Below are 54,967 nucleotides of genomic sequence, written 5' to 3' on the forward strand. Positions count from 1 at the left end.
ACGGACGTCTCCCGCGCAACATTTTACCGACGACCTGTCGGAAAGCGTCGGAATGTACGGCCCCGGCATCCCGGGCACCCTCAGCGTGCCGCCAGCTCCTCGCGCAGTCCCGCCCAGCGGGCCCCGATGCCCACCAGCGTCACCGTGCGCCGCTCGTCGTCGGTGTCCCCGACCGCGCGGTCGATCACCACCTGGAGCCGGTCGTCGGACAGCTCCTCGACCTTGCCGTCGCCCCACTCGACGACGATCACGGACTCCGGCAGCGAGACGTCGAGGTCCAGGTCCTCCATCTCGTCGAGGCCGCCGCCCAGGCGGTACGCGTCGACGTGGACCAGGGCGGGCCCCTCGCCCAGCGGCGGGTGGACCCGGGCGATCACGAAGGTGGGCGAGGTGACGGCGCCGCGTACGCCGAGGCCCTCACCGAGGCCGCGGGTCAGGGTGGTCTTGCCCGCGCCGAGCTCGCCGGTGAGCATCACCAGGTCGCCGGGGGCGAGCACACCGGAGATACGGCGCCCGAGTTCCTTCATCTCTTCGGGGGACTCGACGGCGACGTCCACGGTGACGGTGCCCGGTGCGGCTGTGCCGGTCACCGGGCCGTTGTGCGCTGCTTCCATGCCGACCAACGTTAGAGGATCAGCGTGCCTCGGCCGGAACGGCTCCGATCCGCACCAGGAGGTCCGCGAGCCGGTCCGTGACCGTCTCCGGGTGCTCCAGCATCACCAGGTGCCCGGCGTCCGGCACGATGACCAGCTCGGCGTCCGGGAGCTCGTCCGCGATGGCCTCGCTGTGCGAGCTGGGCGTCACGAGGTCCTTGTCGCCGGCCAGGATCAGCACCGGGATGTCGCGGAAGGCGGGCAGCGCCCCGCTCTTGTCGTGCTCGGTGAACGCCGGGTAGAACTCGGCGACCACATCGATCGGGGTCGACTCGATGAGCCGCTCGGCGAACCGCGCGACCGCCGGGTCCACATCGCGCGAGCCGAACGAGTACCGCTTGATCAGCCCCGCGAACAGGTCGGCCGTCGCCCGCCGGCCGCGCTCCACCAGCTCCGTCTGCGAGCCGAGCGCCCTGAGCACCCCGGGCAGCACCCGGCGCACCGCGTTCACCCCGGCCACCGGCAGCCCGAAGTTCACCTCGCCGAGCTTGCCGCTCGACGTCCCGACGAACGCCACTGCGGCCACCCGGTCGCGGATCAGCTCCGGGTACTGGTCGGCGAGCGCCATCATCGTCATGCCGCCCATCGAGTGCCCGACGAGCACCAGCGGACCCTTGGGTGCCGCCGCGTCGATGACCGCCTTCAGATCCCGGCCGAGCTGGTCGATGCCGACCGGCACGCCCTGGGCCTGCGCCCGTCCGCGCTCCGAGCGGCCGTGGCTGCGCTGGTCCCAGTGGACCGTGCGCACCAGGCCGCGCAGTGCGGCCCGCTGGAAGTGCCAGGAGTCCTGACCCAGGCAGTAGCCGTGGCTGAAGACGACGGTGAGGGGCGCGGGGTCCTTGCGGCCGAAGAGCCTGCGCCGGCGCGAGCCCGAGCCCGCGGCGGCGCCCGCCCCCGGGCCCTGGCCCGCGGGGCCCGTCCCGCCGTCCGGCTCGATCTCGTCGACCTCGTAGTACAGCTCGGTGCCGTCGTCCGCGACCGCCCGGCCCGGCTGCCCGCGCAGGGAGCCGTACGGTCCGGAGGCGTCCAGGGCGAGACGGGCCTTCTTCCGCATGCCCCGGCCGACCGTGAGCCGCTCCACGGCGACTCCGGCGGCTGCGCCCGCGGCGATGACGCCTATCGCCGCCCCGGCCACGCCCGCCCGGCGCCAGCCCGCCGCCGCGACGGCCGCCGTCGCCACCACGTCCTCCGCGCTGGTCTCGCTCACCGTGCCGTGCTCCTTCGTCGTGGTTGTCGTCGTCGGACCATGATCCCGGCCGGACGGGCTCAGTCCCGGCCGGAGTCCTCGTGGAGATGGACGCGGGGGACGCGGGTGCCGATGCGCGTGACGATCTCGTACGCGATCGTGTCCGCCGCCACCGCCCAGTCCTCCGCGCTCGGCTCGCCCCGGTCGCCCGGCCCGAACAGCACCGCCTCCGCGCCCGCCGCGAGGGTGGCTCCCCCGAGGTCGACCACGAACTGGTCCATCGCGACGCGCCCCGCGATCCTGCGGACGGCGCCGCCGACGAGCACCGGGCCCCGGCCCGAGGCGTGGCGCGGGACGCCGTCGGCGTAGCCGAGCGGGATCAGGGCGAGCGTGGTCTCGGCGGTCGTCGTGTAGTGGTGCCCGTAGCTGATGCCGTGCCCCGGGGGCACCCGCTTGACCAGCGCGACGGAGGCCGCGAGCGTCATGACGGGGCGCAGCCCGAAGTCGGCGGGGGTGCCCAGCTCGGGGCTGGGCGAGATGCCGTACATCGCGATCCCGGTGCGCACGAGATCGAAGTGGGACTCGGGCAGCGTGAGCGTCGCCGGGGAGTTGGCGATGTGCCGCACCTCGGGCGTGACGCCCTCCTTCTCGGCGTACGCCACCATGTCGCGGAACACGTGGAGCTGGGCCGCGATCGACGGGTGGCCCGGCTCGTCGGCGCAGGCGAAGTGCGACCAGAGGCCGGTGATCCGCAGGACGCCCGCGGCCTCGGCGGCGCGGGCCGCGGAGACGAGTTCCGGCCAGTCGGCGGGCTGGCAGCCGCTGCGGCCGAGGCCCGTGTCGGCCTTGAGCTGGATTCTGGCGGGGACACCGGCGGCCGTGGCCGCGGCGACGACCTCGTCCAGCGCCCACATCCCGCTCACCGAGACATCGATGTCGGCCTCGACGGCCTCGCGCCAGGGGCCGCCGGGCGTCCACAGCCAGCACATGACCCGGCCGCCGATCCCGGCCGCGCGCAGCGCGAGCGCCTCCTGCGGGGTGGCGGTTCCCAGCCAGGTCGCCCCGGCCTCCAGTGCGGCCCTGGCGCAGGGCACCGCCCCGTGTCCGTAGGCGTCGGACTTCACCACGGCCATGAGCTGTGCCCCGGACGCCCGCGCGCGCAGCGTGCGCACGTTCGCGCGCAGTGCGGCCAGGTCGATCTCGGCGCGGGCTCTCAGGGTCGCTGTCTCGTTCATCGCGCCCAGTCTCTCAGAGGCGTACGCCTGTGCCCTCGACCTCCTGTGCCCGGTGAGGCGGTCACCGGTGGTCGAGGGCGTGCTCCAGGTGTTCGACGAGGACCGGGACATGGCTGGCCGGGACGTCCTTCACGGCGGTGACGAGCGTGACGGGGCCGCCCCCGCGGACCAGGGCGAGCAGCGCCTGGACGGCCTCGGTGTGGGCGGGGTCGCCGAGCTCGGTGCGGTAGCGGTCCACGAAGTCGTCGTACCGCTCGGCGGTCCGGTCCTCGTGGTACCAGGTGCGGAGCTCCTTCGAGGGCGTCACGTCCTTGGCCCACACATCGATCGCCGCGTGTTCCTTGGAGAGCCCGCGCGGCCAGAGCCGGTCGACGAGCACCCGGGTGCCGTCGTCGTCCTCCGGCGGGTCGTACACCCTGCGTACGCGAATGCCGCTGCCACTGGCCACGAGCGATCACCTTCCGTTCCCGTGCTTCCAGCCTGGATCAGGCCCGCACGTCCCGCCAGGCCGCCGGGATGGCGTCGGCGACGTCCTGCGCGGCGACCGGCGCCCCGTCGGAGGCCCGGCGCGCCGCGAGCCCGTGCAGATGGGCGCCGACCGACGCGGCGTCGCGCGGCGCGAGGCCCGCCGCCAGCAGCGATCCGGTCAGCCCGGACAGCACGTCGCCGCTGCCCGCCGTGGCCAGCCAGGACGTGCCGGTCGGGTTGACCCGTACGGGCGCGTCCCCGGCCTCCGCGACCAGGGTCGTCGAGCCCTTGAGCAGCACCGTCGCGCGGTAGCGCGCGGCCAGTTCCCGTACGGCGGCGAGCCGCCCCGCCTCGACTTCCTCACGCGCCACCCCCAGCAGCGCCGCGGCCTCACCGGCGTGCGGGGTCAGGACGGTGGCGGCGGTCCTGGCGCGCACGGCCCCGGCGTCCATCAGCCGCAGCCCGTCCGCGTCGACCAGCACCGGCACGTCGGCGGCCAGCACATCGGCCACCGCCGACGCCGACGCCGAGGAGTCGCCGAGCCCGGGTCCGACCACCCAGGCCTGCACCCGCCCGGCATCGGACGGCGGTCCCGGATGCACCAGGGTCTCCGGGTAGCGGGCGATCACCGCCTCAGCGCCCGGCCCCGCGTACCGCACGGCTCCCGCGCCGCCCCGCAGCGCCCCCGCGACGGCCAGTACGGCCGCGCCCGGATAACGCTCCGAGCCGGCCGCCACCCCGACGACCCCGCGCCGGTACTTGTCGCTCTCGGCGCCGGGCACGGGCAGGAGGGCGGCGACGTCGGCGTACTGGAGCGCCTCCAGGTCGGGCCGGGCCGGAAGTTCCTCCGCCAGGCCGATGTCGATGAGCCGCAGGGCCCCCGCGTGTCCGGCGGCCGGGTCGACGAGCAGCGCCGGCTTGTACGCGCCGAAGGTGACCGTCGCGTCCGCCCGCACGGCCTCGCCGAGCACCTGCCCGGTGTCCGCCTCGACCCCGCTGGGCAGGTCCACGGCGAGCACGGGCGCGTGACCCGCGGTGACGGCGCGCACCAGCTGTGCCGCCCGGGGGCGCAGCCCGCCCCGGCCCCCGATGCCGGTGATGCCGTCCACGACGAGGTCGACGGGGCCGAACGCCCCGAGGTCCGGGCCGTCCAGGACCTGACCGCCCGCCGCCAGCAGGGCGGCCAGTCCCGCCCGGTGCACCGTGTCCGGCGAGGTCAGCAGGGCCCGCACCCCGGCGCCGCGCCGGGCGAGTCTGGCGCCCGCGTACAGCGCGTCGCCGCCGTTGTCCCCGCTGCCGGCCAGGAGGAGCACCCGGGCCCCGTACACCCGCCCGTTGCGCCGGAGCAGATCTCCGCAGGCCACGGCGAGCCCGGCGGCGGCCCGGCGCATCAGCTCGCCCTCCGGCAGCCGTGCCATCAGCGCCTGTTCGGCGGCCCGTACGGTCTGGACGCTGTACGCATGTCGCATGGGCTCAACCCTCCGCGATCACCACGGCCGACGCCACCCCCGCGTCGTGGCTCAGCGAGACGTGCCAGCTGCGTACGCCGAGCTCGGCCGCCCGTGCCGCGACGGTGCCGCGGACCTCCAGACGGGGCTGCCCGCTGTCCTCGACGCACACCTCGGCGTCCGTCCAGAGCAGCCCGCCCGGCGCCCCGAGCGCCTTGGCCAGGGCCTCCTTCGCTGCGAACCGGGCCGCCAGTGAGGCGATCCCCCTCCGCTCCCCGCCGGGGAGCAGCAACTCCCGCTCCAGGAAGAGCCGCTCGGCGAGCTGGGGTGTCCGCCCCAGCGCCGCGCCGAAGCGTTCGATCTCGGCCACATCGATCCCGACCCCAATGATCACGCGTCCCACTCACTCATTCGACTGTCACGGACTTCGCCAGATTGCGCGGCTGGTCCACCTCGTTGCCCCGGGCGGTCGCCAGCTCGCAGGCGAAGACCTGCAACGGCACCGTGGCGACCAGTGGCTGAAGCAGCGTAGGCGTGGCCGGGATCCGGATGAGGTGGTCGGCGTACGGTACGACCTCCTCGTCGCCCTCCTCCGCGATGACGACGGTACGGGCTCCGCGGGCCCTGATCTCCTGGATGTTGGACACGATCTTGTCGTGCAGCACCGAACGGCCGCGCGGGGACGGCACGATGACGACGACCGGCAGCCCTTCCTCGATGAGCGCGATCGGCCCGTGCTTGAGCTCCCCGGCGGCGAAGCCCTCGGCGTGCATGTAGGCGAGCTCCTTGAGCTTCAACGCGCCTTCCAGGGCCACCGGGTAGCCCACGTGCCGGCCGACGAAGAGCACGGTGTCGTGGGAGGACAGCGAGCGGGCCAGTGCGCGTACGGGCTCCATCGTCCCCAGCACCCGGTCGACGGCGCCGGACATCTCGGAGAGCTGGCGCACCACGGTGCGGATCTCGTCGCCCCACTTGGTGCCGCGCACCTGGCCGAGGTACAGCGCCACGAGGTAGCAGGCGACCAGCTGCGTCAGGAACGCCTTGGTGGAGGCGACGGCGACCTCGGGTCCGGCGTGCGTGTAGAGCACGGCGTCCGACTCCCTGGGGATGGTCGAGCCGTTCGTGTTGCAGATGGCGAGGACCTTGGCGCCCTGCTCGCGGGCGTGCCGGACGGCCATGAGGGTGTCCATGGTCTCGCCCGACTGCGAGATGGCGACGACGAGGGTGCGCTGGTCCAGGATCGGGTCGCGGTAGCGGAACTCGCTGGCCAGCTCCGTCTCGCAGGGGAGCCTGGTCCAGTGCTCGATGGCGTACTTGGCGATCATCCCGGCGTGGAAGGCGGTCCCGCAGGCGATGACGACGACCTTGTCGACCTCCCGCAGCACGCTCGGCGCGATGCGCACCTCGTCGAGGTGGAGCTCCCCGGAGACGTCGACCCGGCCGATCAGTGTGTCGGCGACGGCCTTGGGCTGGTCGGCGATCTCCTTGAGCATGAAGGAGGCGTAACCGCCTTTCTCGGCGGCCGACGCGTCCCAGTCCACGTGGTACTCGCGCACCTCGGCGGGGAAGCCGTCGAAGCCGGTGACCGTGACGCCGTCCCTGCGCAGCTCGACCACCTGGTCCTGGCCCAGCTCGATCGCGGACCGGGTGTGCGCGATGAAGGCGGCGACGTCGGAGGCGAGGAACACCTCGCCCTCGCCGACGCCCACCACGAGCGGCGAGTTCCGCCGGGCGCCGACCACCGCGTCGGGCTCGTCGGCGTGGACGGCGACCAGCGTGAACGCGCCTTCCAGCCGCCGGCAGACCTGCCGCATGGCCTCGGCCAGGTCGCCGCCCGACGAGTAGGCCTCGGCCAGCAGATGGGCGACCACCTCGGTGTCGGTCTCGGACGCCAGGTCGTGGCCCCGCCCCGCCAGTTCCTCGCGCAGGGCGGCGAAGTTCTCGATGATCCCGTTGTGCACGACGGCGACCCGGCCCGCGTTGTCGAGGTGCGGGTGGGCGTTGGCGTCGGTGGGCCCGCCGTGCGTGGCCCAACGGGTGTGCCCGATCCCGGTGTTCCCGGCCGGCAGCGGCCGGTCCTTGAGCTCCTTCTCCAGGTTGAGGAGCTTCCCGGCCTTCTTCGCGGCGGCCATGCCTCCGTCCGCGAGGATGGCGACCCCCGCGGAGTCGTACCCCCGGTACTCCAGCCGCTTCAGCCCCGCGACAACGACATCCTGCGCCGACTGCGTCCCGACGTAACCCACGATTCCGCACATAACGCCACCATAAGGCTGGTCTCCCCGGCGGGGGCCGAGCGGAAGTGCCTGCCGCTGCGCCAAAAGTGTCTGTCACCCTGTCGGTCGGGGCCGTGAACCTTTCCGGCCGCTGCGGGCAACAGCGGGTACCGACTCACCGACCGGACCGCTGGAGGCGCCGTGCCTGGACTACGACCACCACCGGCCGTGCCGGACGACTCCGAGGTGATCGCCCGGTCGGTCGAGGAACCGGAGCTCTTCGCCCGGCTGTACGACCGGCACGCGGCGGACATCCACCGGTACACCGCCCGCCGCCTCGGGGAGGGCGCGGCGGACGACATCACCGCCGAGACGTTCCTCGTGGCGTTCCGCACGCGTGGCCGCTACGACACCTCCCACCGGCTCGCCCGGCCCTGGCTGTACGGCATCGCCGCCAACCTCATCGGCAGGCACCGGCGTGCCGAGGTGCGCGCCCTCAAGGCCCTGGCGCGGACCGGTGAGGATCCTGTCGCGGCGTCCTGGAGCGAGCGCTCGGACGACCGGATCGCCGTCCAGGCGCCGTTGGCCGGGGCGCTCGCCACGCTCTCCTCCGGGGACCGGCACGTGCTGCTGCTGGTCGCCTGGGCAGATCTGGGCTACCAGGAGGTGGCCGACGCGCTCGGCATACCGCTCGGCACCGTCCGCTCCCGGCTCAACCGCGCCCGCCGCAAGGTCCGCGAGGCGCTGAGCACCGACCCCACGTTCACCCCGGACCGGCAGGAGCTGAACCCGTCATGGACGAAATGACCCGGCTGCGCGAGTTCCGCGCGGACGCCCCGGCGCCGGACCGCGCCGCGCTCGCTCCCGGCAGGCAGCGCCTGACCGACGCCGTCGCCGGCGGGCGGCGCGGACTCCGGCGGCGCCCCGACTGGCGGCTCGCCTCGCTCGGCGCGGCCGTGGCGGTCACGGTTGCAGCGCTGCTCGGCACCCAGCTGCTCGCCACCCCGGGCCCGCGCCCCGCCGGGCCCGCCGCGACGGCGGGCTCCCTCGACCTGTCGGGCCCGGCCGCGACACTGGGCCAGGCCGCCCGCTACCTGGAGGGCCTGACGCCTCCGCCTGAACCGCGCGACGACCAGTGGATCTACACGAGAAACGTCATGGGGGAACCGGTGCTGAAGGCCGGCAACGGCAACCAGGCGGGATTCCGGTACGACCCCGACTCCTGGACTCCGTACGCTGACGTCACCACGGAGAAGGACCGTTCGGACGACGACCGCTCGGCCCGGGAGATCTACCGGGCCGCCGCCGCCCTGCCCGAGGACCCCGAGGCCCTGCTGGCCGAGGTCCGCGAGCTCTACCCGGCCGACAACAGCGAGGACGAGGAGCAGCAGGAGTTCCGCGGACTGGGCGTGCTGATCGGGTCCTACCCGGTCCCGCCGGCCGCGCTCGCCCGCATCTACCGGGCGATGGCCACGATCCCGGGCGTCGAGATCACACGCCACCTCGTCGAGGACGCGGCGGGACGCGAGGCCATCGCGGTCACCCGGGACGAGAAGGGCACCCACCAGCGCCGGGAGATCCTGCTCTCCCCGTCCGACTACGGCTTCGCGGGCCTGCGCTTCCGGGTCACGGAGGACTACGAGATGGAGATGCCCAAGGGCATGCGGGGCCCCGGCCAGAAGTACACCGCCGGTGACATCACCGTCGACCAGGCCCGCACCGAGGCGGCCGTCGTCGACGCCAACGGCGCCAAGCCCTGAGCCACGCCTCCCCTGACTCCCGCCCGGGGCCCGGTGTCCGCCGCAGGGGGGCGGACACCGGGCCCCGGGCGGGGTGCGGTGCACGGCCCGCGAGGAGGCGGGCACGGGACGGCGCGGGTTCCCGGCACGAGGCCGTACGACGCGCGTCGGAGCCTCGCGCCGACCGCGTGCGGGCCGCCGGCCGCTCCCCCACGTGACCGACCCCACCCCCCACTCCGTTAAAACTCCCGCAACAATGAGTACGTGATCACTTCGCCCGCACGGAGCTCCCGCCGCACCGAGCACGCGCCGACGCCCTACGTCGACCTGACCCGGGCGGAGTGGAGCGCACTGCGTGACAAGACCCCGCTGCCGCTGAGCGCCGAGGAGGTCGAGCGGCTCAGAGGGCTCGGTGACGTCATCGACCTCGACGAGGTGCGGGACGTCTATCTCCCGCTCTCCCGGCTGCTCAACCTCTACGTCCAGTCCACCTCGGTGCTGCGCGGCTCCCTGAACACCTTCCTGGGGGACGCGGGCAACGGGCACGGGGAGCAGCGCGGCACCCCGTTCGTCATAGGGGTCGCCGGAAGTGTGGCCGTCGGCAAGTCCACCACCGCCCGTATCCTCCAGGCGCTGCTGGCGCGCTGGCCGGAGCACCCCCGGGTGGAGCTGGTGACGACCGACGGCTTCCTGCTGCCGATGAAGGAGCTCGAAGCGCGCGGCCTGATGTCGCGCAAGGGCTTCCCGGAGTCGTACGACCGGCGGGCGCTGACCCGGTTCGTGGCCGACATCAAGGCCGGCAAGGACGAGGTGACGGCCCCCGTCTACTCGCACCTGATCTACGACATCGTGCCGGGCGAGCGGCTCACCGTACGCCGCCCGGACATCCTGATCGTCGAGGGGCTGAACGTGCTGCAGCCCGCGCTGCCCGGCAAGGACGGCCGGACGAGGGTCGGGCTTGCGGACTACTTCGACTTCAGCGTGTACGTCGACGCGCGCGCCGAGGACATCGAGACCTGGTACCTCAACCGCTTCCGCCGGCTGCGCGAGACGGCGTTCCAGAACCCGTTCTCGTACTTCCGCAAGTACACCCAGGTCTCCGAGGAGGAGGCGCTGGACTACGCGCGCACGATGTGGCGGACCATCAACAAGCCCAATCTGCTGGAGAACGTGGCGCCGACGCGCGGACGTGCCACCCTGGTGCTGCGCAAGGGGCCGGACCACAAGGTCCAGCGCCTCTCGTTGCGCAAGCTCTGATCCCGGAAAGGGTGCGTCGTGCTGCATCTGCGCCTCATCGTGCCGTCCGACCGCACCGATGAGGTGCTCGCGCTGATCGAGGGGACGGTGGGGACGGCCCATCTCGCGGTGCTCGCGGGTGCCGCCCGGAGCCCGGCCGGCGATGTCGTCCTGTGCGACGTGGCACGGGAGGCGGGCGACGAACTCATCGGCGGTCTGCGGAAGCTGGGGATCGACGACTGCGGCTCGATCACCGTCGAGAACATGGATCTCACCCTGTCCCGGCACGCCGACGACGCCGAGCGGGCGGCGCCGGGCGAGGGGGCGGACGCGGTGCTCTGGGAGGAGCTGACCGAGGTCACCCACGAGGAGTCGACCTTCAACATCACCTATGTGTCCTTCCTCGCCATCGCGACGATGCTCGCCGCGTGCGGGGTGATGCTGGACAACGCGGTCCTGATCGTGGGCGCGATGGCGGTGGGCCCGGAGTTCGGCCCGCTGGCCGGGATCTCGACGGCGCTGGTGCAGCGGGCGCCGAAGCTGGTGGCGCGGTCGCTGTGGGCGCTGATCGGCGGCTTCGTGGTGGCGATGGCCCTCACGGCGGGCTTCGCCTGGCTGATGGACGTGCTCGGGCTCTTCACCGAGGACATGGTCACGGCGGAACGGCCCAACACCGGCTTCATCTGGCACCCGGACTGGATGTCCTTCGTGGTGGCGGTGCTGGCGGGCATCGCGGGGACCCTCTCGCTGACGTCGGCGAAATCCGGGGCCCTGATCGGTGTCGCCATCTCGGTGACCACGGTGCCGGCCGCCGCCAACGCGGCGGTCGCCTTCAGCTACCAGGACCTCCAGCAGACGTGGGGGTCGGCGGGCCAGCTGCTGGCCAACCTGGGCGGCATCGTCCTCGCCGGGACGGTGACGCTGCTGGCGCAGAGGGCACTGTGGGCCTGGCAGCGACAGAGGGGTTCGGCGGGCCGACGGGTGCCGAACGGTACCAACTGACCCTGCGCTCGGGACGGATGACGGTCGGCGAGGTGAAGGACCCGGCAACGGTGCGGCACCTGACGCTGCCGCACCCCGGACAGGCGAACGCGGCCCGGCCGGTGGCACCATCCCGGGTATGACCGATGCCCGGGAAGTGAGCTTCCACCCCCTCCGGCGGCGCGCCCTGTGGTGGTCCGCCGCGCTCGGAGCGGCCGGGGCGGGCCTGGCCGCGGTGCGCGCGGTGTACGGGAGCGGGCTCCTGGACGTGTGGCTGGGCGTGGGCCTGCTGTTCGCGCTGCTGGGCCTCGTCTGTCTGTACGCGGCCACCACCAGGGTGAGCGCGGACGCCGACGGCCTGCGCACCCGTACCCTGCTCCGCCGCCGGGACATGCCGTGGTCCGGCATCGCGGATCTCCGTACGTACATCCAGTACGGGCGGAACCAGGAGATCCATCGCGTCAGCGTGCTGCTGCGCGACGGGCGTACGCGACGGCTGCCGCTCCCGCTGAGCGCGTCCGCGGGCGACCGCCCGGAGTTCGAGGAGCGGCTGGACGCGCTCCGCGCCCTGCACCGCCGTCACGGCGATCCGGTCTCCCGCCACGTCCCCGTCATCTCGTACCGGGCCGCCGGGCGCGGCACGGCCGTGCAGGCCGTCCTGTGCCTGCTGCTGCTCGCGGGCGCGGGCCTGGCCGTGTGGTTCGTGCCGGTGGCCGGGGAGGAGAAGGAGGCGTGGGCGTCGGCCGTCCCGTGCGCCGCCGGGACGCCTGCGGCGGAGCGTGAGGAGTGCCTGAGCACCCTGCACGCGGTCATCGCACGGGTGGAGATCACCAAGGGGAACGAGAGCGACTGGCTGTACTTCGCCGACGGCAGGCCGCTGGAACGGCTGGGGGTCTCGCGGGAGGGGGCCCGGGGGTTCCACACCGGTGACGAGGTCGAACTGACCGTCTGGCGGCACCAGGTGAGGGAGGTCACCGGGGAACACCACGTGTGGCGCGAGCACTTCACCGGCGCCGGGGAGGTGGCCGTGATCGCCGCCGTCTGCGCGCTCGGCGCGGGCTACCCCGGCGCCCGGGTGCTCCTGCACCGGCGCGGGCGCCGGCTGCCGGACGACGAGGTCCTGCCCTCCGCCCTGCCGTTCGCCGCCGCGCTCGCCGGTACGGCGGTGTGGCTGCTGCCGCTCTGCTACCTCCACCCCCTGGGCCCGGCCGGCTCTCCGGTGGCCCTCGTGTGGGCGGGGTCGGGCGCCGTGGCCACCCTCGCGATGTCCGTCTGGGCCTGGCGCGCCACCCGCATCCGTACGCCCGGCGACGGCGCGGGTGTTCCCTCCCCCGAGCGGTGGGAGAAGGGGAACCGGTTCCTCGCCGCCCGGTTCCTGGAGGACACCGACTACAACCCGAACCGCTTCGGCACCCACATCGTCCTGGGGGACGGGCCGCTCGCGGTGACGCCCCACTCCGGCCCGGGCAGGTTCGCGGCGAGGCGGATTCCGGTGGAGCGCCTGACCGTGACGGGTGTGCGGCGCGTCCGGGGCAGTGACGGCGACACCGTCGGCAGGGGCTGGCACATCGCCGAGCTCGACGACGCGGGCGAGCCCGTCCGGCTCGCGGCGGCCCCCGCCGACCTGACCCGCATCCTCCAGGAGCTGGAGGCAGGACGCAGGACGGCCCCGGCCGTGGGGCCGGGGCCGTCCGTCTGACCGGCCGTGTCCGGCCGACCGGTGGTGCGTCAGCCGAGCGCGGACTTCACCACGTCGGCCAGCTGTCCGGCCACCGCGCGCGCCTGCTCGATGTCGGCGGCCTCGACCATGACCCGTACGAGCGGCTCGGTGCCCGACTTGCGCAGGAGCACCCGTCCGGTGGCGCCCAGCTCGCGCTCCGCCTCGGCCACCGCGGCGGCCAGCTCGGGCGAGGTGTCCACGCGGGACTTGTCGACGTCCGGGACGTTGACCAGGACCTGCGGGAGGCGCTGCATCACGCCCGCCAGGTCGGCGAGCGTACGGCCGGTCGCCGCGACCCTGGCCGCGAGCATCAGACCGGTCAGCGTGCCGTCACCGGTGGTGGCGTGGTCCAGGACGATGACGTGGCCGGACTGCTCGCCGCCCAGCGCGAAGCCCTCGGCCTTCATCGACTCCAGGACGTAGCGGTCGCCGACGGCGGTCTGGACGAGCTGGATGCCCTCCCGCTCCATCGCCGTCTTGAAGCCGAGGTTGGACATGACGGTGCCGACGACGGTGTCCTTGCGCAGCTGGCCCGCCTCGCGCATGGCGAGGGCGAGCACGGCCAGGATCTGGTCGCCGTCGACCTCGGCGCCGGTGGCGTCCACGGCCAGGCAGCGGTCCGCGTCACCGTCGTGCGCGACGCCGAGATCGGCGCCGTGCTCGACGACGGCGGCCCGCAGCAGCTCCAGGTGGGTGGAGCCGCAGCCGTCGTTGATGTTCAGGCCGTCCGGCTCGGCGCCGATGGTGATCACCTCGGCGCCGGCACGGGCGAACGCCTCGGGCGAGACGCGGGCGGCGGCGCCGTGCGCCTCGTCGAGGACGACCTTCAGCCCGTCGAGCCGGTTCGGCAGGACGCCGATGAGGTGGGCGACGTAGCGGTCGAAGCCCTCGGCGTAGTCGGTGACCCGGCCCACGCCCGCGCCGGTCGGGCGGGCCCAGGGCTCGCCCGTGCGGTGCTGCTCGTAGACCGTCTCGATGCGGTCCTCCAGCTCGTCGGCGAGCTTGTGACCGCCGCGGGCGAAGAACTTGATGCCGTTGTCCGGCATGGCGTTGTGGCTGGCCGAGAGCATGACACCGATGTCCGCGCCGAGCGCGCCGGTGAGATACGCCACGGCGGGGGTCGGCAGCACGCCGACCCGCAGGACGTCCACTCCGGCACTGGCCAGGCCGGCCACGACGGCGGCCTCCAGGAACTCTCCGGACGCGCGGGGGTCGCGGCCCACCACGGCGGTCGGCCGGTGCCCCTCGAAGGTGCCCGCCTCGGCCAGTACGTGCGCCGCCGCGACCGAGAGACCGAGCGCGAGCTCGGCTGTCAGGTCCGCGTTGGCGACACCGCGCACGCCGTCCGTGCCGAAGAGTCGTCCCACTGGTGTCCTCCGAAGGTGCTCCGAAACCGCAAAACCAAAGTACTCAAAAAAGGGCAAAGCAAGGCAAGGCGCGGCAAAGAGGGTACGACACTGCCCTGAGCCCTATAAACATGCAAACGTCTTAAGCCGTTATACGCCCGCGAGGGCTGATAAACGAACGCCCCAGCAGCACGAGGTGTGCCGCCGGGGCGAACGTCTGACGCAGGCGATTTAGCGCTTGCTGTACTGCGGAGCCTTACGGGCCTTCTTGAGACCGGCCTTCTTGCGCTCGACCGCACGGTCGTCGCGGGAGAGGAAGCCGGCCTTCTTCAGCGTGGCGCGGTTGTTGTCCACGTCGGCCTCGTTCAGCGCGCGGGCCACGCCGAGGCGCAGGGCGCCGGCCTGACCGGAGACACCGCCACCCGAGATGCGGGCGATGACGTCGTAGCGGCCGTCGAGCTCGAGCACCTTGAAGGGCTCGTTGACTTCCTGCTGGTGCACCTTGTTGGGGAAGTAGTCCTCAAGGGTGCGACCGTTGATCTTCCACTTGCCGGTGCCCGGGATGATCCGGACGCGGGCGATGGCGTTCTTGCGACGGCCAAGGCCGGCCGCGGGCTGCGGGTCACCGAAGCGGCCCGCGAGCGACTCGGAGGTGTACTCACCCTCGACGGGGACCTCCGACTCGAAGGTGGTCACCTCGGCGAAGGTCTCTTCGCCCTCGGTGCCCTCGACGGGCGTCTCTGCAGTGGTCTCGGCCACGATTCTCCTCAGATCTTTCTTTACGTCTTAGGGGGTGAGGCCGGAACTACTGCGCGACCTGGGTGATCTCGAACGGGACCGGCTGCTGCGCAGCGTGCGGGTGCTGGTCGCCCGCGTAGACCTTCAGCTTCGAGATCATCTGACGACCCAGGGTGTTCTTGGGGATCATGCCCTTGATGGCCTTCTCGATGGCCTTCTCGGGGTTCTTCGCGAGGAGCTCGTCGTAACGCACCGAACGGAGACCGCCCGGGAAGCCCGAGTGGCGGTACGCCATCTTCTGGGTCTTCTTGTTGCCGGAGAGGTGAACCTTCTCGGCGTTGATGATGATGACGAAGTCGCCCATGTCCATGTGGGGGGCGTAGATCGCCTTGTGCTTGCCTCGGAGGAGGTTCGCGGCCGTGGTGGCCAGACGGCCGAGGACGATGTCCTCAGCGTCGATGATGTGCCACTGGCGAGTGACATCGCCGGGCTTGGGGCTGTACGTACGCACTTCGTAGCCTTCGCTTCTTCAGTGGATGAGGTCCAGACACATGGCACCCCTGAAGCGATCATGCAGCTGGGGCTCACAGTGCCGGGGACACTGCCCGTATGCGAGCCACTGGTAACTGCTCCAGAGAACCTACGTAACGGCTCTTCGCCCGAGAAGGACGAGGCCAGTACGTATAACAACCCCCGACAGTACCCGCCCCGGCGGGGGCGGGTCAAAACGCGCCGGCCCTACCGCTCCCGCTGGACCCTGCGCTCGTCCCAGACCGGTTCTGCGGACTCCCGGACCACTCCGTCCGAGCCGAAGACCAGGTACCGGTCGAAGGACTTCGCGAACCAGCGGTCGTGCGTGACGGCCATCACCGTGCCGTCGTACACCTCCAGCCCGTCCTGGAGCGCCTCGGCCGACTCCAGGTCCAGGTTGTCCGTGGGCTCGTCCAGCAGCAGCGCGGTCGTGCCGGCCAGCTCCAGGAGCAGGATCTGGAACCGCGCCTGCTGCCCGCCGGACAGCCTCTCGAAGGCCTGGTCGCCCTGGCGCTCCAGCTCGTAGCGCCGCAGCACCCCCATCGCACCCCCGCGGTCCTTGGCGTGCTCGGACCACAGGATCTCGACCAGCGTCTTGCCGAGCAGCTCCGGGTGGGCGTGGGTCTGGGCGAAGTGGCCGGGCACGACCCGCGCCCCGAGCTTCCACTCGCCGGTGTGCGCGACCGGCTCCCCCGCAAGCAGCCGCAGGAAGTGCGACTTCCCCGACCCGTTGGAGCCGAGGACGGCGACCCGCTCCCCGTAGTAGATCTCCAGGTCGAACGGCTTCATCAGACCGGTGAGCTCCAGGCCCTTGCAGGTCACCGCGCGCACCCCGGTCCGCCCGCCGCGCAGCCGCATCCTGATGTCCTGCTCGCGGGGCGGCTCCGGCGGCGGTCCCGCCTCCTCGAACTTCTTGAAGCGGGTCTGCATCGCGTGGTAGCGGTTCGCCATGTCGGGGCTGTTCGCCGCCTGCTGCCGCATCCGCAGGACCAGCGCCTTCAGCCGGGCGTGCTCCTCCTCCCAGCGCCGCAGCAGCTCCTCGAAGCGCGCGAAGCGCTCCTTGCGCGCCTCGTGGTACGTCCCGAAGCCGCCGCCGTGCACCCAGACGTCCGAGCCCGCCGGGCTGGGCTCCACGCTCACGATCTTCTCCGCGGCCCGCGAGAGCAGCTCCCGGTCGTGGGAGACGAAGAGCACGGTCTTACGGGTCTCCCGGAGCTTCTCCTCCAGCCACCGCTTGCCCGGGACGTCCAGATAGTTGTCCGGCTCGTCCAGGAGCAGCACCTCGTCCGGGCCCCTCAGCAGGGCCTCCAGGACGAGCCGCTTCTGCTCGCCGCCGCTGAGCGTGCGCACCTCGCGCCACTGCGCCTTCTCGTACGGGACGCCGAGCGCGGCCATGGTGCACATGTCCCAGAGCGTCTCGGCCTCGTATCCGCGCGCCTCCGCCCAGTCGCTCAGCGCCTGCGCGTACGCCATCTGCGCGGCCTCGTCGTCCACGGCGAGGATGCGCTCCTCGGCCGCGTCGACGGCCCCGGCCGCCTCCCTGATACGGGGCTGCGCCACGGAGACCAGCAGGTCACGCACGGTGCGCTCGTCCCGTACGGAGCCGACGAACTGGGCCATCACCCCGAGTCCGCCGCTCACCGAGACCGAGCCGCCGTGCGGCTGGAGCTCCCCGGCGAGCAGCTTCAGCAGCGTCGACTTGCCCGCGCCGTTCGCCCCGACGAGGGCGACGACGGCACCGTCCGCCACCCGGAACGAAGCATCGCCGAGCAGCACCCGCCCGTCCGGTAGGTAGTACTCCAGGTGGCCTGCTTCAAGATGTCCCATGACAGCATTGTCACGGCCCGAGAACCCCTGGCCCAACCGGTTTCCCCAGGCTCTAGGATTCGCCGCATGAGCTTTGGGCAAGGGGGGCCCTCCTGGGGGCCGGGAGAGAGCCGGACTCCGGACTGGGCGGCACTGGCCGAGGCGTCCGCGGCGCGGAGCAGGCGCAAGAAGTGGCTGATGATCGGCGGGGGCGTGCTGGCCACCGCCGCCGTCGCCGCGATCGTCGCCACGGCCGTCATCACGACCGGCGGCGGCACCTCACCGAAGACGAACGCGAGCGAGCTGCCCGCCCCCGCGGACCTGCCCTCGGAGAGCGCGGCACCCGCGCCCTCGTTCTCCTCGGTCGCCCCTCCGCCCCCGCCGGACCCCAAGGACTACATAGCCGACGAGAAGAAGGACAGGACCCCGGTCACGGTCGACGCCTTCTTCCCCGGGAAGAAGCTGACCATGGGCGACCGGGTCTACGCCAAGGGCGCCACCGCCCGGACGACGGGCTGCGCGACGACGACGCAGGGCGCCCTCGGCTCGATCCTCACGAACAACGGCTGCGACCAGGTCATCCGCGCCACGTACAGCAGGGACGGCGTCGCCGTCACCGTCGGCCTCGCCGTCTTCGGCACCGAGGCGGAGGCCCGGAAGGCCGCGCAGCAGGCGTCCGGCGGCATCGCCTCCCTCAGCGGCTCGGGTGTCCCCACCTACTGCCGCGGCGGAGCGGTCTGCCGGCGCACCGCCAACTCCTACGGCCGCTACGCCTACTTCACGGTCGGCGGCTACACCAGCGGGAAGAACGTCACCACGGCCTCCAAGGACGTGTACGCGGTCGGCGACGACCTGACCGACTTCACGTTCCGCCAGATCCGCCACCGCGGCGAGGTCCAGGCCTCGGCCGCCGCGGGCGCCCCCGCCACCTGAGCCGCGGCCTCTCCGCTCCCCCACGCACCAGCCCTGTCCCTCCCCTCGACCGAGGACCCGCCGCCGTGCGTCTGACCGCTCTCTTCACCATCCCGCGTGTCCTGCGGCACAGCGACGCGATAGGCGCCGACCTGCCGCCGGACGACGCCGTGGTCCTCGACGCCCCGGACTCCTCGCTGCGGGCGGCGCTCGCCGCAGCCGCGGCCGGTGACCACGCCCCGGCCGCCGAGCTGCTCGCCGGCACCCGCAGGCACGCCCAGTGGGAGCGCAGGGACACCGTCGTCTCCCGGCTGGCGCGCGCCTCGCTGCACCACCCTGGCTGGCTGGACAGCTGGCTGGCGGCGGCCCCGGAGGACCCCGACGCCGTACTGGTCAAGGCGGACCAGTACGTCTGCCAGGCCTGGCAGATACGGACGGGCGCCCGGGCCAGGCACGTCGAGGCCGACCAGTTCAAGGCCTTCCACGCGGTGCTGCGGGACGCGGTGCCGGTGATCTCGGCCGCCGCCGAGCTCAACCCCGACGACCCGGTCCCCTGGCGCATCGCGCTGACGCAGGCCCGGGGCATCCAGGCGCCCCGCGAGGTCTTCGACACGTATCTCGCCGAGGCGAACGAGCGCGACCCCCACCACGAGGGCTGCCACATCCAGGCGCTCCAGTACCTCTGCGCCAAGTGGTTCGGCTCGCACGAGGAGATGTTCGCCTTCGCCGAGCGGGCCGCCGAGCAGGCGCCGCCCGGCTCACGGCTCCACGCCCTGCCGCTCCAGGCCGTCGTGGAGTATCTGATCGCCGACGAGGAGACGCCCGACCCCGACCCGTACACCCCGCGGGCCGAGGCGGCCGTGGCCCGTGCCCAGGCCCTGTCGGAGAGCTACGCCCCCGGGGACCGCGAGGCCGCGGGCTTCCGCAACCACCTGGCGATGGTCCTGTGGTCGATGAACCGCTACGAGGAGGCCCTCACCGCCTTCCGCAGCATCGGGGTGCACGCCACCACCTTCCCCTGGACCTATTTCGGCGAGGCCCGCGCGGAGTTCCTGGAGGCCCGCTCGGACACCCGCGTCGAGCTGGCGATGAGGGTGCCCTTCTTCAGCCCCTCCCCCAAGCCCCCGGCCACCGGCGCGCCGGACTGGGAGCGCGAGCTGGCGCCCCGGTCGCTCGCCATCGCCTCCACCGGCCCCACCGAGGTGGCCCAGGCGGCACTGATCTGCGGCCACAGCCTGCGGACGGCCCCGGCCGGCAGCAGTCACACGTACGTCGAGATCGTCCCCGACCCGGTGCGCGGCAAGCGGGCCGCCCTGCTCCCCGAGGACCCGCTCACCTCGGCCGCCGACAACTTCACCACGGCCGAGGACTGGCCGGCCCTGATCCTGCACCGCACCCCTGAACGCGGGAGCTTCACGCTCCTGCACCGGGGCAAGAGGGTGGCGGAACACTCCTGGGAGACCGCGGCCCCCGCCGCCGACCACACCGAGGCGACCGCGAAGGCCGCCGCCCTGGCCCGGGTCTACGAGATCGCCGACCCCCGCCCCCTGGCCCATATCCTGCGGGCCACGGGTGACCCCGCCCGGCACCAGAGCGAGCTGGTCGCCGCCCTCGGTCTCCCGCCGCTGCCCGAGGGGTACGGCGGCGAGCAGGAGATCCTCGCCGGGCTGCCGGGCGCCCGGGTGCTGGCCCGGCGGGGCTTCCTCGCGGGCATGCGGGACACCCTGACCACCAGGGACGGCGTCCACCCCGAGACCCCGCGACCGGCCGAGCCCCACCCGGCACGCTGGTGGGCGCTGCGCGGGCTGGCCGTGCTGGTCTTCACCGCGGCGGCGGTCTACGCCTGGTGGACCCCCGACATCGGCTGGTTCCGCTCCACGGTGACCAGCGCCGTCGCCCTGTACTTCGCCGCCCAGCTGCTCCGCGCCCTGCGCCGCAGGCCGGTCAGCAGCAGCCGGCCCCCGGCAGCGTCCTGACGTTCCTGGCCTCCACGGCCCGGGCGGCCAGCAGCCCGTCCGCCGGATAGGCCACTTCCTCCAGGGTCAGCCCGTGCGGCCGGACCACGTGCACCCCCGGGTCCCGCACCTTCGCGGCCAGCACCTCGGCGGGCCAGCCGGCCGGCCGGCGGCCGTCCCCCACGAACAGGGCCGCGCCGATCAGGGCCCGCACCATGTTGTGGCAGAACGCGTCAGCCTGCACGGTCGCCGTCAGCACCCCGGACTCCGCGTCCCGCACCCAGTGCAGCTTCTGCAGCGTCCGGATGGTCGTGGCACCCTCACGCTTCTTGCAGTACGCCGCGAAGTCGTGCTCCCCCGTCATCAGCGCGGCGGCCTCGTTCATCGCGTCCAGGTCCAGCGGCCGGTCGTGCCAGAGCACATGGCCGCGCAGCAGCGGGTCCACACCGCCGGGCCTGTCCCCGACCCGGTAGGCGTAGCGCCGCCACAGCGCGGAGAAGCGCGCGTTGAACCCGGCGGGGGCCTCGGCCGCCCTCCAGATCCGCACGTCCAGCGGCAGCCGCCCGGCCATCCGCCGCAGCAGCTTCTCCTCGTGCTCGGCCCACACCTCGGCCGGCAGGTCCACATGCGCCACCTGGCCGCGCGCGTGCACCCCGGCGTCCGTGCGCCCGGCGACCGTCAGGTCGTAGGTCACCGCCGACCGCGTGACCGTACGCAGCGCGTCCTCGATCTCGCCCTGCACGGTGCGCCTGCTGGTCTGCTTCGCCCAGCCGGAGAAGTCCTTGCCGTCATAGGAAAGGTCCAGTCGTACCCGTACGAATCCGGGCTCTGCCTCGTCACTCACCCGAAGATCCTCTCAAAACCGAACGGGCCCGCATCGCCCCGAAGGGAGATGCGGGCCCGTACCTGGGTCTCAGAACGCTCAGGCGTCCTTGGACTCCTCGGCGGCGGCGTCGGCCGGCTTGGCGTCCTCGACGGTCTCGGCCGGAGCCTCGTCCTTCTTGAGGGCGTCTTCCTTGACGGCGCGCTTCGTCGCGGCCTCGGCCTCACCGGTGGCCTGCTGGGCCACGGTCAGCGCCTCGACCAGCTCGATGACGGCCATCGGGGCGTTGTCGCCACGACGGTTGCCGATCTTGGTGATGCGGGTGTAACCACCGGGGCGGTTCTCGTACCGCGGGGCGATCTCGGTGAAGAGCGTGTGCACGATGCTCTTGTCCGTGATCGACTGCAGCACCAGGCGACGGTTGTGGATGTCGCCCTTCTTCGCCTTGGTGATGAAACGCTCGGCGACCGGACGAAGGCGACGGGCCTTGGCCTCGGTGGTGGTGATGCGGCCGTGCTCGAACAGCGACTTCGCGAGGTTGATGAGAAGAAGCTTCTCGTGCGCAGCGCTGCCGCCCAGACGGGCACCCTTGGCGGGCTGAGGCATGGTGTTTCTCCTTGTGTGCTGCACCGGCCGTATCAGGTACCGGTGTCAGTTCCCGCGAGGCGGCCGCCCCGCGGAAGTCTTTACTTGGCAGCGGCTGATACCCGGCTTCCACCAGCCATCAGCCACATCAAGCCGATCCGGCTCTCACCGGACGTCAGCCAAAATCAAGCCCGTCCGGCGATTGAGGACAAGGCCTGTGCCCCAGCACGGGGGCACCCTGAACCGGGCACCCCCCGCCGGAAGGCGACTCAGTACTGCTCGGTCTCCACGAAACCGGCGTCCGCGTCGTCGTCGGCGCCGAAGGCGTCCGCGGCGGCGGTCGGGTCGAAGCCGGGAGGCGAGTCCTTGAGCGCCAGGCCCATACCGGCCAGCTTCGCCTTGACCTCGTCGATCGACTTCGCACCGAAGTTGCGGATGTCGAGCAGGTCCGCCTCGGAGCGGGCCACGAGCTCGCCCACCGAGTGGATGCCCTCGCGCTTGAGGCAGTTGTACGAACGGACCGTGAGCTCGAGCTCCTCGATCGGCAGAGCCAGATCGGCGGCGAGCGCGGCGTCCGTCGGGGACGGGCCCATGTCGATGCCCTCGGCATCGATGTTGAGCTCGCGCGCCAGACCGAACAGCTCGACCAGGGTCTTACCGGCCGATGCCATGGCGTCACGGGGACGCATGGCCTGCTTGGTCTCGACGTCGACGATCAGCTTGTCGAAGTCGGTGCGCTGCTCGACACGGGTCGCCTCGACCTTGTACGTGACCTTGAGCACCGGCGAGTAGATGGAGTCGACCGGGATACGGCCGATCTCCTGGCCCACCTGCTTGTTCTGGACGGCGGAGACGTAGCCGCGACCGCGCTCGACGGTCAGCTCCATCTCCAGCTTGCCCTTGCCGTTCAGCGTGGCCAGGACCAGGTCCGGGTTGTGGACCTCGACACCGGCCGGCGGGGCGATGTCAGCAGCGGTGACCAGGCCGGGACCCTGCTTGCGCAGGTACATCACGACCGGCTCGTCGTGCTCCGAGGAGACGACCAGCTGCTTGATGTTGAGGATGAGGTCGGTCACGTCCTCCTTGACGCCCGGCACGGTGGTGAACTCGTGCAGGACACCGTCGATCCGGATGCTGGTGACAGCGGCACCGGGGATCGAGGAGAGGAGGGTGCGACGCAGGGAGTTGCCGAGGGTGTAACCGAAGCCCGGCTCCAGCGGCTCGATCACGAACCGGGAGCGGAATTCGTCGACGACCTCTTCGGTCAGCGACGGACGCTGAGCGATAAGCATGCTGAGATCCTTCAGTCGTGGGCACCCGCTATTTGATGCCCGACAGATGAGACAAGGATACGGGCGGCACGCCCCCGAAGGGACATACCGCCCGCATCCGGCGTTACTGACGCACGGCCGTCACCGGCCGCAGCGGATCAGACGCGGCGACGCTTCGGCGGACGGCAGCCGTTGTGCGGCGTCGGGGTGACGTCCTGGATCGAACCGACCTCGAGGCCCGTGGCCTGGAGGGAGCGGATCGCGGTCTCACGGCCGGAGCCGGGACCCTTGACGAAGACGTCGACCTTGCGCATGCCGTGCTCCTGCGCGCGGCGGGCGGCCGACTCGGCGGCCATCTGCGCGGCGAAGGGGGTGGACTTGCGCGAGCCCTTGAAGCCGACGTGGCCGGCGGAGGCCCAGGAGATCACGTTGCCCGAGGGGTCCGTGATCGAGACGATCGTGTTGTTGAACGTGCTCTTGATGTGGGCGTGCCCGTGAGCGACGTTCTTCTTTTCCTTGCGACGCACCTTCTTGGCTGCGCCCTGACGACCCTTGGGGGGCATGTCTTGACTCCAGATGGAGAGGGGAGGTGATCGGTCCTACAGCGAAGACCGCTGGTTGCTGCGAACCCCCGGAACTGGCCGGAGACGCGCAGTGCGTCCGCTGAGGACTACTTCTTGCCCGGCTTCTTCTTACCGGCGATGGCGCGACGCGGGCCCTTGCGGGTACGCGCGTTCGTGCTGGTGCGCTGACCGTGGACCGGCAGACCGCGACGGTGCCGGATGCCCTGGTAGCAGCCGATCTCGATCTTGCGGCGAATGTCGCCCTGGATCTCGCGGCGAAGGTCACCCTCGGTGCGGAGGTTGGCGTCCACGTACTCGCGGATCTTGACCAGGTCCTCTTCGGCCAGGTCACGAACGCGGGTGTTGGGGTTCACGCCGGTGGTGGCGAGGATCTCCTTGGACCGGGTACGCCCGATGCCGAAGACGTAGGTGAGGGCAACCTCCACGCGCTTTTCGCGCGGGATGTCAACACCTGAAACGCGTGCCATTCAATGGCTCCAGTTGTCATGTCGGGGGTCTTCCGCAGTGCCACTCCCGAACGCCGACCTCGTCCGCGTGGGAAGAGGTGGTACGCCCGGGTCCCCGGCCCCCGCCGGAGGTGTCGTCAGCCGAAGCGTGGACGGGCACTGCGTATGTACGTTTACGTGCGTCGCGCGAAGAACTGCGAGATGCAGGGGGTCGTGCGTCAGCCCTGGCGCTGCTTGTGGCGCAGGTTGTCGCAGATGACCATGACCCGGCCGTGACGGCGGATCACCTTGCACTTGTCGCAGATCTTCTTGACGCTCGGCTTGACCTTCATGGGATGTCAGGTTCTCCGGGTCAGTGCCCTCACCACGCCGAAGCGGGATGGCGGCAAGATCTACTTGTACCGGTAGACGATCCGGCCACGCGTCAGGTCGTACGGAGAGAGCTCCACGACGACCCGGTCATCCGGGAGGATACGGATGTAGTGCATCCGCATCTTGCCGCTGATGTGCGCGAGGACTTTGTGACCGTTCTGGAGTTCCACCTTGAACATGGCGTTCGGGAGGGACTCGATCACGGTGCCCTCAATTTCGATGGCACCTTGCTTCTTGGCCACGCTTCGCCTTTCGAATCGGCTACCTTGATCGACTCACATCACCGCATGCAGACACACGGATGCACGAGAGCCGACGAGTCAGTCTACGTCAGCGGACTCCAAAAGACGAATCCGTCAAGTTTGCCCACTTCTCCTGATCCTTAGACACGGATCAGCCGGACAGTCCTGCCGCACGCCTCCCGGGCGGGAGCTCACCCCAGAGGGTCCGGCGCCGCCTCGACGCCGACCCCTCCCTCACGCAGCCCTCGCGAGCTCGGCGCCTGGGCGCCTCGCGGGCTTCGGCCCGCTGCACCGGACTCCGTCCGCCGGGTGATCCTCAGCCCAGCGGGTCCGGCGCCGCCTCGATGCCGACCCCTCCCTCACGCAGCCCTCGCGAGCTCGGCGCCTGGGCGCCTCACAGGCTTCGGCCCGCTGCGCCGGACTCCGTCCGCCGGGTGAACCTCACCCCAGCGGGTCCGGCGCCGCCTCGACGCCGTACTGCGCGAGCCTCTCCCGGCCGCAGTCGGGAGCGGTCAGGACCAGGGGGCCCTGCTCGGTGAGGGCGATCGAGTGCTCCCAGTGCGAGGACCAGGTGCCGTCGGTCGTGAGGACCGTCCACTCGTCAGCGAGGACCTTCGTCTGCGGCGTGCCCAGCGAGACCATCGGCTCGATGGCCAGGCAGACACCCGGGACCAGCTTGATGCCCTTGCCCCGCTTGCGGGAGACGTAGTTCAGCAGGTGCGGGTCCATGTGCATCTCGGTGCCGATGCCGTGGCCGCCGTAGTCCTCGATGATCCCGTACTTGCCGGTCGCCGGGCGGGGCTGGCGGCGGATGTAGGACTCGATCGCCTTGGAGATGTCGACGAGCCGGTTGTTCACCTTCATCGCGGCGATTCCGGCCCACATGGACTCCTCGGTCACCCGGGAGAGCTCGATCACCTCCGGAGCGTGACCGGTGCCCACGAAGGCGGTGTACGCCGCGTCGCCGTGCCAGCCGTCCACGATCGCGCCGGCGTCGATCGAGATGATGTCGCCGTCCTTGAGGACGGTCTTGTCGTCCGGGATGCCGTGGACGACGACGTCGTTGACCGAGGTGCAGATCGTCGCGGGGAAACCGCCGTAACCCAGGAAGTTCGACGTCGCGCCGTGGTCGGCGATCACCTTGCGCGCGACCTCGTCCAGGTCCTTCGTGGTCGCCCCGGGGACGGCCGCCTCGCGCGTGGCGGCGTGAATGGCAGCGACCACGAGGCCCGCCTCGCGCATCTTCGCGATCTGCTCGGGGGTCTTGATCTGCACCATCGCTCGGCGCCTTTCTGGGTACGGAGGGGAAGGTCGAGGCCGTACTCCACGATACGGCCGCAAGCAGTCGGCCGCGGCGCCCGAGGGCGCCGCGGCCGGCAGCTGTGGTGTTACGGGGTGGGACTCAGCCCTCGTCGGACTTCTTGAGGGCGTCCATGGCCCGCTCGGTCACATCGGTGACCTTGCCGAGCGCGGAGATCGTCACGACCAGGCCCTGGGACCGGTAGTAGTCGATGATCGGCTCGGTCTGCGTGTGGTAGACCTCCAGCCGCGTACGCACCGTCTCCTCGGTGTCGTCGTCGCGCTGGTACAGCTCGCCACCGCAGGCGTCGCAGACGCCGTCGGTCTTCGGCGGGTTGTACGTCACGTGGAAGACGTGAGCGCTGTTGTTGCGGCAGATGCGGCGGCCCGCGATGCGCTTGACCACCTCGTCCTCGGGGACCTCCAGGTCGAGGACCGCGTCGAGCTTCACGCTCTCGGTGTGAAGCATCTCGTCCAGAGCGACGGCCTGACCCACGTTGCGCGGGAAGCCGTCCAGCAGGAAGCCGTTCTCGGCGTCGGGCTGGGACATGCGGTCCTTGGCCATGGCGATGGTGACTTCGTCCGGCACCAGCTGACCCGCGTCCATGAAGGCACGGGCCTGCTTGCCAAGGTCGGTGCCCTGGCTGATGTTGGCGCGGAAAAGGTCGCCCGTGGAGATGTGCGGAATCGAAAGATTCTTGGCAAGGAACGCGGCCTGCGTTCCCTTGCCGGCACCGGGCGGCCCGACGAGGACGATTCGCATCAGCGGAGGAACCCTTCGTAATTGCGCTGCTGGAGCTGACTCTCGATCTGCTTCACGGTCTCCAGACCCACACCCACGATGATCAGGATGCTCGTCCCGCCGAACGGGAAGTTCTGGTTAGCACCGCCGAAGCCTGCCAACGCCATCGTCGGCACCAGAGCGATCAGACCCAGGTACAGCGAGCCCGGCCAAGTGATCCTGTTGAGCACGTAGCTCAGATACTCGGCAGTAGGTCGACCTGCCCGGATACCCGGGATGAAGCCACCATACTTCTTCATGTTGTCGGCGACTTCCTCGGGGTTGAACGAGATCGCCACATAGAAGAATGCGAAGAACACGATCAGAAGGAAGTACGTCGCGATGTAGTACGGGTGGTCGCCCTTGACGAAGTGGTCCTGAATCCAGGTCGCCCAGCCCGCTGTGGAGTTGGAGAACTGAACGATTAGAGCAGGAATGTAGAGCAGCGAAGAAGCGAAGATGACGGGAATCACACCCGCCTGGTTCACCTTCAACGGGATGTAAGTGGACGTACCGCCGTAGGACCGGCGGCCGATCATGCGCTTCGCGTACTGCACCGGGACACGGCGCTGGGCCTGCTCGACGAAGACGACGAGGCCCACCATCACGAACCCGATGAGGATGACGGTGATGAACTCGATCCAGCCGTCGGCCAGCTTGCCGCTCTGCTTGATGGCCCACAGGGCGCCGGGGAAGCTGGCGGCGATCGAGATGAACATGAGGATCGACATGCCGTTGCCGATGCCGCGGTCGGTGATGAGCTCACCGAGCCACATGACGGCCGCGGTGCCGGCGGTCATGGTGATGACCATGACGATGGTCGTGAAGATCGACTGGTTCGGGACGATCTGGTCGGCGACCGGGCAGCCGCTGAACAGCGCGCCGCTGCGGGCGGTCGCCACGAGTCCGGTGCCCTGGAGGATGGCCAGCGCCACGGTCAGATAACGCGTGTACTGCGTGATCTTCGCCGTGCCCGACTGCCCCTCCTTCTTGAGGGCTTCGAGCCGGGGAATGACGACGGTCAGCAGCTGGAGAATGATGCTGGCCGTGATGTACGGCATGATGCCGAGCGCGAAGATCGTGATCTGCAGCAGTGCACCACCGCTGAACATGTTGACCAGACCGAAGAGGCTGTTGTTGCCCTTGCTGGCCTGATCAACACAGGTCTGGACGTTCTCGTAGCTCACCCCCGGTACGGGAATGTGCGCCCCGAGACGGTAGAGCACGATGATGCCGAGCGTGAAGAGCAGCTTCTTGCGCAGGTCGGGCGTCTTGAACGCCCGGGCGAACGCGGTGAGCACGGTGCCTCCTGCGACCCCCGCGCAAAAGCGTGAGGTGACGGTCTTGAGGATCGACGGTTACGTAACAGCCAAAGGGCCCCGGGCGTTTGCCCAGGACTTACCACAGCAACGCACGCCACCTTACCGGCGGACATGCCCCCCTAGGAACGACCAACCGGGGATGCCCCAAATGAGAGGCATCCCCGGTCGGATGTTCAGGCCACAGCCCTGTCCGAGTTGTCTCAGACGAGTTCGGTGACGGTGCCGCCGGCGGCGGCGATCTTCTCCTTGGCGGAGCCGGAGACGGCGTCAACCGAAACCTGCAGCGCCACGGAGATCTCGCCCTGTCCGAGGACCTTGACGAGGTGGTTGTTGCGCACAGCGCCCTTGGCGACCAGGTCGGCCACCGTGACCTCTCCACCCTCGGGGTAGAGCGTCGCGAGCTTGTCCAGGTTCACGACCTGGTACTCCGTGCGGAACGGGTTCTTGAAGCCCTTGAGCTTCGGGAGACGCATGTGGAGGGGCATCTGGCCACCCTCGAAGCGCTCCGGAACCTGGTAACGAGCCTTCGTACCCTTGGTACCACGGCCTGCGGTCTTACCCTTGGACGCCTCACCACGACCCACACGGGTCTTGGCGGTCTTGGCGCCCGGGGCAGGCCGGAGGTTGTGGGCCTTCAGCGGGCTGTTCTCCGCCATGTCAGTCAACCTCCTCAACCGTCACGAGGTGGCGGACGGTCTGCACCATTCCGCGGAACTCGGGGCGGTCCTCCTTGACAACCACGTCGTTCAGGCGCTTGAGCCCGAGCGAACGCAGGGTGTCGCGGTGGTTCTGCTTGCTGCCGATGTACGACTTCGTCTGCGTGATCTTGAGGCGAGCCATTACGCACCCGCTCCCGCACGCGCACGAAGCAGAGCCGCGGGGGCGACGTCCTCGAGGGGCAGACCACGGCGAGCCGCGATCTCCTCGGGACGCTGCAGGCCCTGGAGGGCCGCCACGGTCGCGTGCACGATGTTGATCGGGTTCGAAGAACCGAGCGACTTCGACAGGATGTCGTGAACGCCGGCGCACTCCAGAACGGCGCGCACCGGGCCACCCGCGATCACACCGGTACCGGGGGAAGCAGGCTTCAGCAGGACGACGCCCGCAGCCTTCTCGCCCTGGATCGGGTGAGGGATGGTGCCCTGGATACGCGGAACCTTGAAGAAGCTCTTCTTGGCCTCTTCAACGCCCTTGGCGATGGCCGCGGGAACTTCCTTGGCCTTGCCGTATCCGACACCGACGGTGCCGTCACCATCGCCCACCACGACCAGCGCGGTGAAGCTGAAGCGACGACCACCCTTCACTACCTTGGCGACGCGGTTGATCGCGACGACGCGCTCGACGTACGCGGTCTTCTCGGCGGCTGCGCCACCGTCACGGCCCTTCCGGTCCCGCCGCTCGCCGCCACCGGCACCGCTTCCGCGGCGCTGGGGTCCAGCCATTGGAATTACCTCTCTCTGTTACGTCCGCTGTGCGTAGGAACCGGGGCTTAGAACTTCAGCCCGGCTTCACGGGCGGCGTCAGCCAGAGCGGCAATCCGCCCGGCGTACTGGTTACCACCGCGGTCAAACACGACGGCCTCGACGCCTGCGGCCTTGGCACGCTCGGCGACCAGGGCGCCGACCTGCTTGGCCTGGGCGCTCTTGTCACCCTCGCCACCACGGATCGACGTGTCCAGGGTCGACGCCGACGCGAGCGTGTGGCCCGCGATGTCGTCGATGACCTGGGCGACGATGTGGCGGTTGGAACGCGTCACGACCAAGCGGGGACGCTCCGGCGAACCGGAGATGTGCTTGCGGACGCGGATGTGGCGCCGCTTGAGAGCAGCGCGCTTGTACGCGTCGCCCTTGGCGATCTTCACACCGTATGCCATGGCTACTTACCAGCCTTTCCGACCTTGCGGCGGATGACCTCGCCCGCGTACTTGACGCCCTTGGCCTTGTACGGGTCGGGCTTCCGCAGCTTGCGGATGTTGGCGGCTACCTCGCCGACCTTCTGCTTGTCGATGCCCTCGACGCTGAGCTTCGTGGGCGACTCGACCTTGAAGGTGATGCCTTCCGGAGCCTCGATGAGGATCGGGTGGCTGTAGCCCAGGGCGAACTCCAGGTTGGAGCCCTTCGCCTGGACGCGGTAACCGACACCGCTGATCTCGAGCGCCTTGCTGTATCCCTGGGTCACGCCGGTGATCATGTTCGCCACCAGCGTGCGGGACAGGCCGTGAAGGGCCTTGTTCTGACGCTCGTCGTTCGGGCGGACGACGTTGAGCACGCCGTCCTCACCCTTGGTGACCTCGATCGGCGCGGCGACGGTGTGCGAGAGGGAGCCCTTGGGCCCCTTCACCGCGACCGTGCGGCCATCGATGGTGACGTCCACACCGGCGGGAACCTGGATGGGGAGCTTGCCGATTCGCGACATGAGCTATTCCTCCGTTCCCGACTACCAGACGTAGGCGAGGACTTCCCCACCTACGCCCTTCTTGCTGGCCTGCTGGCCGGTCAGGAGACCGTGGGACGTGGAGATGATCGCCACGCCCAGGCCGCCGAGAACCTTCGGCAGATTGGTGGACTTTGCGTATACACGCAGACCCGGCTTCGAAATGCGCTTGATGCCGGCGATCGAACGCTCGCGGTTGGGCCCGAACTTCAGCTCGAGAACGAGGCTCTTGCCGACCTCGGCGTCCTCGACCTTCCAGCCGGTGATGAAGCCCTCCTGCTGGAGGATCTCCGCGATGTGCGACTTGATCTTGCTGTGCGGCATGGCGACATCGTCGTGATACGCCGAGTTCGCGTTACGCAGACGCGTGAGCATGTCTGCGATGGGATCAGTCATGGTCATGAGTTGGCCTTCGGCCTCTCTCGCCGGGGTTTCCTGTATGCGCCATCCCTCTCCCCACTCAGTGGCGGGACGGGTGCGGTGCGGGGACCTACGGCGTAGTAAGTCGGTCAGGGCGGCAGGCGCCCAACCCTTCAAGCCTACGGCATGAAGAGCGGGGCTCCTGCCGACCGGATACTTACCGAGAGCTTTCTGGTCCTCCCAACGCCCAAAGGGCGAAGGAGAATTACCAGGAGCTCTTGGTCACGCCCGGCAGCTCGCCACGGTGAGCCATCTCACGGAGGCACACGCGGCACAGGCCGAACTTGCGGTAGACGGAGTGGGGCCGGCCGCAGCGCTGGCACCGGGTGTAACCCCGGACGCCGAACTTCGGCTTGCGGGCGGCCTTAGCGATCAGAGCCTTCTTCGCCACGGTCAGTTCTCCTTGAACGGGAAGCCGAGGTGACGAAGCAGGGCACGACCCTCGTCGTCGTTGGTCGCCGTGGTGACCACGGTGATGTCCATGCCCCGGACCCGGTCGATCTTGTCCTGGTCGATCTCGTGGAACATGACCTGCTCCGTGAGACCGAAGGTGTAGTTGCCACGGCCGTCGAACTGCTTCGGCGACAGACCGCGGAAGTCACGGATACGCGGAAGCGCGAGCGACAGCGTACGGTCCAGGAACTCCCACATGCGGTCACCACGAAGGGTGACGTGGCAGCCGATCGGCTGCCCCTCGCGCAGCTTGAACTGCGCGATCGACTTGCGGGCCTTCGTGACGGCGGGCTTCTGGCCGGTGATCGTGGTGAGGTCCTTGACCGCACCGTCGATCAGCTTGGAGTCGCGGGCGGCGTCGCCCACACCCATGTTGACCACGATCTTGACCAGACCGGGGACCTGCATGACGTTCTCGTACGAGAACTCCTCACGCAGCTTGCCGGCGATTTCCTCGCGGTAGCGCGTCTTGAGACGCGGCGCAGTGGTGGTCGTCATCAGATGTCCTCACCGGTCCGCTTGGCAACGCGGATCTTCTTGCCCTCGTCGTCAAAGCGGTAGCCGACGCGGGTGACGACCTTGTTGCCGTCCTTCTCCACGACCAGCTGAACGTTGCTGACGTGAATCGGGGCCTCGGTGGTGACAATGCCACCCGTCTGCGAACCGCGAGCCGTCTGACCGGCCTTGGTGTGCTTCTTGACCCGGTTGACACCCTCGACGAGGACGCGGTCCTGAGCGGGGAAGGCAACGATGACCTTGCCCTGCTTGCCCTTGTCCTTACCGGTGATGACCTGAACCAGGTCGCCCTTCTTGATCTTCATACTTACAGCACCTCCGGCGCGAGCGAGATGATCTTCATGAACTTCTTCTCGCGCAGCTCTCGGCCCACGGGGCCGAAGATACGGGTGCCGCGGGGGTCGCCGTCGTTCTTGAGAATGACAGCGGCGTTCTCGTCGAAGCGGATGTACGAGCCATCCTGACGACGACGCTCCTTGACGGTGCGAACGATGACAGCCTTGACGACGTCACCCTTCTTCACGTTGCCACCGGGGATTGCGTCCTTGACGGTGGCGACGATGACGTCACCGATGCCCGCGTAGCGGCGACCCGAGCCACCGAGAACACGGATGGTGAGAATTTCCTTCGCACCCGTGTTGTCGGCGACGCGCAGTCGCGACTCCTGCTGGATCACGTCTATCTCCTGATCGTCTGCCGGTTCCCGGCAGGGGCTCCGTCGCTGGAGCCCCTGCCGAGCCTGGCGGAACTGTCCTGAGGGGAGACCCCCTCAGGGATTACTTGGCCTTCTCGAGGATCTCGACGATGCGCCAGCGCTTCGTGGCGGACAGCGGACGCGTCTCCATGATGATGACGCGGTCGCCGACGCCGGCAGCGTTCTGCTCGTCGTGGGCCTTGAGCTTGTTCGTACGGCGGATGACCTTGCCGTACAGCGCGTGCTTGACGCGGTCCTCGACAGCGACGACGACGGTCTTGTCCATCTTGTCGCTGACGACCAGACCCTCACGGGTCTTACGGAAACCGCGGTCGGTGTTCGTCTCAGTCACAGTCTTCTCGCTCATCAGACGCTCTCCACCGTCTCGATGCCCAGCTCGCGCTCGCGCATCAGGGTGTAGATCCGGGCGATGTCCTTACGGACGGACTTGAGCCGACCGTGGTTCTCGAGCTGGCCCGTCGCCGCCTGGAAGCGGAGGTTGAACAGCTCTTCCTTGGCCTCGCGGAGCTTGTTGAGGAGCTCCTCGTTGCCCAGCTCGCGCAGCTCGGACGCCTTGGTACCGGCCGACATCACGACTCACCTGCCTCGCGCCGAACGATCCGGCACTTCATCGGAAGCTTGTGAGCAGCGCGGGTGAGCGCCTCACGAGCAATCTTCTCGTTCGGGTAGGACAGCTCGAACATCACCCGACCGGGCTTGACGTTCGCGATCCACCACTCGGGAGAACCCTTACCGGAACCCATGCGGGTCTCGGCGGGCTTCTTCGTCAGGGGGCGGTCCGGGTAGATGTTGATCCAGACCTTGCCGCCACGCTTGATGTGGCGGGTCATCGCGATACGAGCTGCCTCGATCTGGCGGTTCGTCACGTACGCCGGGGACAGCGCCTGGATGCCGTACTCGCCGAACGCAACCTGCGTGCCACCCTTGGACATACCGCTGCGCTTCGGGTGGTGCTGCTTGCGGTGCTTGACCCTACGGGGGATCAGCATTTCGGTCAGGCCTCCGTTCCGGTGCTCTCAGCCGGAGCAGCGGCGGCGGGAGCGTCGGCCTTGGGGGCCTCCGCTGCCGGCGCGGACTGCTGCGGCTTGCGGCCGCGACCGCCACGCTCGCCACCACGGCCACCGCGGCCGGCCGGGCGGTCGGCGCCGCCACGAGCCGGACGGTTGCCGGCGCGGGCCGCGGCGTTCTCGGCGCGAACCTCGGCGATGTTCTTGACGTCGCCCTTGTAGATCCAGACCTTCACGCCGATGCGGCCGAAGGTCGTCTTGGCCTCGAAGAAGCCGTAGTCCACGTTCGCGCGGAGCGTGTGCAGGGGCACACGGCCCTCGCGGTAGAACTCCGAGCGGGACATCTCGGCGCCGCCGAGGCGGCCACCGCACTGGATCTTGATGCCCTTGGCGCCGGCCTTCATCGTGCTCTGCATGCTCTTGCGCATGGCACGACGGAAGGAGACGCGGGAGGAGAGCTGCTCGGCGACGGCCTGGGCCACCAGCTGAGCGTCCACCTCGGGGTTCTTGACCTCGAGGATGTTCAGCTGGACCTGCTTGCCGGTCAGCTTCTCCAGCTCGCCACGGATGCGGTCGGCCTCGGCGCCGCGGCGGCCGATGACGATGCCCGGGCGGGCGGTGTGGATGTCAACGCGGACGCGGTCGCGGGTGCGCTCGATCTCCACCTTGGAGATGCCGGCCCGCTCCATGCCCTTCGTCATCATGCGACGAATGGCGACGTCTTCCTTGACGTAGTCCTTGTACAGCTTGTCGGCGTACCAACGGGACTTGAAGTCCGTGGTAATGCCGAGCCGGAACCCGTGCGGGTTTACCTTCTGGCCCATTACCGGGTTCCTTCCTTGCTGCTGACGACCACGGTGATGTGGCTGGTCCGCTTACGGATCCGGTAGGCACGGCCCTGAGCACGCGGACGGAACCGCTTCAGGGTCGGGCCCTCGTCCACGTACGCCTCGCTGATGACCAGCGAAGAGGCGTCGGTGTGGTCGTAGTTGTGTGCAGCGTTGGCGATGGCGCTGTCCAGCACCTTGCCAACCGGCACGCTCGCGGCCTGCGGGGCGAAACGCAGGACCGCCTGAGCCTCCGTGGCATCCATGCCACGGATGAGGTCCACCACGCGGCGGGCCTTCATGGGCGTGACGCGGATGTACCGCGCCTGGGCCCTGGCTTCCATGGTTGTCCCTTCGGTGTAAGTCATAGTCGTTTCCACCCCGCGGTTAGCGGCGCTTCGACTTCCGGTCGTCCTTGACGTGGCCGCGGAAGGTGCGAGTCGGCGAGAACTCGCCGAGCTTGTGGCCGACCATCGACTCGGTGACGAACACCGGGACGTGGATCTTGCCGTTGTGCACCGCGATGGTGTGACCCAGCATGGCCGGGACGATCATCGAGCGACGGGACCAGGTCTTGATGACGTTCTTGGTGCCTGCCTCGTTCTGTACGTCCACCTTCTTGATGAGGTGGCCGTCGACGAAGGGCCCCTTCTTGAGACTGCGCGGCATCTAAACCCGCTCCTAGCGCTTCTTGTTCGTCTTGCGGCGGCGGACGATGTACTTGTTCGAAGCCTTCTTCGGCGAACGAGTACGACCCTCCTTCTGACCCCACGGCGAGACCGGGTGACGTCCACCGGAGGTCTTGCCTTCACCACCACCGTGCGGGTGGTCAACCGGGTTCATCGCGACACCGCGGACGGTCGGGCGGACGCCCTTCCAGCGCATACGGCCGGCCTTGCCCCAGTTGATGTTCGACTGCTCGGCGTTGCCGACCTCGCCGATCGTGGCGCGGCAGCGGGCGTCGACCAGCCGGATCTCACCGGACGGCATACGAAGGTGGGCCATGGTGCCCTCCTTCGCCAGCAGCTGCACGGAGGCACCCGCGGAACGGGCGAACTTCGCGCCGCCGCCGGGCCGCAGCTCGATGGCGTGGATGGTCGTACCGACCGGGATGTTGCGCAGCGCCAGGTTGTTGCCCGGCTTGATGTCTGCGGTCGGCCCGTTCTCGACGCGGTCACCCTGCGACAGACCACGGGGGGCGACGATGTAACGCTTCTCGCCGTCCGCGTAGTGCAGCAGCGCGATGCGCGCGGTGCGGTTGGGGTCGTACTCGATGTGCGCGACCTTGGCCGGCACGCCGTCCTTGTCGTGACGACGGAAGTCGATCACTCGGTAGGCGCGCTTGTGGCCACCGCCCTGGTGGCGAACGGTCACACGACCGGCGTTGTTACGGCCGCCCTTGCTGTGCAGGGGGCGGACCAGCGACTTCTCCGGCGTGGACCGCGTGATCTCGACAAAGTCGGCGACGCTGGAGCCACGACGGCCCGGGGTCGTCGGCTTGTACTTGCGGATACCCATTTCTCAGTCCTCGTCCGATTCCGGACGACTCGACCTCCGTCAGGAGGTCGGGCCGCCGAAGATGTCGATACGGTCGCCCTCGGCGAGGGTCACGATGGCGCGCTTCGTGTCGGCGCGCTTGCCGAAACCGGTCTTGGTGCGCTTGCGCTTACCCTGCCGGTTGATCGTGTTGACCCCGGTGACCTTGACCGAGAAGACCGCTTCCACGGCCTGCTTGATCTGGGTCTTGTTGGAGCCGGGCGCGACGATGAACGTGTACTTGTTCTCGTCGAGCAGCGCGTAGCTCTTCTCGGAAACAACCGGCTTGACGAGAACGTCACGCGGGTCCGAGTAGGTCTTGCTGGTAACGGTCGCCTCACTCATCAGGCGGCGCTCCCTTCGGTCTCAGCGGTCTGGGGGCCAGACACGAAGGACTCGAAAGCGGCCTGGGTGAAGACCACGTCGTCAGAGACGATCACGTCGTACGTGTTCAGCTGGCCCGGCTCCAGGATGTGCACCTGGGGCAGGTTGCGCGCGGACAGCCACGCGGCCTCGTCGGCACGCTCGACAACCAGGAGCAGGTTGCTGCGCTCCGAGATCTTGCCGAACAGCGTCTTGGCGGCCTTGGTGGAGATCCCACCCTCGACCACGCCGGTGACGACGTGGATGCGGGAGTGGCGCGCCCGGTCCGAGAGGGCACCGCGCAGGGCGGCGGCCTTCATCTTCTTCGGGGTGCGCTGCGAGTAGTCACGCGGCTGCGGGCCGTGGACGACGCCACCGCCGGCGAACTGCGGCGCGCGGGTCGAACCCTGGCGCGCGCGGCCGGTGCCCTTCTGGCGGTACGGCTTGCGCCCACCACCACGGACCTCGCCGCGGGTCTTGGTCTTGTGCGTGCCCTGACGGGCAGCTGCCAGCTGTGCGACGACGACCTGGTGGATCAGCGGAACGCTGGTCTTCGCGTCGAAGATCTCCGCGGGGAGCTCGACGGTACCGGCCTTGTCGCCTGCCGGCGAAAGGATGTCAATGGTGCTCATTACCTCAAGCCCCCTTGGCCGCGGTACGGACCAGGACGAGGCCGCCGTTCGGACCGGGGACCGCGCCCTTGATGAGCAGCAGACCCTTCTCCGCGTCAACCGCGTGGATGGTCAGGTTCTGGGTGGTGACGCGCTCGTTACCCATCCGACCGGCCATGCGCATGCCCTTGAAGACACGCCCAGGGGTGGCGCAGCCACCGATCGAACCGGGGGAACGGTGCTTGCGCTGGACGCCGTGGCCGGCGCCGAGGCCCTTGAAGTTGTGACGCTTCATGACACCGGCGAAGCCCTTGCCCTTGCTCTTGCCCGTGACGTCAACCTTGACGCCGGACTCGAACACCTCGGCAGTGACCTCCTGGCCCAGCGTGTACTCGCTGGCGTCAGGGGTGCGGAGCTCCACCAGGTGGCGGCGCGGGGTGACGTCGGCCTTGGCGAAGTGGCCCTTGAGGGGCTTGTTCACCTTGCGCGGGTCGATCTCGCCGAAGGCGATCTGGACCGACTCGTAGCCGTCGCTGTCGTTCGTACGCACCTGCGTGACGACGCACGGACCGGCCTTGACGACGGTCACCGGGACGACCCGGTTGTTCTCGTCCCAGACCTGGGTCATGCCGAGCTTCTCGCCCAGGACGCCCTTGATGTTCTTGCTCATCTCGGCCCGTCCCCTCAGAGCTTGATCTCGATGTCGACGCCCGCCGGCAGGTCGAGGCGCATCAGCGAGTCAACCGTCTTCGGCGTGGGGTCGAGGATGTCGATGAGGCGCTTGTGCGTGCGCATCTCGAAGTGCTCGCGAGAGTCCTTGTACTTGTGCGGCGACTTGATGACGCAGTACACGTTCTTCTCAGTGGGCAGCGGCACCGGGCCCGCGACCGACGCACCAGTGCGGGTCACCGTCTCGACGATCTTCTTCGCCGAGGAGTCGATGACCTCGTGGTCGTAGGCCTTGAGCCGGATGCGGATCTTCTGTCCCGCCATGGCTACTAGTAGTCCTGTCTCTCATAACGCTCTGGAACCCGGGGTTCTGGTATCCCCACCTCCGACCCACGCGGTCGGGCGTGTCGCATCCCCTCTACGAAAATCTCCCGAAGGAGATCCCAACCAAGGGGGTGCGGGCCTGAGCCGCGCTGCCGGGGGTGAAACCCCACCGGGCGCCTGGCCGGTGCCACACATACGCTTCCCGAAAGATTCCCGTACGTCCGGCCCTACAGGGCCGACGAGTACTGTGGGACTCGCTTCCGGTCCTCCCGGCGGGAGGCGCGCAGCATTGACACTCAACCGAGCAACCTGGCTAGTGTGCCATACGGGCCGCGGGCCTGGCCAATCGGGCCGGGGATCTTACCCCCTGCGAGGGAGCGGTCAAACGCGGGCGCCCTTCAGGACCAGCGTGTCACCCCCGCCCGGCCATCGCACGACCGTTCCCCGCGTCACACGATGAGGCGGTTCATCCCAGTTTGGCAGAGGCCCGTGCACCCCGGGGCCCCTGCGGCCGGGCACCGGGAACCCTGCGGCCGGGCACCGGAAGCCCTGCTGGTTGAATCCGGCCATGCCGACACGCACCGTCCAGGCCTGGAGCCTGCGTCCCGCCACGCCCGAGGACCTCGACGCCATGACCGAGCTCCGGGCTGTCGTCATGCGCCCCGACCTGGAGCGCCTGGGCCGCTACGACGAGCACCGCGTCCGGCAGCGGCTGCGTGACGCGTACGCGCCCGAGCACACCTCGATCGTGGAGTACGACGGCGCCTTCGCGGGCGGTGTCGCGCTGCGCCCCGTCGAGGACGGCTGGTGGCTGGAGCACTTCTACCTCTCCCCCGCGCTGCACGGCCGCGGCACGGGCACGGCCGTGCTCGCCGACCTCCTGGCCCGTACGGACGCCATGGGGGAGCCCGTACGCCTGGACGTCCTCCAGGGCAGCGCGGCCCGCCGTCTGTACGAGCGCCACGGCTTCGTCGTGGAGCGTGAGGACCCGGTGGACGTCTTCATGGTCCGCCTGCCCCGCGCAGGGTCCTGATCCCGCCCGCGGAGATCAGCCCTGAGCCGCGTACTCCAGGAAGCGGGCCCAGGCGCACGCGTCCACTCCGATCTCAGGGCCCGGCACGTTCTTGGAGTCGCGCACACGGACGGTCTGTGGGGATACGGCGACCTCGACGCAGTCGTTGTTGTCACTGCCGCTGTAGCTGCTCTTGAACCATGCGGACTCGGAGTTGTTTCCGGAGGACGACTGGAGGCTCATGTCTCACCCAGTACTTTCTCGACGAAGGCCAGCGACTCCCGTGGGCTGAGAGCCTGCGCCCGGATGATTCCATACCGGAGTTCGAGGAGATGGACCTCCTTCGGCTCGGAGACGAGCCGGGTGGTGAGCTGAGCCTCCGAATACCCGATCGTGGAACCGTCCGCCAGGTTCAACAGCTGGAGCTGTCCGCCCATCCCCGCGTGGTCGTCCCGGTCCGTCGGCATCACCTGGAACTCGACGTGTCGCAACTGCGCCATTTCCAGCAGGCGTTCGAGCTGCCGTCGGAGCACAGCCCTGCCGCCGAGCGGTCGCAGCAGGGTGACTTCCTCCTGGACGAAGGTGAGCGTCACCAGGGGGGTCCGCGTGAAGATCTCCTGCCGGGCCAGCCGGGCGGAGACGAAGCGGTCGAGGTCGTCCGGGGAGAGAGCCGGCCGACGCATCTCGAACAGTGCTCGGGCGTACTCCTCGGTCTGGAGCAGCCCGTGGATGTTGTGGTTGCCGTAGGCGCCGAGCTCGACCGCCTCCCGCTCGACCCGGGCCAGGTCCCGGACCTTCTTCGGGTAACGGGCCTCTGCCACGTCCCCCTTCATGGCGGCGATCTTCCCGCCCGCTTCGAGGACCCGGTCCGCACCGTCCAGGAACTCTGGCTTCGGGGCACGCCGACCGCGCTCGACGCAGGACACCATCTCCTCGCTGTACCCGATGGCGGCTCCCAGCTCCGCCTGCCGCAAGCCCGCGGATTCCCTCCAGAGCTTGACCTGCCGGCCGACAGCCTTCATCACCGCACCGGAGTCGTCCTCCGCGTCGGTCTCCCAGCGGCCGCCGTCCGCATTCTCCGCCGCACGCCCCGCTCCGCCACTCTCCGTACCCATCCGCCCCGCCCCCTCTCTTGCGTCGTCTGCAACAGGACCCGCCACCGGTGCGTCACGGCGTACAGGCCGGACGACCCCGTGCCTGAGCCGGACAAGGACTCTCCGCACGGGCGTCGCTCCTTTCGAGAGTAGCGACGCGTTGGCCACTCTGAGTGACATGAGTCGAGAAATCACCCGAATCGGATCTTCCGCTCCCGTGCGGGAGTTCACCGTGCTGCTCTCCCCCACCAGGCGGGGGGCGCGGCTCGCCCGCCTGCTGACTGTCGCCCACCTGAGCACCTGGGGGCTCCCGCCGGGGCCGGCCGCCCAGATCGTCGCCGAGCTGGCCACGAACGCCGTACTGCACGGGCACGTGCCGGGACGGGACTTCCGGCTGGGTCTCGCGGTCCACCGCGACGGGCCTCTGCGGATCGAGGTCAGCGACGCCCTGGGTGACCGGCTGCCACGTCTGGTCACCCCTGACCAGCACGGGGAGACCGGACGCGGCCTGCTGATCGTCGAGTCACTCGCCGACCGCTGGGGAGTGGCCCCGGGCCCCTTCCCGCGTAAGACCGTCTGGGCGGAACTCGACCTCGTGTGGTGACCCGCCCGCACCGGGACGCGGTGGGCCGCGACCCGGTGGCTCACGGCATCAAAGGCTTTTGAGTACGTGGGAAAGAACCCTCCCCACCCCAACCCGACCCCACCAGGTCCGGTCACTCACACGGGTGACATATGGCAACTGGGCTGGATTTGGGACGGGTTGGCTGGCATATGCTCGCCGCGACAATCACAGACATGCGACGGCCCCCGGCCGGGACTGCGAATCCCGATCGAGGGCCTGACCACCGAGGAAGCGGACCTTCCCGATGGATACCCAGCAGGTTAGCGCGCCCCCGTGCGCCCCGTCCCCCGAGTCCGGGGGCTCCACGCCGTCGTACGGCGTCATCCACGTCCATGTCCGGCACACCACGGCCTTCACCGTCGTCGGCAACCACCTCACCCGGCACCGCACGCTGTCGCTGCTGGCGATCGGCCTCGCCGTGCACATCCAGTCGCTGCCGGACGGGGCACGGATCAGCATCAAGCACCTCGCCGCGCGCTTCCCCGAGAGCGAGGCCCGGATCGCGGTCGCCCTGCGCGAGCTGGAGGCGACCGGGTACCTGCGCCGCAGCCGCGTACGGCTGCGCAACGGCCGCATCGTCACCCGTACCGTCTCGTACGACCGACCCGGCACCGAAGCACCCACGGTCTCCGTCCCCCGCCCCAGGACAGGCCGGCAGGACACACCGGTGCCACCGGCCGCGCCGCCGGCGTCCGCTCCCCTGCCTCCGCCTCCCGCACCGGTGGTGCACCGGTCCGCACCGGTGGCGCACCAGCCCGCGCCGGAGACGTCACCTGCTCCCGCTCCGCTGCCCGTCGCCCTGCCGGCTCCCACCGCGCGTACGGCACCACCTCCACCACTGCCCCAGCCGCAGGACACGGACCCCGAACTCCACCGGTCGGCCTCGGCGCTCCTCGCGGACCTGCGCCGCCTGGCACCGCAGCTGACCCTGTCCGAACGGGACATCGAGACGCTGGCCCCGGGTGTCGTCACCTGGCTGGAGCGTGACGCCCACCCGGACACCGTCCGCCAGGCGCTGACGACCGACCTGCCGGTCCCGCTGAAGCACCCGGCCAAGCTGCTCCGACACCGGATCACTGCTCTGCTGCCGCCACCACTGCCCGGCGCCCAGGACCTCGCGCCCCTGCAGCGTCCCGGCGGGATCGTCATCCCGCTCCAGAACTGCGACCTCTGCGACCGCGCCTTTCGGTCCCGCCACCCCGGCCACTGCCGGGACTGCCGGACCGGCATCCACTTCGCCGCCTGAGCTGCGAACGAACCCCGCTCTCGAACGGATCCGTATGGCCAACGCGCCCCACGAGGCAATGCACCGCATCTTCCAGGAGTACCCACGGCTCTTCTCCCGGGTCTCCGAGGTGCTCGGCCTCGCCTTCCCCGAGTCCACCAGGACCGAGGTCCTCTCCAACGACCTCACGGAGAACCAGCCACTCGAACGCCGGGTCGACACCCTGCTGCGCATCGATACGGAACACCAAGGCCCCTTTCTGCTCGCCGTCGAGGCTCAAGGCAGAAAAGATCCCGACAAGCACGCGAGCTGGGCTTACTACTTCTCGTACCTGCTGGCGAAGTACGGGCTGCCGACCACCCTCCTGGTCGTCTGCCAGGACCGCGCCACCGCGGAATGGGCGGCCCGGCCCGTGCGGCTCGGCGCGCCCCAGTGGCCCGTGCTCACCCTGCACCCGCTGGTCGCGGGGCCGCACAACATCCCGTTCATCACGGATGTGGCCCAGGCCCGCAAGGACCTCCCACTCGCTGCCCTCTCCGCCATCACACACGCCGACAATCCGGACGTCGGTGCCATACTGAAATCGCTGTCCACCGCGCTGCGGGACACACCGGAGACAATCGCCAACCCCATCGTCGAACTCACCGCACAGGGCCTGGGCAACCGCCCGGCCGCACAACAGTGGAGGAACCTGGTGGCCGTGGACCTCTCTTTCTACACTTCACCGCTCTCCGAAGAGATCCGAGCCGAAGGCGAGGCCCGAGGCGAGGCGAAGGGCCAGGCCAAGAGCTTGTTGCGCATGCTCGAACTGCGCGGCGTCGGCGTACCCCACGAGGCCCGCGAAAAGATCACCGCCTGCGACGACACCGAACTCCTGGACCAGTGGTTCAGCCGCGCCGTCACCGCGACCACCGTCGAGGAGATCTTCACCCACGGGTGACACGACGGTGAGCAGCCGCCCTCACGTACGCGTGACCGTGCCGCAGGACCCGTCGGGCTGCCACTCGCTGCGGTCGTAGGGGTCCACGTCGGGTCCGGCGCGGTGGGGGTCCTTCCTGTCGCTCGGGAAGGACGGGTGCAGGAAGCCATCGTTCAGCTCGCAGTCGGTGTTGCCGACGTTCTGCTGCGAGCTGACGACGGAAAGCTTGCCCGGCGTGGCCACGAACCGCTCCGGGTCGTGCAGCGCCGTCGTGAGTTTCCGCCGCACGATCGTGCGCGCCACTTCGTTCCCTCCGTTCCTCACCAGCGGGTAGACGAAGGTGTAGTCGGCGTGCACCTCCACCGAGCCGGTGGGGCCCGCTTCGAAGGACATCCACCCGCGCGTCTTGACGACGTCCCCCACCAGCTCGGTCTCGTCCGGATCGAACCGGCTGAACAGCATCAGCGGATCCAGTTCCTCGCCTGGCTCCGCGAGTGAGCGTTGGAGCCGGTCCCGCTCCCCCTTCTGCAGGGGGTCGATCAGGTCCAGCGCCTCCTCGGGCCGCTCGCCGCGCAGGGTGGCCGGGTCGAGGTTCGCGGAGACCAGCAACTGACGGGTGGCCCGCAGGGCCTGCTCGACCTCGCCCTTGCTCATCCCTCCCACCGCCTCGGCCTCCGGGATCTCGATCCCCGCCGCCCCGTCCGCCCAGTGGAGCGCGGGCGAGCCCAGGAAGGGCTGCTCAGGCGTCGGCCTCTCCAGATCGGCCCCCTCGGCGGGCGCGGCGGTCGGCGGTGCGGTCTCGGCCGGCAGCGGGGACGCGTCCACGGAGTCGCCCCCTCCGGGCAGGTGGTCGGTCAGCAGGCTCGGCCGCATGGTGACCACGAGGGCTGCCGCGACCAGAACGAACCCCAGGGCCCCGGCGAGACGCTTGCGCTTCCTGGTCCGGCTGCTCGGCTGCCCGGAGGGGCCAGTGCGCCACCCGTCGGGCTGCCACGCTTCGGCCGGCTTGTTCCTCCGGCCCGGGCGCCGCCCGTTCGCGGCAGCCTCCTCGTCGAGCGCGCGCAGTCGCGCGGTGACCATGCGGGCACGGGCCGAGGGCTCCTTCGGAACGTCACCCCCGCCGCTCCCGGCCTGCCGGAGGAATTCCTCCCACTGCTCGTCGGAGACGGCTCCCCCCTCGTCCGGGCGCTCGGACGGCTCTCCTGCCGGAGTTCTGCTGCTCACTGTTCTGTTCCACTCCCCCACACGACTCTGCCGCCACCAGTTCACGCCGCCGCACTCCTACGGACAAGAGTGCGAAGCCAACGGTGACGATCACGTGACGGTTTCCACCTCCGCGATCCACCCGCACGACAGCACGGTTACACGGGAACGATCGACACCTCGCCGGAGCCCGGGACCCAGGCGGCTCTCAAGCGGGCGGCGGGCTACTGCCCCTACGCCTGCCTGCTGCCCTGATCCGGCCTCGCCGGCCCCTGCGCCGCCCACCCCGGCACGACGGCACATGACCAGCCCCGTACCGCGTACGGCGAAGGGCCCCGCACCTCTCTCACGAGAGGTACGGGGCCCTTCTGGTGCTCAGTGAGGAGCAACCAGGTCAGACGATCAAGTAATTACTTGATGATCTTGGTGACCTGGCCGGCGCCCACGGTCCGGCCACCCTCACGGATGGCGAACTTCAGGCCCTCTTCCATGGCGACCGGCTGGATCAGCGCGACGTCCATGAGGGTGTTGTCACCCGGCATGACCATCTCGGTGCCCTCGGGAAGGGTCACAACGCCCGTCACGTCCGTGGTACGGAAGTAGAACTGCGGGCGGTAGTTGTTGAAGAAGGGGGTGTGACGGCCACCCTCGTCCTTCGACAGGATGTAGGCCTGGGCCTGGAAGTCGGTGTGCGGCGTGACCGAACCCGGCTTGATGATGACCTGGCCGCGCTCGACGTCCTCGCGCTTGATGCCACGAAGCAGCAGACCGACGTTCTCACCGGCCTGGCCCTCGTCGAGCAGCTTGCGGAACATCTCGATGCCGGTGACCGTGGTGGTGGTCTTCTCGGTCTTGATACCGACGATGTCGACGGTCTCGTTGACCTTCAGGACACCACGCTCGATACGGCCGGTGACGACCGTACCGCGACCGGTGATCGTGAAGACGTCCTCGATGGGCATGAGGAACGGCTTCTCGACGTCACGCTCGGGCTGCGGGATGGCCTCGTCGACGGCGGCCATGAGGTTGAGGACCGACTGGCCCCACTCCTTGTCGCCCTCGAGCGCCTTGAGCGCCGAGACCTTGACGACGGGAACGTCGTCGCCCGGGAACTCGTACTCGGAGAGGAGCTCACGGACCTCGAGCTCGACGAGCTCCAGGATCTCCTCGTCGTCCACCATGTCGGCCTTGTTCAGGGCGACGACGATGTACGGCACGCCTACCTGGCGGGCCAGGAGCACGTGCTCCTTGGTCTGCGGCATCGGGCCGTCGGTGGCCGCGACCACGAGGATGGCGCCGTCCATCTGCGCCGCACCCGTGATCATGTTCTTGATGTAGTCCGCGTGACCCGGGCAGTCGACGTGCGCGTAGTGACGCGACTCCGTCTGGTACTCGACGTGCGCGATCGAGATCGTGATACCGCGCTGGCGCTCCTCAGGAGCCTTGTCGATCTGGTCGAAGGCCGAGGCCTCGTTCAGGTCCGGGTACGCGTCGTGCAGCACCTTGGTAATGGCGGCCGTGAGGGTCGTCTTACCGTGGTCAATGTGACCGATGGTGCCGATGTTGACGTGCGGCTTAGTCCGCTCGAACTTTGCCTTCGCCACTGGGGTCCTCCTGAGTGGTTCTGTACGCCTTGCTTCATCGGCGCCAGGTGATCTTTGCTGGAATGCCGGTGCCGGGGGCATTCGCCGCGCTGCTTGCGCGCTGCGACGAATGCCCGACCGGGCTCCGGTGACAAGCCTAAAGCGTGAGCTCCGAAGAGTTACTCGCCCTTGGCCTTCGCGATGATCTCCTCGGCGACGTTCCGCGGAACCTCGGCGTAGGAGTCGAACTGCATCGAGTAGCTTGCGCGACCCGAGGTCTTGCTGCGGAGGTCTCCGACGTAGCCGAACATCTCCGAGAGGGGCACGAGGCCCTTCACGACGCGAGCGCCGCTGCGCTCCTCCATGGCCTGGATCTGGCCACGGCGGGAGTTGAGGTCGCCGATGACATCGCCCATGTAGTCCTCGGGCGTGGTGACCTCGACGGCCATCATCGGCTCGAGGAGCACGGGGGACGCCTTGCGGGCACCCTCCTTGAACGCCTGCGAACCGGCGATCTTGAAGGCGAGCTCCGAGGAGTCGACCTCGTGGTAACCACCGTCGAGAAGGGTGACGCGGACGCCGACCATCTCGTAACCGGCCAGGATGCCGAACTGCATGGCTTCCTGAGCACCCGCGTCCACCGAGGGAATGTACTCACGGGGGATGCGGCCACCGGTGACCTTGTTGACGAACTCGTAGGAGGCGTCGCCACCCTCGATGGGCTCGAGGGCGATCTGCACCTTCGCGAACTGGCCGGTACCACCAGTCTGCTTCTTGTGCGTGTAGTCGATGCGCTCGACGGTCTTGCGGATCGTCTCGCGGTAGGCCACCTGGGGCTTGCCGACGTTCGCCTCGACGCGGAACTCGCGCTTCATGCGGTCGACGAGCACCTCGAGGTGAAGCTCGCCCATACCACCGATGATGGTCTGGCCGGTCTCCTCGTCCGAGTGCACCTGGAAGGAGGGGTCCTCCTCCGAGAGGCGCTGGATGGCGACACCCAGCTTCTCCTGGTCACCCTTGGACTTGGGCTCGATGGCGACCTGGATGACCGGCGCCGGGAAGTCCATGGACTCCAGGATCACCGGGTTCTTGTCGTCGGACAGCGTCTCACCCGTGGTGGTCTGCTTCAGGCCCATGACGGCGACGATGTCACCGGCGCCCACCGACGCGATCTCCTCACGCTTGTTCGCGTGCATGCGGTAGATCTTGCCGATGCGCTCCTTCTTGCCCTTGACCGAGTTCAGCACCGCGGTGCCGGCCTCGAGGCGACCGGAGTAGATCCGGACGAAGGTGAGCTTGCCGAGGTGCGGGTCACTCGCGATCTTGAACGCCAGGCCGGAGAACGGCTCGTCGTCCGAAGGCTTGCGCTTGATGACCAGCTCCGGGTCCTTGACGTCGTGGCCCTCGATGGCCTCGACGTCCAGGGGGGAAGGCAGGTAGCGGACGACCGCGTCGAGCAGGGGCTGGACGCCCTTGTTCTTGAACGCCGTGCCACAGAACACCGGGGTGACCGTGACGGAGTCGGCGCTGCCCTTGGACGCGAGCGTGATGCGGCGGATCGCCTCGTGCAGCTGGTCCTGGGTGGGCTCGGTGCCCTCCAGGTACAGCTCCATCATCGCGTCGTCGTTCTCCGAGACGGCCTCGAGGAGCTTGCCGCGCCATTCCTCGGCGGCCTCCTTGAGGTTGTCCGGGATGTCGACGACGTTGTACATCTCGCCCTTGGCGGCCTCTTCGGGGTACACGAAGGCCTTCATCGACACGAGGTCGACGACGCCCGTGAAGTCCGCCTCGGCGCCGACGGGGAGCTGCATGACGATCGGGACGGCGCCGAGGCGCTCCACGATCATGTCGACGCAACGGAAGAAGTCCGCACCGGTGCGGTCGAGCTTGTTGACGAAGCAGATGCGCGGCACGCCGTAGCGGTCCGCCTGACGCCAGACAGTCTCGGACTGGGGCTCGACGCCCGCGACACCGTCGAACACGGTGACGGCACCGTCGAGGACGCGGAGCGAACGCTCCACCTCGACGGTGAAGTCGACGTGACCCGGGGTGTCGATGATGTTGATGGTGTGGTCAACATCGTTGAGCGGCCAGTGACAGGTCGTCGCGGCGGACGTGATCGTGATGCCGCGCTCCTGCTCCTGCTCCATCCAGTCCATCGTGGCTGCGCCGTCGTGGACTTCACCGATCTTGTACGAGACGCCGGTGTAGAAGAGGATCCGCTCAGTGGTGGTCGTCTTGCCCGCGTCGATGTGGGCCATGATCCCGATGTTGCGGACCTTGGCCAGGTCAAGCGAAGTGGTGGCCATAAGGCTCAATCTTCTCTCGGTCTCGATGGGGTAAGCGACTACCAGCGGTAGTGCGCGAAGGCCTTGTTCGACTCGGCCATCTTGTGGGTGTCCTCGCGCTTCTTGACAGCTGCGCCAAGACCGTTGGAGGCGTCGAGCAGCTCGTTCATGAGGCGCTCGGTCATGGTCTTCTCGCGACGGGCGCGGGAGTAACCGACGATCCAGCGCAGCGAGAGGGTGGCGGCGCGACCGGGCTTGACCTCGATCGGCACCTGGTAGGTGGCGCCACCGACACGGCGGGACTTGACCTCGAGCGAGGGCTTGACGTTCTCAAGCGCGCGCTTCAGCGTGATGACCGGGTCAGCGCCGGTCTTCTCGCGGAGGCCTTCCATGGCGCCGTACACGATCCGCTCGGCGGTGGAACGCTTGCCGTCGAGGAGGATCTTGTTGATCAGCGAGGTGACAAGAGGAGAGCTGTAGACCGGGTCGATGATGACCGGGCGCTTCGGGGCGGGGCCCTTACGAGGCATTCTTACTTCTCCTTCTTGGCGCCGTAGCGGCTGCGGGCCTGCTTGCGGTTCTTGACACCCTGGGTGTCAAGGGAGCCGCGGATGATCTTGTAACGAACACCCGGCAGGTCCTTCACACGGCCACCACGCACGAGCACGATGGAGTGCTCCTGCAGGTTGTGTCCCTCACCCGGGATGTAGGCCGTGACCTCGATACCGGAGGTCAGACGCACACGCGCGACCTTACGGAGTGCCGAGTTCGGCTTCTTCGGGGTGGTCGTGAACACACGCGTGCAGACACCGCGACGCTGGGGCGAACCCTCGAGCGCGGGCGTCTTGTTCTTCTCGACCTTGTCCTGCCGGCCCTTCCGGACCAGCTGCTGGATCGTAGGCACTACTTCTCCGGTTTCTGTGTGCCGTTCGTGAAACTAACCTGGAACACTCGCCGACCCACGCGGTCGGGTGTGTCGAATACTGCGCGCCCCTGCGACGAGGCAGGAGAGATACAGATTGCGGTGGCCACTTACGGACTCGCCGTGCGGCAGAGGACACGCACGCGAGCCCAGGCACACCCCAGGCACAAGGCTTGAGCGTACCTACCTCACGGAGCTGGGTCAAAACAAATGCCCCGGGGACGGCCGCCCCCCACGCCCACGGAACCCTCACACGGGCGCGGAGCGTCCGCCGGCGCCGTACCGGAAGCCGCGGGTTCCCGTCCAGGAGGCCCGCCGGGGCCGCTCCAGGCGCCTCCCACCAGGGTGGACGCACCGTCGGAGGGTCACCCGCCGCACGGCCGCGCCGGACGCGCCTGCGCCCGGCTCGCTCACGCGGCGTGAGCGAGCTCACGGCCTCCCCCACGCACGCCGAAGGGCGGCCACCCCGTACGAAACGGGGTGGCCGCCCTCCGGTCGATCAAGCGACTCGCTTACTGGTTGTACGGACCGTAGTCGTAGTCCTCCAGCGGAACGGCCTGGCCGGAGCCGGTGCCGAACGGCGAGTAGTCGATGTCGTCGTAGCCGACGGCCGAGTACATCGCGGCCTTGGCCTCCTCGGTCGGCTCGACCCGGATGTTGCGGTAGCGGGACAGGCCCGTACCGGCCGGGATGAGCTTACCGATGATGACGTTCTCCTTGAGGCCGATCAGGGAGTCCGACTTGGCGTTGATCGCCGCGTCGGTCAGGACCCTGGTCGTCTCCTGGAAGGACGCCGCCGACAGCCACGACTCGGTGGCGAGCGAGGCCTTGGTGATACCCATCAGCTGCGGACGGCCGGAGGCGGGGTGACCGCCCTCGGTGACCACACGACGGTTCTCGGTCTCGAACTTCGATCGCTCGACGAGCTCGCCCGGCAGCAGCTCCGCGTCGCCGGACTCGATGATCGTCACACGGCGCAGCATCTGCCGGATGATGATCTCGATGTGCTTGTCGTGGATCGACACACCCTGCGAGTTGTAGACCTTCTGGACCTCGCCGACCAGGTGGACCTGGACCGCGCGCTGACCGAGGATCCGCAGCACGTCGTGCGGGTTGGTGGCACCGACGGTGAGCTTCTGGCCCACCTCGACCGCGTCACCCTCGCCGACCAGGAGACGGGCACGCTTGGAGATCGGGAACGCCGTCTCCTCGCTGCCGTCGTCCGGGGTGACGACGAGCTTCTTGGTCTTCTCGGTCTCCTCGATGCGGACCCGGCCCTTTGCCTCCGAGATCGGGGCGACACCCTTGGGGGTACGCGCCTCGAAGAGCTCGACGACACGGGGCAGACCCTGCGTGATGTCGTCACCGGCCACACCACCGGTGTGGAAGGTACGCATCGTCAGCTGGGTACCGGGCTCACCGATGGACTGGGCGGCGATGATGCCGACCGCCTCACCGATGTCGACCAGCTTGCCGGTGGCGAGCGAGCGTCCGTAGCAGAAGGCACAGGTGCCGACCGCGGACTCACAGGTCAGGACCGAGCGGGTCTTGACCTCCTCGACGCCGGCGCCCACGAGGGCGTCGATCAGGACGTCACCGAGGTCGACGTTGGCAGGCGCGATGACCTTGCCGTCGACGACGACGTCCTCGGCGAGCATGCGGGCGTAGACCGAGGTCTCGACGTCGTCCGTCTTGCGCAGGACACCGTCGGCGCCCTTGACGGCGATCTTCAGCTTGAGGCCGCGGTCGGTGCCGCAGTCCTCCTCGCGGATGATGACGTCCTGCGAGACGTCCACCAGACGACGGGTCAGGTAACCCGAGTCGGCGGTACGCAGGGCGGTGTCCGCCAGACCCTTACGGGCACCGTGCGTGGAGATGAAGTACTCCAGAACGGTGAGGCCCTCACGGAAGGACGCCTTGATGGGACGGGGAATCGTCTCGTTCTTGGCGTTCGACACCAGACCACGCATACCCGCGATCTGACGCATCTGCATCATGTTTCCTCGGGCACCCGAGTCGACCATCATGAAGATGGGGTTCGTCTTCGGGAAGTTCGCGTTCATCGCCTCGGCAACCTCGTTGGTCGCCTTGGTCCAGATCGCGATGAGCTCCTGCGTGCGCTCGTCCTTGGTGATGAGACCGCGCTCGTACTGCTTCTGGACCTTCTCGTCCTGCTCCTCGTAGCCCTTGACGATGGCCTTCTTGGCCTCGGGCACGACGACGTCGGAGATGGCCACGGTCACACCGGAGCGGGTCGCCCAGTGGAAACCGGCCGCCTTCAGGTTGTCGAGCGTCGCCGCCACGATGACCTTGGGGTAGCGCTCGGCCAGGTCGTTGACGATCTCGGAGAGCTGCTTCTTGCCCACCGAGTAGTCGACGAACGGGTAGTCCTCGGGCAGCAGCTCGTTGAAGAGCGCGCGGCCCAGGCTCGTACGCAGACGGAAGGTGTCACCCGGCTGGTACTCGGGCTCGCCCTCCTCGGCGACAGGCGGCACCCAGCCACGCGGGGGCATGGTGCCCACCGGGAAGCGGATGTCGACCTTCGCCTGGAGCGACAGCTCGCGGGCGTCGAAGGCCATGGTGGCCTCGGCCGTGGAGCCGAACGCGCGGTCCGTGCCCTTGACGTTGCGGCCCTCTTCGTCCGTGGTGAGGAAGAAGAGACCCAGCACCATGTCCTGGGTCGGCATGGTGACGGGGCGACCGTCGGCCGGCTTCAGGATGTTGTTCGAGGACAGCATCAGGATGCGGGCCTCGGCCTGCGCCTCCGCGGAGAGCGGCAGGTGCACGGCCATCTGGTCACCGTCGAAGTCCGCGTTGAACGCGGTGCAGACGAGCGGGTGGATCTGGATGGCCTTGCCCTCGACCAGCTGCGGCTCGAAGGCCTGGATGCCGAGGCGGTGCAGCGTGGGCGCACGGTTCAGCAGCACCGGGTGCTCGGCGATGACCTCTTCGAGGACGTCGTACACCACGGTGCGGCCACGCTCGACCATGCGCTTGGCCGACTTGATGTTCTGCGCGTGGTTGAGGTCCACCAGGCGCTTCATCACGAACGGCTTGAAGAGCTCCAGCGCCATCGCCTTCGGCAGACCGCACTGGTGCAGCTTGAGCTGCGGACCGACGACGATCACGGAACGCGCGGAGTAGTCCACGCGCTTGCCGAGGAGGTTCTGACGGAAACGACCCTGCTTGCCCTTGAGCATGTCGCTCAGGGACTTCAGCGGGCGGTTACCGGGACCGGTGACCGGGCGACCACGACGACCGTTGTCGAAGAGGGCGTCCACGGCCTCCTGGAGCATGCGCTTCTCGTTGTTCACGATGATCTCGGGCGCGCCGAGGTCGAGAAGCCGCTTCAGGCGGTTGTTGCGGTTGATCACGCGGCGGTACAGGTCGTTCAGGTCGGAGGTCGCGAAGCGGCCACCGTCCAGCTGCACCATCGGACGCAGGTCCGGCGGGATGACCGGCACGCAGTCGAGCACCATGCCCTTGGGCTTGTTGCTGGTCTGCAGGAACGCGGAGACGACCTTGAGGCGCTTGAGCGCACGGGTCTTCTTCTGGCCCTTGCCGGTACGGATGATCTCGCGGAGGCGCTCGGCCTCCTCGTCGAGGTCGAAGGACTCCAGGCGCTTCTGCAGCGCGGCGGCGCCCATGCAGCCGTCGAAGTACGTGCCGAAGCGGTCACGCAGCTCGCGGTAGAGCAGCTCGTCGCCCTCGAGGTCCTGGACCTTGAGGTTCTTGAAGCGGCTCCACACCTCGTCGAGACGGTCGATCTCGCGCTGCGCACGGTCGCGCAGCTGCTTCATCTCACGCTCGGCACCTTCGCGCACCTTGCGGCGTACGTCGGCCTTGGCGCCCTCGGCCTCGAGCTCGGCCAGGTCGGTCTCGAGCTTCTTGGCACGGTTCTCGAGGTCCGAGTCGCGGCGGTTCTCGACCTGCTGGCGCTCGACGGAGACGTGCGCCTCCAGCGACGGGAGGTCGCGCGTGCGGCGCTCCTCGTCGACGAACGTGATCATGTACGCGGCGAAGTAGATGACCTTCTCGAGGTCCTTCGGCGCGAGGTCCAGCAGGTAGCCCAGGCGCGACGGGACGCCCTTGAAGTACCAGATGTGGGTGACGGGAGCGGCAAGCTCGATGTGGCCCATGCGCTCACGGCGCACCTTGGCGCGCGTGACCTCGACGCCACAGCGCTCACAGATGATGCCCTTGAAGCGGACACGCTTGTACTTGCCGCAGTAGCACTCCCAGTCCCGGGTCGGACCGAAGATCTTCTCGCAGAAGAGTCCGTCCTTTTCGGGCTTGAGCGTGCGGTAGTTGATGGTCTCCGGCTTCTTCACTTCGCCGTGGGACCAGGTCCGGATGTCGTCCGCGGTGGCAAGGCCGATCCGCAGCTCGTCGAAGAAGTTGACGTCGAGCACTTGTCGTCAATCCCTCTTTCGGGGGTTCGAGCCCCCTCGCTTCACGCGAGAAAACCGGGGCACTTCAGCAATGGTCTGAACGGGTCCGGGGAGAGCCGGCCGGATCACGGAGATCCGGCCGACCAACCCGTCAGACCTCTTCGACGCTGCTCGGCTCGCGCCGGGACAGGTCGATACCGAGCTCCTCCGCCGCGCGGAAGACGTCCTCGTCCGTGTCGCGCATCTCGATGGACATGCCGTCCGAGGACAGCACCTCCACGTTGAGGCAGAGCGACTGCATTTCCTTGATGAGCACCTTGAAGGACTCGGGAATGCCCGGCTCGGGGATGTTCTCGCCCTTGACGATCGCCTCGTAGACCTTCACGCGGCCGGTGACGTCGTCGGACTTGATCGTCAGCAGTTCCTGGAGGGCGTATGCGGCGCCGTAAGCCTCAAGGGCCCACACCTCCATCTCACCGAATCGCTGCCCACCGAACTGCGCCTTACCACCCAGCGGCTGCTGCGTGATCATGGAGTACGGGCCGGTCGAGCGCGCGTGGAGCTTGTCGTCGACCAGGTGGTGCAGCTTGAGGATGTACATGTACCCGACCGAGACCGGGTCCGGGAACGGCTCGCCGGAGCGGCCGTCGAACAGCTGGGCCTTGCCGGAGGGCTGGACCAGCCGGTCGCCGTCGCGGTTCGGGATCGTGGCTCCGAAGAGACCGGAGATCTCGTCCTCGCGCGCGCCGTCGAAGACGGGCGTGGCGACGTTGGTGCCGGGGGCGACCTGGTCGGCGCCGATGGCCTGCAGGCGCTTGGCCCACTCGTCACCGAGGCCGGAGACGTCCCAGCCGCGGCTGGCGAGCCAGCCGAGGTGGATCTCCAGGACCTGTCCCGGGTTCATTCGGGACGGGACACCCAGCGGGTTGAGGATGATGTCGACCGGGGTGCCGTCCTCGAGGAACGGCATGTCCTCGATCGGAAGGATCTTGGAGATGACACCCTTGTTGCCGTGACGGCCGGCGAGCTTGTCACCATCGGTGATCTTGCGCTTCTGCGCGACGTAGACGCGGACCAGCTGGTTCACGCCCGGCGGCAGCTCGTCGCCCTCTTCGCGGTCGAAGACGCGGACGCCGATGACCTTGCCGATCTCACCGTGGGGCACCTTCAGCGAGGTGTCGCGCACCTCGCGCGCCTTCTCACCGAAGATCGCGCGGAGCAGGCGCTCCTCCGGGGTCAGCTCGGTCTCACCCTTGGGCGTGACCTTGCCGACGAGGATGTCGCCGGCGACGACCTCGGCACCGATACGGATGATGCCGCGCTCGTCGAGGTCGGCGAGGACCTCTTCGGAGACGTTCGGGATGTCCCGGGTGATCTCCTCCGGGCCGAGCTTGGTGTCACGGGCGTCGACCTCGTGCTCCTCGATGTGGATCGAGGAGAGGACGTCATCCTGCACGAGGCGCTGCGACAGGATGATCGCGTCCTCGTAGTTGTGGCCCTCCCACGGCATGAACGCCACGAGGAGGTTCTTGCCGAGCGCCATCTCACCGTTCTCGGTGGCCGGCCCGTCGGCGAGGACCTGGCCCTCGATGACCCGGTCGCCCTCGGAGACGACGACCTTCTGGTTGACCGAGGTGCCCTGGTTGGAGCGCGAGAACTTGGCGATGCGGTACGTGGTGTACGTGCCGTCGTCGTTCGTGACGGTGATGTAGTCCGCGGAGACCTCCTGGACCACACCGTCCTTCTCGGCCTTCAGGACGTCACCGGCGTCGGTGGCGCAGCGATACTCCATGCCGGTGCCGACGAGCGGCGCCTCGCTCTTGATGAGCGGGACGGCCTGGCGCATCATGTTCGCGCCCATGAGGGCACGGTTGGCGTCGTCGTGCTCCAGGAACGGGATCATCGCGGTGGCGACGGACACCATCTGGCGCGGCGAGAC

Annotated in this window: 62 protein-coding genes (1 of these 62 cut by a window edge); 11 read left to right on the top strand and 51 right to left on the bottom strand. The window is 69.2% G+C overall.

Going from position 1 to position 54,967, the window contains the following annotated elements; all coding sequences use genetic code 11:
• Positions 1–80 precede the first annotated feature (80 nt).
• The 7 genes from tsaE to glmS all read right to left on the bottom strand — a co-directional run bounded on the left by tsaE (position 81) and on the right by glmS (position 7,245).
• On the bottom strand, positions 81–614 hold the full coding sequence (tsaE, locus tag ACWCQM_RS16450) for a tRNA (adenosine(37)-N6)-threonylcarbamoyltransferase complex ATPase subunit type 1 TsaE (RefSeq protein ID WP_073744299.1): 534 nt from the start codon (positions 612–614) through the stop codon (positions 81–83).
• A 19-nt stretch (positions 615–633) separates the two neighbouring features.
• A complete protein-coding gene (locus tag ACWCQM_RS16455) occupies positions 634–1,860 on the bottom strand; it encodes an alpha/beta fold hydrolase (protein ID WP_450915984.1) in 1,227 nt (408 codons plus the stop codon).
• Positions 1,861–1,919: 59 nt separating this feature from the next.
• A complete protein-coding gene (alr, locus tag ACWCQM_RS16460) occupies positions 1,920–3,074 on the bottom strand; it encodes an alanine racemase (RefSeq protein ID WP_450915985.1) in 1,155 nt (384 codons plus the stop codon).
• A gap of 61 nt (positions 3,075–3,135) precedes the next feature.
• Positions 3,136–3,522, bottom strand: coding sequence for a DUF488 domain-containing protein (locus tag ACWCQM_RS16465; protein WP_450915986.1), 387 nt, complete (start codon positions 3,520–3,522; stop codon positions 3,136–3,138).
• A 37-nt stretch (positions 3,523–3,559) separates the two neighbouring features.
• A complete protein-coding gene (locus tag ACWCQM_RS16470) occupies positions 3,560–5,011 on the bottom strand; it encodes an NAD(P)H-hydrate dehydratase (RefSeq protein WP_450915987.1) in 1,452 nt (483 codons plus the stop codon).
• A gap of 4 nt (positions 5,012–5,015) precedes the next feature.
• Positions 5,016–5,384: a holo-ACP synthase gene (locus ACWCQM_RS16475; protein WP_073745977.1), complete on the bottom strand. Its 369-nt coding sequence runs from the start codon at positions 5,382–5,384 to the stop codon at positions 5,016–5,018.
• A gap of 13 nt (positions 5,385–5,397) precedes the next feature.
• Positions 5,398–7,245 (bottom strand): glutamine--fructose-6-phosphate transaminase (isomerizing), encoded by a 1,848-nt coding sequence (gene glmS, locus ACWCQM_RS16480; protein ID WP_450915988.1) that lies wholly within the window; start codon positions 7,243–7,245, stop codon positions 5,398–5,400.
• A gap of 159 nt (positions 7,246–7,404) precedes the next feature.
• Here glmS and ACWCQM_RS16485 point away from each other — a divergent pair, with 159 nt between their 5' ends.
• From ACWCQM_RS16485 to ACWCQM_RS16505, 5 genes are all read left to right on the top strand, one after another.
• Complete coding sequence (locus tag ACWCQM_RS16485) at positions 7,405–8,010, top strand: RNA polymerase sigma factor (protein WP_450915989.1); 606 nt, start codon at positions 7,405–7,407, stop codon at positions 8,008–8,010.
• Positions 7,998–8,963, top strand: a complete 966-nt coding sequence (locus ACWCQM_RS16490; protein ID WP_450915990.1) for a CU044_5270 family protein — start codon at positions 7,998–8,000, stop codon at positions 8,961–8,963. The genes ACWCQM_RS16485 and ACWCQM_RS16490 overlap by 13 nt, the downstream gene beginning before the upstream one ends.
• Positions 8,964–9,206: 243 nt before the next feature.
• Entirely contained in the window at positions 9,207–10,199 is a 993-nt protein-coding gene (gene coaA / locus ACWCQM_RS16495) for a type I pantothenate kinase (RefSeq protein WP_450915991.1), read from the top strand.
• A gap of 18 nt (positions 10,200–10,217) precedes the next feature.
• Entirely contained in the window at positions 10,218–11,180 is a 963-nt protein-coding gene (locus tag ACWCQM_RS16500; RefSeq protein WP_450915992.1) for a DUF389 domain-containing protein, read from the top strand.
• Between the two features lie 118 nt (positions 11,181–11,298).
• Entirely contained in the window at positions 11,299–12,858 is a 1,560-nt protein-coding gene (locus tag ACWCQM_RS16505) for a PH domain-containing protein (RefSeq protein WP_450915993.1), read from the top strand.
• A 29-nt stretch (positions 12,859–12,887) separates the two neighbouring features.
• On the opposite strand, the gene glmM is transcribed toward ACWCQM_RS16505, so the two are convergent.
• From glmM to ACWCQM_RS16525, 4 genes are all read right to left on the bottom strand, one after another.
• On the bottom strand, positions 12,888–14,246 hold the full coding sequence (gene glmM, locus ACWCQM_RS16510) for a phosphoglucosamine mutase (RefSeq protein ID WP_450915994.1): 1,359 nt from the start codon (positions 14,244–14,246) through the stop codon (positions 12,888–12,890).
• A 210-nt stretch (positions 14,247–14,456) separates the two neighbouring features.
• Positions 14,457–14,984, bottom strand: a complete 528-nt coding sequence (rpsI, locus tag ACWCQM_RS16515; RefSeq protein ID WP_073744273.1) for a 30S ribosomal protein S9 — start codon at positions 14,982–14,984, stop codon at positions 14,457–14,459.
• Between the two features lie 46 nt (positions 14,985–15,030).
• Positions 15,031–15,474, bottom strand: a complete 444-nt coding sequence (gene rplM, locus ACWCQM_RS16520; protein ID WP_073744271.1) for a 50S ribosomal protein L13 — start codon at positions 15,472–15,474, stop codon at positions 15,031–15,033.
• Positions 15,475–15,701: 227 nt separating this feature from the next.
• A complete protein-coding gene (locus ACWCQM_RS16525; RefSeq protein ID WP_450915995.1) occupies positions 15,702–17,321 on the bottom strand; it encodes an ABC-F family ATP-binding cassette domain-containing protein in 1,620 nt (539 codons plus the stop codon).
• A gap of 66 nt (positions 17,322–17,387) precedes the next feature.
• Here ACWCQM_RS16525 and ACWCQM_RS16530 point away from each other — a divergent pair, with 66 nt between their 5' ends.
• Complete coding sequence (locus ACWCQM_RS16530) at positions 17,388–18,233, top strand: hypothetical protein (protein WP_450915996.1); 846 nt, start codon at positions 17,388–17,390, stop codon at positions 18,231–18,233.
• Positions 18,234–18,298: 65 nt separating this feature from the next.
• Positions 18,299–20,188, top strand: coding sequence for a hypothetical protein (locus tag ACWCQM_RS16535; RefSeq protein WP_450915997.1), 1,890 nt, complete (start codon positions 18,299–18,301; stop codon positions 20,186–20,188).
• On the opposite strand, the gene truA is transcribed toward ACWCQM_RS16535, so the two are convergent.
• The 31 genes from truA to rpsJ all read right to left on the bottom strand — a co-directional run bounded on the left by truA (position 20,157) and on the right by rpsJ (position 37,766).
• Positions 20,157–21,011, bottom strand: a complete 855-nt coding sequence (gene truA / locus ACWCQM_RS16540) for a tRNA pseudouridine(38-40) synthase TruA (RefSeq protein ID WP_450915998.1) — start codon at positions 21,009–21,011, stop codon at positions 20,157–20,159. The two genes, ACWCQM_RS16535 and truA, sit on opposite strands and share 32 nt — an antisense overlap.
• A 78-nt stretch (positions 21,012–21,089) precedes the next feature.
• The gene (rplQ, locus tag ACWCQM_RS16545; RefSeq protein ID WP_014154578.1) at positions 21,090–21,596 is read right to left on the bottom strand and encodes a 50S ribosomal protein L17; all 507 of its coding nucleotides are present in this window, start codon (positions 21,594–21,596) and stop codon (positions 21,090–21,092) included.
• A gap of 248 nt (positions 21,597–21,844) precedes the next feature.
• Positions 21,845–22,867, bottom strand: a complete 1,023-nt coding sequence (locus ACWCQM_RS16550) for a DNA-directed RNA polymerase subunit alpha (protein ID WP_003966937.1) — start codon at positions 22,865–22,867, stop codon at positions 21,845–21,847.
• A 137-nt stretch (positions 22,868–23,004) separates the two neighbouring features.
• Positions 23,005–23,409 carry a 30S ribosomal protein S11 gene (rpsK, locus tag ACWCQM_RS16555; RefSeq protein WP_003956432.1) on the bottom strand — a complete coding sequence of 135 codons (405 nt, stop codon included), beginning with the start codon at positions 23,407–23,409 and terminating at the stop codon, positions 23,005–23,007.
• A gap of 107 nt (positions 23,410–23,516) precedes the next feature.
• Positions 23,517–23,897: a 30S ribosomal protein S13 gene (gene rpsM, locus ACWCQM_RS16560; RefSeq protein ID WP_014047799.1), complete on the bottom strand. Its 381-nt coding sequence runs from the start codon at positions 23,895–23,897 to the stop codon at positions 23,517–23,519.
• Positions 23,898–24,094: 197 nt separating this feature from the next.
• A complete protein-coding gene (rpmJ, locus tag ACWCQM_RS16565; protein ID WP_003956441.1) occupies positions 24,095–24,208 on the bottom strand; it encodes a 50S ribosomal protein L36 in 114 nt (37 codons plus the stop codon).
• Positions 24,209–24,268: 60 nt separating this feature from the next.
• Complete coding sequence (gene infA / locus ACWCQM_RS16570) at positions 24,269–24,490, bottom strand: translation initiation factor IF-1 (RefSeq protein ID WP_003956442.1); 222 nt, start codon at positions 24,488–24,490, stop codon at positions 24,269–24,271.
• 441 nt (positions 24,491–24,931) lie between these two features.
• Positions 24,932–25,768, bottom strand: a complete 837-nt coding sequence (gene map / locus ACWCQM_RS16575; RefSeq protein ID WP_450915999.1) for a type I methionyl aminopeptidase — start codon at positions 25,766–25,768, stop codon at positions 24,932–24,934.
• Positions 25,769–25,892: 124 nt separating this feature from the next.
• Entirely contained in the window at positions 25,893–26,552 is a 660-nt protein-coding gene (locus ACWCQM_RS16580; RefSeq protein WP_267074127.1) for an adenylate kinase, read from the bottom strand.
• Positions 26,552–27,871, bottom strand: coding sequence for a preprotein translocase subunit SecY (gene secY, locus ACWCQM_RS16585; RefSeq protein ID WP_073744257.1), 1,320 nt, complete (start codon positions 27,869–27,871; stop codon positions 26,552–26,554). The genes ACWCQM_RS16580 and secY overlap by 1 nt, the downstream gene beginning before the upstream one ends.
• 221 nt (positions 27,872–28,092) lie before the next feature.
• A complete protein-coding gene (rplO, locus tag ACWCQM_RS16590) occupies positions 28,093–28,548 on the bottom strand; it encodes a 50S ribosomal protein L15 (RefSeq protein ID WP_014047794.1) in 456 nt (151 codons plus the stop codon).
• A gap of 1 nt (position 28,549) precedes the next feature.
• Positions 28,550–28,732, bottom strand: a complete 183-nt coding sequence (gene rpmD, locus ACWCQM_RS16595) for a 50S ribosomal protein L30 (protein WP_053682614.1) — start codon at positions 28,730–28,732, stop codon at positions 28,550–28,552.
• Positions 28,732–29,334, bottom strand: coding sequence for a 30S ribosomal protein S5 (rpsE, locus tag ACWCQM_RS16600; protein ID WP_014047793.1), 603 nt, complete (start codon positions 29,332–29,334; stop codon positions 28,732–28,734). The genes rpmD and rpsE overlap by 1 nt, the downstream gene beginning before the upstream one ends.
• Positions 29,335–29,381: 47 nt before the next feature.
• Positions 29,382–29,765, bottom strand: a complete 384-nt coding sequence (gene rplR / locus ACWCQM_RS16605) for a 50S ribosomal protein L18 (RefSeq protein WP_014047792.1) — start codon at positions 29,763–29,765, stop codon at positions 29,382–29,384.
• Positions 29,766–29,767: 2 nt separating this feature from the next.
• Positions 29,768–30,307, bottom strand: coding sequence for a 50S ribosomal protein L6 (gene rplF, locus ACWCQM_RS16610; protein WP_014154583.1), 540 nt, complete (start codon positions 30,305–30,307; stop codon positions 29,768–29,770).
• A 21-nt stretch (positions 30,308–30,328) separates the two neighbouring features.
• Positions 30,329–30,727 (bottom strand): 30S ribosomal protein S8, encoded by a 399-nt coding sequence (rpsH, locus tag ACWCQM_RS16615; protein WP_014154584.1) that lies wholly within the window; start codon positions 30,725–30,727, stop codon positions 30,329–30,331.
• A gap of 223 nt (positions 30,728–30,950) precedes the next feature.
• Positions 30,951–31,136: a type Z 30S ribosomal protein S14 gene (locus tag ACWCQM_RS16620; RefSeq protein ID WP_003948630.1), complete on the bottom strand. Its 186-nt coding sequence runs from the start codon at positions 31,134–31,136 to the stop codon at positions 30,951–30,953.
• Positions 31,137–31,138: 2 nt separating this feature from the next.
• On the bottom strand, positions 31,139–31,696 hold the full coding sequence (gene rplE, locus ACWCQM_RS16625) for a 50S ribosomal protein L5 (protein ID WP_073718383.1): 558 nt from the start codon (positions 31,694–31,696) through the stop codon (positions 31,139–31,141).
• Positions 31,696–32,019: a 50S ribosomal protein L24 gene (gene rplX, locus ACWCQM_RS16630; protein ID WP_014047788.1), complete on the bottom strand. Its 324-nt coding sequence runs from the start codon at positions 32,017–32,019 to the stop codon at positions 31,696–31,698. The genes rplE and rplX overlap by 1 nt, the downstream gene beginning before the upstream one ends.
• Before the next feature lie 2 nt (positions 32,020–32,021).
• A complete protein-coding gene (gene rplN, locus ACWCQM_RS16635; protein ID WP_003966950.1) occupies positions 32,022–32,390 on the bottom strand; it encodes a 50S ribosomal protein L14 in 369 nt (122 codons plus the stop codon).
• Positions 32,391–32,490: 100 nt separating this feature from the next.
• Positions 32,491–32,775: a 30S ribosomal protein S17 gene (rpsQ, locus tag ACWCQM_RS16640; protein WP_031096375.1), complete on the bottom strand. Its 285-nt coding sequence runs from the start codon at positions 32,773–32,775 to the stop codon at positions 32,491–32,493.
• Entirely contained in the window at positions 32,775–32,999 is a 225-nt protein-coding gene (gene rpmC, locus ACWCQM_RS16645) for a 50S ribosomal protein L29 (protein ID WP_014047786.1), read from the bottom strand. Before rpmC ends, rpsQ begins: the two co-directional genes overlap by 1 nt.
• Positions 32,999–33,418: a 50S ribosomal protein L16 gene (gene rplP, locus ACWCQM_RS16650; RefSeq protein WP_014154587.1), complete on the bottom strand. Its 420-nt coding sequence runs from the start codon at positions 33,416–33,418 to the stop codon at positions 32,999–33,001. Before rplP ends, rpmC begins: the two co-directional genes overlap by 1 nt.
• A 5-nt stretch (positions 33,419–33,423) precedes the next feature.
• Positions 33,424–34,260, bottom strand: coding sequence for a 30S ribosomal protein S3 (rpsC, locus tag ACWCQM_RS16655; protein ID WP_014047784.1), 837 nt, complete (start codon positions 34,258–34,260; stop codon positions 33,424–33,426).
• Positions 34,260–34,607 (bottom strand): 50S ribosomal protein L22, encoded by a 348-nt coding sequence (gene rplV, locus ACWCQM_RS16660; protein WP_004571827.1) that lies wholly within the window; start codon positions 34,605–34,607, stop codon positions 34,260–34,262. The genes rpsC and rplV overlap by 1 nt, the downstream gene beginning before the upstream one ends.
• Before the next feature lie 43 nt (positions 34,608–34,650).
• Positions 34,651–34,932, bottom strand: a complete 282-nt coding sequence (gene rpsS / locus ACWCQM_RS16665; protein ID WP_003966956.1) for a 30S ribosomal protein S19 — start codon at positions 34,930–34,932, stop codon at positions 34,651–34,653.
• Positions 34,933–34,944: 12 nt separating this feature from the next.
• Positions 34,945–35,781 (bottom strand): 50S ribosomal protein L2, encoded by an 837-nt coding sequence (rplB, locus tag ACWCQM_RS16670; protein ID WP_003966957.1) that lies wholly within the window; start codon positions 35,779–35,781, stop codon positions 34,945–34,947.
• A gap of 39 nt (positions 35,782–35,820) precedes the next feature.
• Entirely contained in the window at positions 35,821–36,144 is a 324-nt protein-coding gene (gene rplW, locus ACWCQM_RS16675) for a 50S ribosomal protein L23 (RefSeq protein ID WP_014154589.1), read from the bottom strand.
• Positions 36,144–36,794, bottom strand: a complete 651-nt coding sequence (gene rplD, locus ACWCQM_RS16680; protein ID WP_014154590.1) for a 50S ribosomal protein L4 — start codon at positions 36,792–36,794, stop codon at positions 36,144–36,146. The genes rplW and rplD overlap by 1 nt, the downstream gene beginning before the upstream one ends.
• Before the next feature lie 4 nt (positions 36,795–36,798).
• A complete protein-coding gene (gene rplC / locus ACWCQM_RS16685; protein ID WP_014154591.1) occupies positions 36,799–37,443 on the bottom strand; it encodes a 50S ribosomal protein L3 in 645 nt (214 codons plus the stop codon).
• A gap of 14 nt (positions 37,444–37,457) precedes the next feature.
• Positions 37,458–37,766, bottom strand: a complete 309-nt coding sequence (gene rpsJ / locus ACWCQM_RS16690) for a 30S ribosomal protein S10 (RefSeq protein ID WP_003948644.1) — start codon at positions 37,764–37,766, stop codon at positions 37,458–37,460.
• A gap of 568 nt (positions 37,767–38,334) precedes the next feature.
• On the opposite strand from rpsJ, the gene ACWCQM_RS16695 reads away from it, so the two are divergent.
• Positions 38,335–38,799, top strand: a complete 465-nt coding sequence (locus tag ACWCQM_RS16695; protein ID WP_450916000.1) for an N-acetyltransferase family protein — start codon at positions 38,335–38,337, stop codon at positions 38,797–38,799.
• A 15-nt stretch (positions 38,800–38,814) separates the two neighbouring features.
• On the opposite strand, the gene ACWCQM_RS16700 is transcribed toward ACWCQM_RS16695, so the two are convergent.
• On the bottom strand, positions 38,815–39,021 hold the full coding sequence (locus ACWCQM_RS16700; protein ID WP_450916001.1) for a DUF397 domain-containing protein: 207 nt from the start codon (positions 39,019–39,021) through the stop codon (positions 38,815–38,817).
• Positions 39,018–39,893, bottom strand: a complete 876-nt coding sequence (locus tag ACWCQM_RS16705) for a helix-turn-helix domain-containing protein (protein WP_450916002.1) — start codon at positions 39,891–39,893, stop codon at positions 39,018–39,020. The genes ACWCQM_RS16700 and ACWCQM_RS16705 overlap by 4 nt, the downstream gene beginning before the upstream one ends.
• A 157-nt stretch (positions 39,894–40,050) precedes the next feature.
• Between ACWCQM_RS16705 and ACWCQM_RS16710 the strand changes: the two genes are divergently transcribed.
• The 3 genes from ACWCQM_RS16710 (at position 40,051) to ACWCQM_RS16720 (ending at position 42,662) form a co-directional block, all read left to right on the top strand.
• The gene (locus tag ACWCQM_RS16710) at positions 40,051–40,476 is read left to right on the top strand and encodes an ATP-binding protein (RefSeq protein WP_450916003.1); all 426 of its coding nucleotides are present in this window, start codon (positions 40,051–40,053) and stop codon (positions 40,474–40,476) included.
• A gap of 265 nt (positions 40,477–40,741) precedes the next feature.
• Positions 40,742–41,743, top strand: a complete 1,002-nt coding sequence (locus ACWCQM_RS16715) for a helix-turn-helix domain-containing protein (RefSeq protein ID WP_450916004.1) — start codon at positions 40,742–40,744, stop codon at positions 41,741–41,743.
• A gap of 34 nt (positions 41,744–41,777) precedes the next feature.
• The gene (locus ACWCQM_RS16720) at positions 41,778–42,662 is read left to right on the top strand and encodes a hypothetical protein (RefSeq protein ID WP_450916005.1); all 885 of its coding nucleotides are present in this window, start codon (positions 41,778–41,780) and stop codon (positions 42,660–42,662) included.
• A 21-nt stretch (positions 42,663–42,683) separates the two neighbouring features.
• Here the strand turns inward: ACWCQM_RS16720 and ACWCQM_RS16725 are convergent, their stop codons facing one another.
• The 7 genes from ACWCQM_RS16725 to rpoB form a co-directional block, all read right to left on the bottom strand.
• Positions 42,684–43,865: a hypothetical protein gene (locus ACWCQM_RS16725; protein WP_450916006.1), complete on the bottom strand. Its 1,182-nt coding sequence runs from the start codon at positions 43,863–43,865 to the stop codon at positions 42,684–42,686.
• Positions 43,866–44,254: 389 nt separating this feature from the next.
• A complete protein-coding gene (gene tuf, locus ACWCQM_RS16730) occupies positions 44,255–45,448 on the bottom strand; it encodes an elongation factor Tu (RefSeq protein WP_450916007.1) in 1,194 nt (397 codons plus the stop codon).
• A 158-nt stretch (positions 45,449–45,606) separates the two neighbouring features.
• The gene (fusA, locus tag ACWCQM_RS16735; RefSeq protein ID WP_450916008.1) at positions 45,607–47,736 is read right to left on the bottom strand and encodes an elongation factor G; all 2,130 of its coding nucleotides are present in this window, start codon (positions 47,734–47,736) and stop codon (positions 45,607–45,609) included.
• Between the two features lie 38 nt (positions 47,737–47,774).
• Positions 47,775–48,245 carry a 30S ribosomal protein S7 gene (rpsG, locus tag ACWCQM_RS16740; RefSeq protein ID WP_014154599.1) on the bottom strand — a complete coding sequence of 157 codons (471 nt, stop codon included), beginning with the start codon at positions 48,243–48,245 and terminating at the stop codon, positions 47,775–47,777.
• A gap of 2 nt (positions 48,246–48,247) precedes the next feature.
• Complete coding sequence (gene rpsL / locus ACWCQM_RS16745; protein WP_003948652.1) at positions 48,248–48,619, bottom strand: 30S ribosomal protein S12; 372 nt, start codon at positions 48,617–48,619, stop codon at positions 48,248–48,250.
• Positions 48,620–49,149: 530 nt separating this feature from the next.
• Entirely contained in the window at positions 49,150–53,049 is a 3,900-nt protein-coding gene (locus tag ACWCQM_RS16750; protein WP_073744247.1) for a DNA-directed RNA polymerase subunit beta', read from the bottom strand.
• Positions 53,050–53,179: 130 nt separating this feature from the next.
• Positions 53,180–54,967 carry the 3' portion of a DNA-directed RNA polymerase subunit beta gene (gene rpoB, locus ACWCQM_RS16755; RefSeq protein ID WP_450916009.1) on the bottom strand. It continues 1,698 nt past the right edge of the window, so 1,788 of the gene's 3,486 nt are visible here — the last part of the coding sequence; the start codon falls outside the window, past its right edge — the gene reads right to left on this strand; its stop codon occupies positions 53,180–53,182.

The organism is Streptomyces sp. NPDC002125, from assembly GCF_053593715.1.

Excerpts from the sequence above, each read along its gene's own strand:
- tsaE (WP_073744299.1), bottom strand. The coding sequence starts at position 614 with ATGGAAGCAGCGCACAACGGCCCGGTGACCGGCACAGCCGCACCGGGC.
- alr (WP_450915985.1), bottom strand. The coding sequence starts at position 3,074 with ATGAACGAGACAGCGACCCTGAGAGCCCGCGCCGAGATCGACCTGGCC.
- ACWCQM_RS16470 (WP_450915987.1), bottom strand. The coding sequence starts at position 5,011 with ATGCGACATGCGTACAGCGTCCAGACCGTACGGGCCGCCGAACAGGCG.
- glmS (WP_450915988.1), bottom strand. The coding sequence starts at position 7,245 with ATGTGCGGAATCGTGGGTTACGTCGGGACGCAGTCGGCGCAGGATGTC.
- ACWCQM_RS16490 (WP_450915990.1), top strand. The coding sequence starts at position 7,998 with ATGGACGAAATGACCCGGCTGCGCGAGTTCCGCGCGGACGCCCCGGCG.
- ACWCQM_RS16505 (WP_450915993.1), top strand. The coding sequence starts at position 11,299 with ATGACCGATGCCCGGGAAGTGAGCTTCCACCCCCTCCGGCGGCGCGCC.
- ACWCQM_RS16525 (WP_450915995.1), bottom strand. The coding sequence starts at position 17,321 with ATGGGACATCTTGAAGCAGGCCACCTGGAGTACTACCTACCGGACGGG.
- ACWCQM_RS16530 (WP_450915996.1), top strand. The coding sequence starts at position 17,388 with ATGAGCTTTGGGCAAGGGGGGCCCTCCTGGGGGCCGGGAGAGAGCCGG.
- rplQ (WP_014154578.1), bottom strand. The coding sequence starts at position 21,596 with ATGCCTCAGCCCGCCAAGGGTGCCCGTCTGGGCGGCAGCGCTGCGCAC.
- ACWCQM_RS16550 (WP_003966937.1), bottom strand. The coding sequence starts at position 22,867 with ATGCTTATCGCTCAGCGTCCGTCGCTGACCGAAGAGGTCGTCGACGAA.
- rpsK (WP_003956432.1), bottom strand. The coding sequence starts at position 23,409 with ATGCCCCCCAAGGGTCGTCAGGGCGCAGCCAAGAAGGTGCGTCGCAAG.
- rpsM (WP_014047799.1), bottom strand. The coding sequence starts at position 23,897 with ATGGCACGCGTTTCAGGTGTTGACATCCCGCGCGAAAAGCGCGTGGAG.
- rpmJ (WP_003956441.1), bottom strand. The coding sequence starts at position 24,208 with ATGAAGGTCAAGCCGAGCGTCAAGAAGATCTGCGACAAGTGCAAGGTG.
- map (WP_450915999.1), bottom strand. The coding sequence starts at position 25,768 with ATGGTGCAGATCAAGACCCCCGAGCAGATCGCGAAGATGCGCGAGGCG.
- ACWCQM_RS16580 (WP_267074127.1), bottom strand. The coding sequence starts at position 26,552 with ATGCGAATCGTCCTCGTCGGGCCGCCCGGTGCCGGCAAGGGAACGCAG.
- rplO (WP_014047794.1), bottom strand. The coding sequence starts at position 28,548 with ATGGCGGAGAACAGCCCGCTGAAGGCCCACAACCTCCGGCCTGCCCCG.
- rpmD (WP_053682614.1), bottom strand. The coding sequence starts at position 28,732 with ATGGCTCGCCTCAAGATCACGCAGACGAAGTCGTACATCGGCAGCAAG.
- rpsE (WP_014047793.1), bottom strand. The coding sequence starts at position 29,334 with ATGGCTGGACCCCAGCGCCGCGGAAGCGGTGCCGGTGGCGGCGAGCGG.
- rplR (WP_014047792.1), bottom strand. The coding sequence starts at position 29,765 with ATGGCATACGGTGTGAAGATCGCCAAGGGCGACGCGTACAAGCGCGCT.
- rplF (WP_014154583.1), bottom strand. The coding sequence starts at position 30,307 with ATGTCGCGAATCGGCAAGCTCCCCATCCAGGTTCCCGCCGGTGTGGAC.
- rpsH (WP_014154584.1), bottom strand. The coding sequence starts at position 30,727 with ATGACCATGACTGATCCCATCGCAGACATGCTCACGCGTCTGCGTAAC.
- rplE (WP_073718383.1), bottom strand. The coding sequence starts at position 31,696 with ATGACGACCACCACTGCGCCGCGTCTCAAGACGCGCTACCGCGAGGAA.
- rplX (WP_014047788.1), bottom strand. The coding sequence starts at position 32,019 with ATGAAGATCAAGAAGGGCGACCTGGTTCAGGTCATCACCGGTAAGGAC.
- rpsQ (WP_031096375.1), bottom strand. The coding sequence starts at position 32,775 with ATGAGCGAGAAGACTGTGACTGAGACGAACACCGACCGCGGTTTCCGT.
- rpmC (WP_014047786.1), bottom strand. The coding sequence starts at position 32,999 with ATGTCGGCCGGTACCAAGGCGTCCGAGCTGCGCGAGCTGGGCAACGAG.
- rplP (WP_014154587.1), bottom strand. The coding sequence starts at position 33,418 with ATGCTGATCCCCCGTAGGGTCAAGCACCGCAAGCAGCACCACCCGAAG.
- rpsC (WP_014047784.1), bottom strand. The coding sequence starts at position 34,260 with ATGGGCCAGAAGGTAAACCCGCACGGGTTCCGGCTCGGCATTACCACG.
- rplV (WP_004571827.1), bottom strand. The coding sequence starts at position 34,607 with ATGGAAGCCAGGGCCCAGGCGCGGTACATCCGCGTCACGCCCATGAAG.
- rpsS (WP_003966956.1), bottom strand. The coding sequence starts at position 34,932 with ATGCCGCGCAGTCTCAAGAAGGGGCCCTTCGTCGACGGCCACCTCATC.
- rplB (WP_003966957.1), bottom strand. The coding sequence starts at position 35,781 with ATGGGTATCCGCAAGTACAAGCCGACGACCCCGGGCCGTCGTGGCTCC.
- rplW (WP_014154589.1), bottom strand. The coding sequence starts at position 36,144 with ATGAGTGAGGCGACCGTTACCAGCAAGACCTACTCGGACCCGCGTGAC.
- rplD (WP_014154590.1), bottom strand. The coding sequence starts at position 36,794 with ATGAGCACCATTGACATCCTTTCGCCGGCAGGCGACAAGGCCGGTACC.
- rplC (WP_014154591.1), bottom strand. The coding sequence starts at position 37,443 with ATGAGCAAGAACATCAAGGGCGTCCTGGGCGAGAAGCTCGGCATGACC.
- rpsJ (WP_003948644.1), bottom strand. The coding sequence starts at position 37,766 with ATGGCGGGACAGAAGATCCGCATCCGGCTCAAGGCCTACGACCACGAG.
- ACWCQM_RS16695 (WP_450916000.1), top strand. The coding sequence starts at position 38,335 with ATGCCGACACGCACCGTCCAGGCCTGGAGCCTGCGTCCCGCCACGCCC.
- ACWCQM_RS16700 (WP_450916001.1), bottom strand. The coding sequence starts at position 39,021 with ATGAGCCTCCAGTCGTCCTCCGGAAACAACTCCGAGTCCGCATGGTTC.
- ACWCQM_RS16705 (WP_450916002.1), bottom strand. The coding sequence starts at position 39,893 with ATGGGTACGGAGAGTGGCGGAGCGGGGCGTGCGGCGGAGAATGCGGAC.
- ACWCQM_RS16710 (WP_450916003.1), top strand. The coding sequence starts at position 40,051 with ATGAGTCGAGAAATCACCCGAATCGGATCTTCCGCTCCCGTGCGGGAG.
- ACWCQM_RS16715 (WP_450916004.1), top strand. The coding sequence starts at position 40,742 with ATGGATACCCAGCAGGTTAGCGCGCCCCCGTGCGCCCCGTCCCCCGAG.
- ACWCQM_RS16720 (WP_450916005.1), top strand. The coding sequence starts at position 41,778 with ATGGCCAACGCGCCCCACGAGGCAATGCACCGCATCTTCCAGGAGTAC.
- fusA (WP_450916008.1), bottom strand. The coding sequence starts at position 47,736 with ATGGCCACCACTTCGCTTGACCTGGCCAAGGTCCGCAACATCGGGATC.
- rpsG (WP_014154599.1), bottom strand. The coding sequence starts at position 48,245 with ATGCCTCGTAAGGGCCCCGCCCCGAAGCGCCCGGTCATCATCGACCCG.